Source organism: Bacillus sp. EB01 (genome assembly GCF_000613125.1).
Taxonomy (GTDB): Bacteria; Bacillota; Bacilli; order Bacillales; family Cytobacillaceae; genus Bacillus_D.
This window is the reverse complement of the sequence record NZ_HG964497.1, coordinates 523509-580690: the sequence shown is the minus strand read 5'-3', so window position 1 is coordinate 580690 and position 57182 is coordinate 523509. Positions and strand designations below refer to the sequence as shown.

The 57182-nt window shown below is 44.7% G+C and carries 61 protein-coding genes (2 of these 61 cut by a window edge); 42 read left to right on the top strand and 19 right to left on the bottom strand.

Annotated elements, in window-relative coordinates; translation table 11 throughout:
• On the bottom strand, positions 1-180 hold the 5' end (the start) of the coding sequence (locus TY16_RS02590; RefSeq protein ID WP_043930160.1) for an HD domain-containing protein. 357 nt of this gene lie to the left of the window's left edge; 180 of the gene's 537 nt are visible here — the first part of the coding sequence; the start codon lies at positions 178-180; its stop codon lies off the left edge, out of view.
• Positions 181-482: 302 nt separating this feature from the next.
• Between TY16_RS02590 and TY16_RS02585 the strand changes: the two genes are divergently transcribed.
• The 4 genes from TY16_RS02585 to TY16_RS02570 all read left to right on the top strand — a co-directional run bounded on the left by TY16_RS02585 (position 483) and on the right by TY16_RS02570 (position 2892).
• Positions 483-1586 carry a PRK06851 family protein gene (locus TY16_RS02585; protein WP_043930159.1) on the top strand — a complete coding sequence of 368 codons (1104 nt, stop codon included), beginning with the start codon at positions 483-485 and terminating at the stop codon, positions 1584-1586.
• Positions 1587-1609: 23 nt separating this feature from the next.
• Positions 1610-2035, top strand: a complete 426-nt coding sequence (locus TY16_RS02580; RefSeq protein ID WP_231505550.1) for a hypothetical protein — start codon at positions 1610-1612, stop codon at positions 2033-2035.
• Positions 2036-2284: 249 nt separating this feature from the next.
• A complete protein-coding gene (locus TY16_RS02575) occupies positions 2285-2491 on the top strand; it encodes a hypothetical protein (RefSeq protein ID WP_043930157.1) in 207 nt (68 codons plus the stop codon).
• Positions 2492-2688: 197 nt separating this feature from the next.
• Complete coding sequence (locus TY16_RS02570; protein ID WP_043930155.1) at positions 2689-2892, top strand: hypothetical protein; 204 nt, start codon at positions 2689-2691, stop codon at positions 2890-2892.
• Positions 2893-2944: 52 nt separating this feature from the next.
• Here the strand turns inward: TY16_RS02570 and TY16_RS26490 are convergent, their stop codons facing one another.
• Positions 2945-3088 carry a hypothetical protein gene (locus TY16_RS26490; RefSeq protein WP_197028348.1) on the bottom strand — a complete coding sequence of 48 codons (144 nt, stop codon included), beginning with the start codon at positions 3086-3088 and terminating at the stop codon, positions 2945-2947.
• A gap of 118 nt (positions 3089-3206) precedes the next feature.
• Between TY16_RS26490 and TY16_RS02565 the strand changes: the two genes are divergently transcribed.
• The 4 genes from TY16_RS02565 to TY16_RS02550 all read left to right on the top strand — a co-directional run bounded on the left by TY16_RS02565 (position 3207) and on the right by TY16_RS02550 (position 6556).
• Positions 3207-3698, top strand: coding sequence for a GNAT family N-acetyltransferase (locus TY16_RS02565; RefSeq protein WP_043930154.1), 492 nt, complete (start codon positions 3207-3209; stop codon positions 3696-3698).
• A 58-nt stretch (positions 3699-3756) separates the two neighbouring features.
• Complete coding sequence (locus TY16_RS02560; RefSeq protein ID WP_043930153.1) at positions 3757-4419, top strand: DNA alkylation repair protein; 663 nt, start codon at positions 3757-3759, stop codon at positions 4417-4419.
• A 112-nt stretch (positions 4420-4531) separates the two neighbouring features.
• The gene (locus tag TY16_RS02555; protein WP_043930152.1) at positions 4532-5392 is read left to right on the top strand and encodes a Cof-type HAD-IIB family hydrolase; all 861 of its coding nucleotides are present in this window, start codon (positions 4532-4534) and stop codon (positions 5390-5392) included.
• Between the two features lie 69 nt (positions 5393-5461).
• The gene (locus TY16_RS02550) at positions 5462-6556 is read left to right on the top strand and encodes a PQQ-dependent sugar dehydrogenase (RefSeq protein ID WP_043930150.1); all 1095 of its coding nucleotides are present in this window, start codon (positions 5462-5464) and stop codon (positions 6554-6556) included.
• Between the two features lie 75 nt (positions 6557-6631).
• Here TY16_RS02550 and TY16_RS02545 read toward each other — a convergent pair whose 3' ends face one another.
• The 4 genes from TY16_RS02545 to TY16_RS02530 all read right to left on the bottom strand — a co-directional run bounded on the left by TY16_RS02545 (position 6632) and on the right by TY16_RS02530 (position 9679).
• A complete protein-coding gene (locus TY16_RS02545) occupies positions 6632-7282 on the bottom strand; it encodes a TetR/AcrR family transcriptional regulator (RefSeq protein ID WP_043930148.1) in 651 nt (216 codons plus the stop codon).
• Between the two features lie 18 nt (positions 7283-7300).
• On the bottom strand, positions 7301-8329 hold the full coding sequence (locus TY16_RS02540; RefSeq protein WP_043930147.1) for an ABC transporter permease: 1029 nt from the start codon (positions 8327-8329) through the stop codon (positions 7301-7303).
• Complete coding sequence (locus TY16_RS02535; protein WP_043930146.1) at positions 8329-9054, bottom strand: ABC transporter ATP-binding protein; 726 nt, start codon at positions 9052-9054, stop codon at positions 8329-8331. Before TY16_RS02535 ends, TY16_RS02540 begins: the two co-directional genes overlap by 1 nt.
• Before the next feature lie 262 nt (positions 9055-9316).
• Positions 9317-9679, bottom strand: a complete 363-nt coding sequence (locus tag TY16_RS02530) for a FixH family protein (protein WP_052342568.1) — start codon at positions 9677-9679, stop codon at positions 9317-9319.
• Between the two features lie 170 nt (positions 9680-9849).
• On the opposite strand from TY16_RS02530, the gene TY16_RS02525 reads away from it, so the two are divergent.
• The gene (locus TY16_RS02525; RefSeq protein WP_043930145.1) at positions 9850-10299 is read left to right on the top strand and encodes an SRPBCC family protein; all 450 of its coding nucleotides are present in this window, start codon (positions 9850-9852) and stop codon (positions 10297-10299) included.
• 47 nt (positions 10300-10346) lie between these two features.
• Here the strand turns inward: TY16_RS02525 and bshB2 are convergent, their stop codons facing one another.
• The 3 genes from bshB2 to pdxK all read right to left on the bottom strand — a co-directional run bounded on the left by bshB2 (position 10347) and on the right by pdxK (position 12595).
• Positions 10347-11015: a bacillithiol biosynthesis deacetylase BshB2 gene (bshB2, locus tag TY16_RS02520; RefSeq protein WP_043930144.1), complete on the bottom strand. Its 669-nt coding sequence runs from the start codon at positions 11013-11015 to the stop codon at positions 10347-10349.
• Between the two features lie 258 nt (positions 11016-11273).
• A complete protein-coding gene (locus tag TY16_RS02515; protein ID WP_043930143.1) occupies positions 11274-11621 on the bottom strand; it encodes a YojF family protein in 348 nt (115 codons plus the stop codon).
• Between the two features lie 158 nt (positions 11622-11779).
• Positions 11780-12595, bottom strand: coding sequence for a pyridoxine/pyridoxal/pyridoxamine kinase (gene pdxK, locus TY16_RS02510; RefSeq protein WP_043930142.1), 816 nt, complete (start codon positions 12593-12595; stop codon positions 11780-11782).
• Between the two features lie 610 nt (positions 12596-13205).
• Here pdxK and fdhD point away from each other — a divergent pair.
• From fdhD to TY16_RS02450, 11 genes are all read left to right on the top strand, one after another.
• Complete coding sequence (gene fdhD, locus TY16_RS02505) at positions 13206-13970, top strand: formate dehydrogenase accessory sulfurtransferase FdhD (protein ID WP_043930141.1); 765 nt, start codon at positions 13206-13208, stop codon at positions 13968-13970.
• A 99-nt stretch (positions 13971-14069) separates the two neighbouring features.
• Positions 14070-17045, top strand: coding sequence for a formate dehydrogenase-N subunit alpha (fdnG, locus tag TY16_RS02495; RefSeq protein WP_155922322.1), 2976 nt, complete (start codon positions 14070-14072; stop codon positions 17043-17045).
• The gene (locus tag TY16_RS02490; protein ID WP_043930138.1) at positions 17045-17875 is read left to right on the top strand and encodes a 4Fe-4S dicluster domain-containing protein; all 831 of its coding nucleotides are present in this window, start codon (positions 17045-17047) and stop codon (positions 17873-17875) included. The genes fdnG and TY16_RS02490 overlap by 1 nt, the downstream gene beginning before the upstream one ends.
• Positions 17868-18578, top strand: coding sequence for a formate dehydrogenase subunit gamma (locus TY16_RS02485; RefSeq protein ID WP_043930137.1), 711 nt, complete (start codon positions 17868-17870; stop codon positions 18576-18578). The genes TY16_RS02490 and TY16_RS02485 overlap by 8 nt, the downstream gene beginning before the upstream one ends.
• 148 nt (positions 18579-18726) lie before the next feature.
• A complete protein-coding gene (locus TY16_RS02480) occupies positions 18727-19539 on the top strand; it encodes a formate dehydrogenase accessory protein FdhE (RefSeq protein ID WP_043930136.1) in 813 nt (270 codons plus the stop codon).
• Positions 19540-19576: 37 nt separating this feature from the next.
• Positions 19577-20182 (top strand): molybdenum cofactor guanylyltransferase, encoded by a 606-nt coding sequence (gene mobA / locus TY16_RS02475; protein ID WP_043930135.1) that lies wholly within the window; start codon positions 19577-19579, stop codon positions 20180-20182.
• Between the two features lie 35 nt (positions 20183-20217).
• Positions 20218-21450, top strand: coding sequence for a molybdopterin molybdotransferase MoeA (locus TY16_RS02470; protein ID WP_043930134.1), 1233 nt, complete (start codon positions 20218-20220; stop codon positions 21448-21450).
• 12 nt (positions 21451-21462) lie between these two features.
• Positions 21463-23382 (top strand): molybdopterin biosynthesis protein, encoded by a 1920-nt coding sequence (locus tag TY16_RS02465; protein WP_043930133.1) that lies wholly within the window; start codon positions 21463-21465, stop codon positions 23380-23382.
• 61 nt (positions 23383-23443) lie between these two features.
• Complete coding sequence (locus tag TY16_RS02460) at positions 23444-23908, top strand: molybdenum cofactor biosynthesis protein MoaE (protein WP_043930132.1); 465 nt, start codon at positions 23444-23446, stop codon at positions 23906-23908.
• Positions 23901-24134: a molybdopterin converting factor subunit 1 gene (gene moaD / locus TY16_RS02455; protein ID WP_043930131.1), complete on the top strand. Its 234-nt coding sequence runs from the start codon at positions 23901-23903 to the stop codon at positions 24132-24134. Before TY16_RS02460 ends, moaD begins: the two co-directional genes overlap by 8 nt.
• 143 nt (positions 24135-24277) lie before the next feature.
• On the top strand, positions 24278-25297 hold the full coding sequence (locus TY16_RS02450) for a thiazole biosynthesis adenylyltransferase ThiF (protein ID WP_043930129.1): 1020 nt from the start codon (positions 24278-24280) through the stop codon (positions 25295-25297).
• Positions 25298-25407: 110 nt separating this feature from the next.
• On the opposite strand, the gene TY16_RS02445 is transcribed toward TY16_RS02450, so the two are convergent.
• Positions 25408-25731: a general stress protein gene (locus tag TY16_RS02445; protein WP_043930128.1), complete on the bottom strand. Its 324-nt coding sequence runs from the start codon at positions 25729-25731 to the stop codon at positions 25408-25410.
• A 154-nt stretch (positions 25732-25885) separates the two neighbouring features.
• Between TY16_RS02445 and TY16_RS02440 the strand changes: the two genes are divergently transcribed.
• From TY16_RS02440 to TY16_RS02430, 3 genes are all read left to right on the top strand, one after another.
• On the top strand, positions 25886-26566 hold the full coding sequence (locus tag TY16_RS02440; protein WP_043930126.1) for a uracil-DNA glycosylase: 681 nt from the start codon (positions 25886-25888) through the stop codon (positions 26564-26566).
• Between the two features lie 258 nt (positions 26567-26824).
• Entirely contained in the window at positions 26825-27100 is a 276-nt protein-coding gene (locus TY16_RS26480; RefSeq protein WP_043934449.1) for a YwdI family protein, read from the top strand.
• Positions 27101-27112: 12 nt separating this feature from the next.
• Positions 27113-27484: a DUF423 domain-containing protein gene (locus TY16_RS02430; protein WP_043930125.1), complete on the top strand. Its 372-nt coding sequence runs from the start codon at positions 27113-27115 to the stop codon at positions 27482-27484.
• Positions 27485-27531: 47 nt separating this feature from the next.
• On the opposite strand, the gene gerQ is transcribed toward TY16_RS02430, so the two are convergent.
• A complete protein-coding gene (gerQ, locus tag TY16_RS02425) occupies positions 27532-28056 on the bottom strand; it encodes a spore coat protein GerQ (protein ID WP_081772857.1) in 525 nt (174 codons plus the stop codon).
• Between the two features lie 239 nt (positions 28057-28295).
• A complete protein-coding gene (gene hemQ / locus TY16_RS02420; RefSeq protein ID WP_043930123.1) occupies positions 28296-29039 on the bottom strand; it encodes a hydrogen peroxide-dependent heme synthase in 744 nt (247 codons plus the stop codon).
• Positions 29040-29509: 470 nt separating this feature from the next.
• On the opposite strand from hemQ, the gene pta reads away from it, so the two are divergent.
• Positions 29510-30487 carry a phosphate acetyltransferase gene (gene pta / locus TY16_RS02415; RefSeq protein ID WP_043930122.1) on the top strand — a complete coding sequence of 326 codons (978 nt, stop codon included), beginning with the start codon at positions 29510-29512 and terminating at the stop codon, positions 30485-30487.
• A 55-nt stretch (positions 30488-30542) separates the two neighbouring features.
• On the opposite strand, the gene zupT is transcribed toward pta, so the two are convergent.
• Positions 30543-31349: a zinc transporter ZupT gene (gene zupT, locus TY16_RS02410; RefSeq protein WP_043930121.1), complete on the bottom strand. Its 807-nt coding sequence runs from the start codon at positions 31347-31349 to the stop codon at positions 30543-30545.
• A gap of 256 nt (positions 31350-31605) precedes the next feature.
• On the opposite strand from zupT, the gene TY16_RS02405 reads away from it, so the two are divergent.
• Positions 31606-32448 carry a lipoate--protein ligase family protein gene (locus TY16_RS02405; protein WP_043930120.1) on the top strand — a complete coding sequence of 281 codons (843 nt, stop codon included), beginning with the start codon at positions 31606-31608 and terminating at the stop codon, positions 32446-32448.
• A 63-nt stretch (positions 32449-32511) separates the two neighbouring features.
• Here TY16_RS02405 and TY16_RS02400 read toward each other — a convergent pair whose 3' ends face one another.
• Positions 32512-33324: an RsfA family transcriptional regulator gene (locus TY16_RS02400; RefSeq protein WP_043934447.1), complete on the bottom strand. Its 813-nt coding sequence runs from the start codon at positions 33322-33324 to the stop codon at positions 32512-32514.
• A 370-nt stretch (positions 33325-33694) separates the two neighbouring features.
• Here TY16_RS02400 and TY16_RS02390 point away from each other — a divergent pair, with 370 nt between their 5' ends.
• The 3 genes from TY16_RS02390 (at position 33695) to TY16_RS02380 (ending at position 36173) form a co-directional block, all read left to right on the top strand.
• Positions 33695-33922, top strand: a complete 228-nt coding sequence (locus tag TY16_RS02390; protein WP_043930118.1) for a DUF1450 domain-containing protein — start codon at positions 33695-33697, stop codon at positions 33920-33922.
• Positions 33923-34096: 174 nt separating this feature from the next.
• Positions 34097-35392 carry an HD domain-containing protein gene (locus TY16_RS02385; protein ID WP_043930117.1) on the top strand — a complete coding sequence of 432 codons (1296 nt, stop codon included), beginning with the start codon at positions 34097-34099 and terminating at the stop codon, positions 35390-35392.
• A gap of 271 nt (positions 35393-35663) precedes the next feature.
• Complete coding sequence (locus tag TY16_RS02380; RefSeq protein WP_043930116.1) at positions 35664-36173, top strand: YwgA family protein; 510 nt, start codon at positions 35664-35666, stop codon at positions 36171-36173.
• Between the two features lie 80 nt (positions 36174-36253).
• On the opposite strand, the gene TY16_RS02375 is transcribed toward TY16_RS02380, so the two are convergent.
• Entirely contained in the window at positions 36254-36439 is a 186-nt protein-coding gene (locus TY16_RS02375; RefSeq protein WP_043930115.1) for a 2-hydroxymuconate tautomerase, read from the bottom strand.
• A gap of 203 nt (positions 36440-36642) precedes the next feature.
• Between TY16_RS02375 and TY16_RS02370 the strand changes: the two genes are divergently transcribed.
• A complete protein-coding gene (locus TY16_RS02370; protein WP_442853240.1) occupies positions 36643-37266 on the top strand; it encodes a site-2 protease family protein in 624 nt (207 codons plus the stop codon).
• Between the two features lie 45 nt (positions 37267-37311).
• The gene (locus TY16_RS02365; RefSeq protein ID WP_043930113.1) at positions 37312-37821 is read left to right on the top strand and encodes a YwhD family protein; all 510 of its coding nucleotides are present in this window, start codon (positions 37312-37314) and stop codon (positions 37819-37821) included.
• Between the two features lie 61 nt (positions 37822-37882).
• Here the strand turns inward: TY16_RS02365 and TY16_RS02360 are convergent, their stop codons facing one another.
• The gene (locus TY16_RS02360) at positions 37883-39955 is read right to left on the bottom strand and encodes a transglycosylase domain-containing protein (RefSeq protein WP_043930112.1); all 2073 of its coding nucleotides are present in this window, start codon (positions 39953-39955) and stop codon (positions 37883-37885) included.
• Between the two features lie 273 nt (positions 39956-40228).
• On the opposite strand from TY16_RS02360, the gene speE reads away from it, so the two are divergent.
• From speE to argS, 4 genes are all read left to right on the top strand, one after another.
• Complete coding sequence (speE, locus tag TY16_RS02355) at positions 40229-41059, top strand: spermidine synthase (RefSeq protein WP_155922319.1); 831 nt, start codon at positions 40229-40231, stop codon at positions 41057-41059.
• A gap of 117 nt (positions 41060-41176) precedes the next feature.
• Positions 41177-42049 carry an agmatinase gene (gene speB / locus TY16_RS02350; protein WP_043930110.1) on the top strand — a complete coding sequence of 291 codons (873 nt, stop codon included), beginning with the start codon at positions 41177-41179 and terminating at the stop codon, positions 42047-42049.
• A 261-nt stretch (positions 42050-42310) separates the two neighbouring features.
• Positions 42311-42739 (top strand): DUF1934 domain-containing protein, encoded by a 429-nt coding sequence (locus TY16_RS02345; protein ID WP_043930109.1) that lies wholly within the window; start codon positions 42311-42313, stop codon positions 42737-42739.
• Positions 42736-44406, top strand: coding sequence for an arginine--tRNA ligase (gene argS, locus TY16_RS02340; protein ID WP_043930108.1), 1671 nt, complete (start codon positions 42736-42738; stop codon positions 44404-44406). Before TY16_RS02345 ends, argS begins: the two co-directional genes overlap by 4 nt.
• 50 nt (positions 44407-44456) lie before the next feature.
• On the opposite strand, the gene TY16_RS02335 is transcribed toward argS, so the two are convergent.
• Positions 44457-44672 (bottom strand): hypothetical protein, encoded by a 216-nt coding sequence (locus TY16_RS02335; protein ID WP_043930106.1) that lies wholly within the window; start codon positions 44670-44672, stop codon positions 44457-44459.
• Between the two features lie 167 nt (positions 44673-44839).
• Between TY16_RS02335 and TY16_RS02330 the strand changes: the two genes are divergently transcribed.
• Complete coding sequence (locus tag TY16_RS02330; protein ID WP_043930104.1) at positions 44840-45025, top strand: H-type small acid-soluble spore protein; 186 nt, start codon at positions 44840-44842, stop codon at positions 45023-45025.
• A gap of 306 nt (positions 45026-45331) precedes the next feature.
• Here TY16_RS02330 and uvsE read toward each other — a convergent pair whose 3' ends face one another.
• Together uvsE and cls are read right to left on the bottom strand one after the other, a co-directional pair.
• Positions 45332-46288: a UV DNA damage repair endonuclease UvsE gene (uvsE, locus tag TY16_RS02325; protein WP_043930103.1), complete on the bottom strand. Its 957-nt coding sequence runs from the start codon at positions 46286-46288 to the stop codon at positions 45332-45334.
• A gap of 22 nt (positions 46289-46310) precedes the next feature.
• Positions 46311-47426 carry a cardiolipin synthase gene (gene cls / locus TY16_RS02320; RefSeq protein WP_081772856.1) on the bottom strand — a complete coding sequence of 372 codons (1116 nt, stop codon included), beginning with the start codon at positions 47424-47426 and terminating at the stop codon, positions 46311-46313.
• 259 nt (positions 47427-47685) lie between these two features.
• On the opposite strand from cls, the gene TY16_RS02315 reads away from it, so the two are divergent.
• The 7 genes from TY16_RS02315 to icmF form a co-directional block, all read left to right on the top strand.
• The gene (locus TY16_RS02315; RefSeq protein WP_043930100.1) at positions 47686-49797 is read left to right on the top strand and encodes a (Fe-S)-binding protein; all 2112 of its coding nucleotides are present in this window, start codon (positions 47686-47688) and stop codon (positions 49795-49797) included.
• 376 nt (positions 49798-50173) lie between these two features.
• Entirely contained in the window at positions 50174-51361 is a 1188-nt protein-coding gene (locus TY16_RS02310) for an acetyl-CoA C-acetyltransferase (RefSeq protein ID WP_043930099.1), read from the top strand.
• A gap of 30 nt (positions 51362-51391) precedes the next feature.
• Positions 51392-52240: a 3-hydroxybutyryl-CoA dehydrogenase gene (locus tag TY16_RS02305; protein ID WP_043930097.1), complete on the top strand. Its 849-nt coding sequence runs from the start codon at positions 51392-51394 to the stop codon at positions 52238-52240.
• Positions 52241-52284: 44 nt separating this feature from the next.
• A complete protein-coding gene (locus TY16_RS02300; RefSeq protein ID WP_043930096.1) occupies positions 52285-53403 on the top strand; it encodes an acyl-CoA dehydrogenase in 1119 nt (372 codons plus the stop codon).
• 32 nt (positions 53404-53435) lie between these two features.
• Complete coding sequence (locus tag TY16_RS02295; RefSeq protein ID WP_043930094.1) at positions 53436-54575, top strand: acyl-CoA dehydrogenase; 1140 nt, start codon at positions 53436-53438, stop codon at positions 54573-54575.
• Between the two features lie 288 nt (positions 54576-54863).
• The gene (locus TY16_RS02290; protein WP_043930093.1) at positions 54864-55520 is read left to right on the top strand and encodes a TetR/AcrR family transcriptional regulator; all 657 of its coding nucleotides are present in this window, start codon (positions 54864-54866) and stop codon (positions 55518-55520) included.
• A 14-nt stretch (positions 55521-55534) separates the two neighbouring features.
• Positions 55535-57182, top strand: partial view of a fused isobutyryl-CoA mutase/GTPase IcmF gene (gene icmF / locus TY16_RS02285; protein WP_043930092.1) — the 5' portion only. Its footprint extends 1613 nt past the window's final position; 1648 of the gene's 3261 nt are visible here — the first part of the coding sequence; the start codon lies at positions 55535-55537; its stop codon lies off the right edge, out of view.

Below are 57182 nucleotides of genomic sequence, written 5' to 3'. Positions count from 1 at the left end.
ATAGTGGCCCATGTCGTGTAAAAATCCAGCTTTTGAGGCAATGTCGACGTCCTGCCCGTGTTCCTTTGCCATATTGAATGCGTGATAGGCAACTGCAATGGCATGTGCCATACCCGAACGATTCAGGTATTTCTGGGCGATATGGTGCCTGAAAATCTGCTCTAGTGTTACGTCCCTCATCCTTTTCCTCCATTAATGTTATTTCCAACGAGTATATCATGTCCCCAGACCGCGGAGACATGCCTGTTATGCAGAAAAGACCCCGGATTCGGAGTCCTTTCCCTTCATATATATTAACCGCCCCGGGGCGGAGAATGCTTCGTTACAGCTACTATTCCCCGCATAAAGCGATTTAAACTCATGGCAGTTAATGTTAGTTTTTGCTGAAAACCAATCCATATGTGGGCATTCACCCATAGGCGAAGAGCTGCATACGATAATGGGTGAAACAATCTATTTGTTTAAATAAGGGGTGTGTGCACGTGGCGGGAAGGATTAGGAACTACTTTGCTGGCGGAAATACAGCCAGAGGCTTTCACAGTTTGTATGATTCCAATCTGCAGGGGCTCGAAAAGCTATTCATCCTGAAGGGAGGGCCAGGAACAGGGAAATCTTCATTAATGAGAGCAATTGGCAGAGAGTGGACCGATCGCGGCTTTGACATTGAGCTGCTTCATTGCTCTTCTGATAACCAATCCATAGATGGAGTCATCATACCAGCTTTGAAAATCGGTATCGTTGATGGGACACATCCACATGTGATTGAGCCATCGGCGCCTGGTGCAATTGAAGAGTATATTAACCTAGGAGAGGCATGGAATTCGTCAGCTCTCAAACAGCATAAAGAAAAAATTTTAAACTTAAATAAGAATATAGGAGAAGCCTTTAAGACAGCTTATTCCACTTTTAAGGATGCGCTTGAAATTCATGACGAATGGGAGCTTATTTACATCCAGAGCATGGACTTCCAAAAGGCAGATGAACTGACTGGAAAGCTGATCGACCAGTTCTTTGGGAAAATCAGGCTGAATAAATCAAGTGACGTCCGCCACAGATTCCTCGGTGCGGCCACTCCTGCCGGTGCGGTGGACTTTGTCCCTAACCTTACCGAGGATGTACAAAAGAGATACTTTATCAAGGGACGCCCGGGTAGCGGAAAGTCCACGATGCTAAAGAAACTTGCTAAGGGCGCAGAAGATCGGGGAATTGATGTGGAAATTTATCATTGTGGATTTGACCCGCATAGCCTTGATATGGTGGTGTTTCGCGAAATTGGGATTGCAATTTTTGACAGTACCGCGCCACATGAATACTTTCCAAGCCGTGATGGAGATGAAATCATCGATATGTATGAGCTTTTAATTGCGCCGGCAACCGATGAAATTTTTGCTGGCCGGATTGAATCAATTTCGGGAAGGTACAAAGCAAAGATGAAGGAAGCAACCTCCCATCTGGCGAGGGCCAAAGAACTTCATGACGAACTTGAAGCAATCTATATACCGGCTATGGATTTTAAAAAGGTAGACGCTATCAGGGATAAGGTCGCGGGCCAAATCCGATCACTAGCAGAGGTAAAAGTCCATTAAGGAATATTAAAGGAGGAATTATATTGGATAACAATAATTTTTACACAAACGGATATATCCCTGGACAGGAACAAGGCGATAATAGACAATTTCAACAGTTCCCGGGAGGAGGCCAATTTCCTGGGGGAGGATTTGGCGGAGGCCAGTTCCCAGGAGGAGGGGCGACAGGAGGAGTCTTTCCTGGAGGAGGCCAGGACGGCCCTCCATCCGGCCCTCCGCCTTTTGCAACACCGCAAGAATCCCAGGCGGCTGCTTTCGCGGTTGATCCGGGCGGAATTAGGCGCTGCCTTTACCGTTACACATACATTTGGCTAAATAATGGCACCAGCTTTTGGTTCTTTCCAACTTTTGTAGGGAGGACATCGATTGCTGGCTGGCGTTGGAGGAGAAGGGGCTGGTCCTATTATGGAACAGACTTGAGAAGAATCCGTTCCTTCAGATGCTTTTAGTAAACAAAAATGGCGTGCGGGCAATTCCCCGCACGCTTTGTTATTACATAAAGCAAGCTGAAAAATTCCAGGTCATCCTTATTCAGTTCCCCTGCCAAGGCTATCCTGGATTGCTTTATGAATGGCCGCACGTTCACCCTTGGGTGCTCAGCTGCATCTGTTATGTAGATTATTTTTGTTGTAATAGTATTAGTGTTTGAATCCAACGGGAAACGAGAAAACTAGGGATAAGAAGAAGGAGGGAACGATATGGCTAATAAAAATAAAAATGAGGCAGTTGAAACGAATCGGGAATTGGACAAAAGGCTGACAGGTGGAAATAGTGCCAATCAGGGAGATACCACGCCAAACAGCAAGACTGAGCAGGCTAACCTCACTATACAGGAAGAGTTTTACGAGGACAGGGAAGAGGGACCAGCCATGAGAACCAATATTTATCAACAACCAAAGGATTAACATGTTTTAAATTGCACGAGTTGAAACCTTAAAGTTATCCATTCGTATATAAGGTAAGCACACAGGGCCGGCATGCTTGGAGGTGCCGGCTTTCTTATCAAAGGGATTGTGCGTAATTTCACAAAAGAAAAAACAGAAGGAGTGAGGACGGAAAGGTGATGATCGGGAAGGAACAATTGGTATAAGGGGGTGATTGCATGGACGGAAGCAAAGGGTATACCCGGAAAAGGGTGTTTACATTTGTAGTTTTCGTTTCCATCATCATTGCACTGTTTACCGCACAAATTGAAGTTATATGGATTGAAAAGGTTTTCTGGATTCTTCTGGCATTGATTGACTTTAGCTTTTCGGAAACGGCATATGAAATTTATCAACAAGTTTGGGAGGATTATCATTTATGACAGTATCAGAATAAGCCCGGATTGCAGCAACAATTCTGCAGCCGGGCATTTTTTATTTTGTTTTGGTATTCTGACTTTTACCCCTTACATTCCCTTTGCTGTTATCTCCGCTGTTTTCAAGAGCGATTTCCATTTGATTATGCCCTGCTTTTGGGGAGCTTTGGTTGCGGCTGCCCTTATTGTATTTTTTCGTCATGTTCTTCACCCCTTCCCACTTCCTTAGTAGTTTGGCATCAGGTTGGTAAATCATACAGAGGAGAAGGCAACCTGATGATAGAATAGTTAAAAGTAGACAATTTTACGGGGTGAAAGAAATGAGTATTACGGTGAGAAAAACAACCAGGGAAGATGCGGAAATTCTGAGAAATATGTACGCTCATTATTTGCATGATTTATCAGCGTATACGGATAGCCTTAAGGAGAATTCAGCTGGCACATACGAATTTGATTCCTTTTCATATTTTTGGGAAAAAGAAGGTGTAAATCCCTATTTTATCGTCGCGGATGGAGAAAATGCCGGGTTTGTCCTCCTGCTTGAGCCTCCTTTTACTAAGCAAATTCAATATGTCATCAATGACTTTTTCCTATATAAACGATTTAGGGGAAAAGGAGCTGCAACCATAGCTGCACAGCAAATATTTGAGCAGAGGCCGGGAAGTTATTTTGTAGCACAACTAGAAAAAAACAAGCATGCTATTAAATTTTGGCATAGCACATATAGGTCCCTTTCCATACCATACGAGGAGTATGAAGACCAAGAAGGCACTGAAAAAATCATCTGCCAAGAGTTTAAAGTTCCGGTGTAGTCGACTGAAAAATAAGAGGGATGGAAATTATAGGGGAGAAGTAGGAGGTACCAAAAGAATGGATGAGCTTAAAGAACTTCGCACGATATTTATGATACACAGCAATCCTGAAAATGCAGCGGGAATGAAAAAATATATGAAGGACTTATTCCCGTTCATAGGGTTGAAGATGCCGGAGCGCAAAAAGCTCGAGAAAGAATTTTATGATAGGACAAGCATATTACAAAAGCCCTTTAACCCCACATTTGTCGAAGGATTATGGAAGCTGCCCGAACGTGAATACCAATATGCTGCGCTTGGATACTTAGAAAGATACAGCAAAAAGCTGGGCCCGGATTCACTTCCGTTATTGAAATGGCTAATTACGGAAAAATCTTGGTGGGATACAGTGGATACTCTTGCCTCCAAGCCGGTTGGAATGCTGGCAAAAAAGTTTCCCGAAAACCAGGAGGAAATGGATAAGTGGGCAGTTTCTGAAAATATGTGGCTTCGTCGCACGGCTATTTTGCACCAGCTTAAGTATAAAAACGAAACGGATCAAAAGCGATTATATACATACATACGGGAGAATGCAGGGAGCAAAGAATTTTTTATACAAAAGGCAATTGGCTGGGCGCTTAGGGAATACTCAAAAACGAATCCAGTATCGGTGAAAGAGTTTATCTTAAGTACAGAGCTTGCCCCACTAAGCAGGCGGGAAGGGTCGAAGTATTTGGACTAATACACAGAAACCATCAATCAAAGCCTTGAAACAGGATATACAGGAACAAATAAGGTAGAATGGCAGGGATGAAAAAGGCGGAACGCCGCTGGACGATTGGAGAGAAAACATCATGATTAAATGTATAGCATCTGATATGGACGGGACCCTCCTAACATCGGGGCAGGAAATTACCAAGGAAAATCGGGAGGCTATTAAAAAGGCTAGAGATATGGGAGTGGAGTTTGTTGTTGTGACCGGCCGCTCCTATCTCGAGGCGAAGTTTGTCCTCGAGGAGGCTGGCATCCGATGCCCTGTCATTTGCGTTAATGGGGGAGAAGTACGCTCGGAAGAGGGAGTTGCAATTGCATCAAATCCGTTGAGCATTGAAAAAGCCCGGGAAATAGCCGAACGCCTGGAGAAAAGCGATGTTTATTTTGAAGTATATACAAATAAAGGCACGTTTACCGATAGCTATGATCAGGCAGTTACCATCATGTCTGATATACTCCTGACAGCCAATCCGGAGGCGGATGTTGAAAAAGTGCTTGCTGCCGCGGAAGAAAGATTCCATAAAGGATTGGTAAAGAAGGTTGATACATATCGCCCTCTATTTGATGGAGATGGAGCTGAGATACTAAAGTTCCTCGCATTCTCACTTGATCAGAGCATGTTGGCCGAAGCGAAAGAAGAGCTATCAGCGATCCCGGGAATTGCTATTAGCTCCTCAGGCGCGGAAAATATTGAAATTACGTCGATTGATGCACAGAAAGGGATCGCGCTTGAGGCCTTTGTTAAGAATCGAGGCATATCTTTAGAAGAGACGATGGCCCTTGGCGATAACTATAACGATATTTCAATGTTTAAAAAGGTCGGGATATCAGTTGCCATGGGAAATGCACCTGACGATATAAAATCCGTATGTTCGCATGTTACGTTAACCAATGAGGAAAATGGTGTTGCGAAGGCAATTGAAAAAATAATCACAATATAGTAGGGTCGGCCGCACCGCGTTAAGGCGTGGAGATGTATTACACATTTAAAGCAGAGGGAGCTGTAACCAATGAGAAGATGGATTGGCGCGTTGGCGCTTATAGCCGTTATTTTGGCTGCATGCACACCTGATAGTGAACCTGGCACTAGGAACGGGGCTGCCCCTGGCAAATCAGGAACCGATTCGGAGCCGGCTGTTACTCAGGGGGTAGAAGTCATTGCAGAGAAATTGAAGGTTCCCTGGTCTATAGCGAAGGCAGAGGATACCTTTTTTATTACAGAGCGGCCAGGTTCAATTGTGAAAATTGAGAATGGAAAGGTAGTGAGGCAAAAGGTTGAGTTGAAAGAAACTCTATCAGATGCTTCCGAAGCTGGATTGCTTGGCTTTGTCCTGAACCCTGACTTTCCATCGGAATCTTCTGCGTTTGCTTACTATACGTATACGGATGCTGGTGGCCAAAAGAATCGAGTCGTTGTCCTATCCTATGACGGCAGTGCGTGGAGGGAAGAGGAGACACTTTTGGACGGTTTACCTAGCGGTCCTGTGCATCATGGCGGCAGGCTTGAAATAGGGCCTGATGGGAAGTTGTATGTCACTGCAGGTGATGCCTCAAATCCAGAAACTGCACAGGACCCAGCAACGCTTGGCGGCAAACTCCTTCGCATGAATCTAGATGGAAGTATACCATCTGACAATCCTTTCCCTAATTCCTATGTATACACCTATGGCCATCGAAACCCGCAGGGGATTGCCTGGCTATCGGACGGGAGTATGTATGCTAGTGAGCATGGACAGTCTGCCCATGACGAAATTAACAGGATAGCGGCGGGTAAGAATTATGGATGGCCAGTTATTAACGGTGATGAGCAGAAGGAAGGAATGGAAACGCCACTCTTCCATTCCGGTAACGAGACGTGGGCGCCCTCTGGTATGGATACAGATGGAGAGAGGCTATATGTCGCGACATTGAGGGGCAATGCAGTCCGCGAGTTCGATACCACTGCAGGAACAACAAGGGTGTTAATCAACAACCTTGGCCGGATTCGTGATGTCCTTGTCGACAGTAATTACTTATACTTTGTTAGTAATAATACGGATGGGCGCGTGCATCCTGGCGAAAAGGATGATAAGCTCTACCGCATACCGTTAAAAGAATTGCAGTAAGGCCGCACTTAATTAGCTTGTGTTCCAATATCTGCAAAAGCGAAGCCTGCCTCATAAAATTGGCAGGCTTCTTGGTTATTCTTTTGAGGTACCAAGCCCATGCATAATAAAATGAATGGTTCGCTCCATTTCTGCTTCATCGTCCCAATAGGCCTCGGGGATAATCAGGTATTTTGCTATGAAAAAACCAATGATGGACGATGCGGTCAGCCGCAGTGCGCTGGGTGCTGGTATATCAATGATTTCCCCATTTTCCTTATAATAGTCAGCAAGTCTGGCAAACCGTTCATACAGTTTGGATGCCACATGCTCCTTGAATTGTTCGCGCAGTTCCGGCTGGAATGGAATTTCCTGGACAAGAATCCTGATAATCTGGCTGTTTTTTTCAAAGAATTCCCTTCGGTTAATGAACATGGCTCGAAGGAACTCTTCATATGTTTCAAACCGTTTGTTTAGGACCTTATCGAAGTCCCTAATGACAAAGGGAGCGACGAGACGGGCCATGACTGGTGAAACAATATTGATTAACAGCTCTTTTTTTGTTTTATAGTGGCGGAAAATGGTTCCTTCTGCAACGCCAGCCTTTTTTGCGATTTCATTAGTTGATGTTGCCGCAAAGCCTTTTTCGGAGAAAGACTCGATGGCAGCAATCAGGATTTTTTTTTGCTTTTCGGTTAGTTCACCATCTTCAAAAAGATCTTCAATGGACATGTCTATCTCATTCATGCTGCTCCCGCCCCTTTCCTATATTTTTCTGTGCTTCTTAATGGCCACACTATTTAAAACCATGAACAGGGCAGACAACCCAAACAGTAACAGCAAGTCAGGATAAATCTCCCCTATTCCATACCCTCTTACCATCACATCCCGCATTGCGTCCGCGGCATAATAGAGAGGAGTGAATGGCCCAATCCAGCTTAGCCATTCAGACATTGTCTCAATATTAAATAACCCCGAAAAGAATACCTGTGGGACTATTACAAGAGGAATAAACTGGATAATCTGCATCTCGTTGTTTGCGAAAGCCGATAGCAAGGTACCCAACGTCAGTGCAGTAAATGAAAGCAACAATGTTGTCAGCAAGACAAGCAGGAACGATCCTTCCATAAGCATATCAAGTATATATATCCCGTACCAAGAGATAATCGCAGCCTGGATGGTTGTAAAGATTCCGAAGCCTACAACATAGCCAATGACAATTTCCCAGCGTCTTAATGGACTTGCAAGCAGCCTTTCCAATGTTCCACTTGTACGCTCGCGCAGAAAAGATACCCCAGCTATTAAAAATACAAAGAAGAACACGAAGTATGCAAGCAGGACAGGTCCAAAATAATCGAATTGACTCATAGAATCGGAACCGTGCAAATACTCAACAGTAGGTGCCTGTGTTTCAGTTTCAGGGACGATAGGCTCAAATGCATGCTGAATCCAAAGCATAAATGCCCTGTTTGCAGTGGGATCACTCCCTTCGAGTACAATCGAAGGTTTATTATCTTTCAGTTCAAGATATCCGTCCAGTTCCCCATCTTTTAGAGCTTGTTCAGCATGTGAGATAGAATCAAAGTCTTTTACTTCAGCATCCGAAAGGTCTAATTGATCCTTCAACTGTTCAGGAATTCCAATCAATCCAGCTTTCGGAACATAATCCTTCCCATTAAAAACAAGGTTGAGCATCGTCAGGATTAAAATTGGAGCGAGAATCATTAAAGCCATTGTCCGTTTGTCCCGGAAAAATTGCTTTAGAATCCGAATGATTAGAGCACGTATTCTCATTAGAATGCACCCCCGTAAACAAGAAATGCATGCTCAATCGTGTCTGACCCGGTATTTGCTTTTAGTTCAGCAGGAGTACCAATTGCAATCAGTTCGCCATTTCTAATCATCCCTAAGCGGTCACATTTCTCTGCCTCGTCCATAACGTGGGTTGTGACAATGATGGCAGTGCCTGAATCCTTCAAATGGTAAAACTGATCCCAAATAGTTTTCCGAAGAACCGGGTCAATTCCTACGGTTGGTTCATCAAGGATTAATAGCTTCGGTTCGTGCAGCATCGCAGCAGCCAGGGAAAGCCGGCGTTTCATTCCCCCTGAAAAGGCGGCTACCGGTTTGTTTAAATCATCAGTAAGCTGGACCATGTTCATGACGTCTTTAATCCGTTCTTGCCGTTCTTTCCCCTTAAGCCCATATAGTGCAGCAAAAAATTCAAGGTTGTCCTTTGCAGATAATTCATTGTAAAGGGCATCGGACTGAGACATATATCCAGCCATTTCAACAAGATTGAGCGAGGGCATTTTTTCACCGAACAACCAATTCTCCCCTTCAGTTGGAGTTTCAAGGCCGATCAGCTGGCGAACTATTGTTGTTTTCCCAGCCCCCGAAGGACCGAGCAGGCCAAAGATTTCACCTGGCATGATTTCCAGATTAATATTTTTTAAGACATTCTGGCGGCCAAAGGTTTTCGAAACATTTCTGATAGAAACAATTGATTCATTCCTCATTGTTCTCCTCCTCTTTCCATAAATAGAAGAGTGAGTAATCACTCATTTATGATTCTATTATATGTAAGGGTAAATGAAAAGTGAAGTGAGTAATCACTCATCTTTTGATTATACTTTTCGACAAACAGCCTCCAACTAAAATTAGCTAGAGGCCATTATAAATTTCTATCTCTTTTTTCTGCAGGACATTGATGGGCTTTCATTAATAATCCCGTGGACGAAGAAATTAGCACATTCCCGAAGTTGTTGCATGTTCTTCTCCTTATTCTGCCGTTTTTACCTCATATTCCATTTCTTTCGTAGTTTCTTCCTCGCCATTCTTAATTGTCATTATTATTTTATATTTACCAGCCATTGGAATTTTTACTGTACCGGAGTAGATACCGTCCTTTTCTTCTTTAAAATTTGTTTGAGAAGTGCCATGTGCCATTTTGACCATATCCGTTTTAGCTGTTATTTTAAGGCCGTTTACAGGTTCATCTCCTTCCAGGACTCTTATTGTAAAAGGAACTTCTTCATTTGAAACATATAGCGGCTGCATGAGTGTTATCGTGTAGTTTGGCCCGGAACTGCACCCAGCCAGAAAGGCAATGAGGAGCAAAGGGATATAGATTTTTTTTAGCATCGAAAATCCTCCTTTAATGGCTTAAGTTTACCTTTTTGTACGGATTTTGCCTACCATAGGTTTACTACTTTAGTGGGTTTAGAAAGCGGCAGTTCAGGAGAAACCTTTAAGGAAAAAAGATATAATGATAGAAAGGTAAAAGCAAAAGTAGATAAAGAGGTGAAGCGATCTTGGCGGACTTTGAAGCAAGTGTAATCATCAGAAAGCCAATCGAAGAAGTATACGAGTATGTTAGTAATATGGAAAATATGTCGGAATTCATGCCCAATGTTGTCAAGATAGACAAGCCAAGTGATGGGTTTTTGACGCCGGGCGACAAAGTACTCGAAACGCGGATGATTCGAGGCCGCGAAATGACGAATGAGTTAGAAATTGTTGAAAATGAAAAGAATAAGCATTTTTCCTACCGGAGCGATATAAATGGACTTCAGTCTACTTACAGATACAGATTTAGTAAAGCGGATGGAGGAACAAATGCTCACTTTGAGGCAATCATTAAAACGACTGGCCTGAGAATGAGGATTACCAAAAGGTTCATTGTTGATATGCTAAAAAGAGAAGACGGGAACCAAATGAGCTATTTAAAAGATGCACTGGAGGGAACTGGACCCTCGCTATAAAGTCACAAAAGAAGTAAAACCGGATAGCTAAGCTGTCCGGTTTTCGTTTAATCCATTTTATAGGTCCAGAATCGCTCATTATTGACCCAGACCATCATTGCAGGGTCCTGATTCTTTAATTTTTCTTCCATATCCTGAATAGTCCATGAGGTTTGAGATTTATGTGCCTTTATCGCTGCTAATTTAATATCGGCGACTGGAGTGATATCGTATACGATATCCGCTTCACCCAGCTCATCAATGCAATTATTCGAGAATGCGACACAATGCAGCTTTGGCCTCTTTTCCTTTGGAATTGCCTGGACAGCACGGACTACAGCCCTTCCGGTTGCATCATGGTCAGGGTGGACGGAGTATCCAGGATAAAATGAGATAATTAGTGAGGGATTGGTTTCATCGATGATAGAACCAATGTTAGCTGCAAGCTTTGCCTCATCCTCAAATTCAACCGTTTTATCCCTATATCCGAGCATGCGAAGATCCTGTATACCAAGAACTCTGGCTGCCTCCTGAAGCTCTTGCCGGCGTATTCCGGGCAAGGATTCCCTTGTTGCAAAAGGGGGATTACCCATGTTCCGTCCCATTTCGCCGAGAGTGAGGCAGGCATATGTTACCGGGGTTCCCATTTTTACATGGGAAGCGATCGTCCCTGATACTCCGAATGCCTCATCGTCCGGGTGAGGAAAGACTACAAGCACATGTCTTTCTTTATCCATACTATACTCTCCTCCATAAGCAGGCTGGACTGCGTCTACCAGCTTGCTCCGTTTTTTATTGCCACTGATTGAAAAGTTTTATTGGCGATGTTTCAGTGTTTTTCCGACAGTCAAAATATGCCCAATAAGCCGTATTGGCGATGTTTTAGTGTTTTACAACAGTTGAAATGTGCCCAATAACCCCCATTGGCAGCGTTTCAGTGTCTTTTAGCAGTTAAAATGTGCCCAATAACATGTCAGGAGCTTGTGTCACTGTTCTTACTCAAACGGTGTGGGGCTAATCTCTAGGGTGACAGCAAGCTTTCCGCTAAAGTCGTGGCCTGCCAATAGCAGTCTCCCCTTTTCATCCACTTCGTAATGTGTGATTCCTTCTGCATATATCCAGCCAAGCGGGATTTTTAAGCCTACCCTATAAGGGCCATTTCCAGTAATCTTCCCATATTCATATTGGACTTTGGCATTGCGGATGTAGGCGCCTGAGGAAAAGAACGACTGATCATTATGTGTTGCATAGGCACCATTAGTCGTTTCAAGATGGATATACACTTCCTTGCCGCAATAATTGTTGATTGCAGCCTGAACTTTATCTAATAAGACCGGTCCCAAAAGGATTCCCCCTTCCGGCAGCTATCTGCCCTCTTTGATTCTACAGTTTTAATATTGTTTATCATACTAAAGTTGGCCTTGAAAAGCGAAACGCATGCACTTCTTTTTCAGGTAAACGATTAAAAAAAGCCTGGAAATTTTTCCAGGCCTTTTGTGTACTAGTTGTTTTGCAATGAGTTTCTATAGGCGCCGTGCCAGACAGGTCCAACATACTGGTTAAGCTGGAATCCTTCATGGATAGCTTCGGTAATAAATAACTTTGCTGTATCAATGGCTGATTGAACGTCCATCCCTTTAGCAAGTCCGGCTGTAATAGCTGAAGAAAATGTACATCCTGCACCATGGGTATAGGTTGTACCAATTTTCGATGTTTTATATAAATGATAGTTCTTTCCATCGTATAGGAGGTCAATCGCTTCGCCTTTGTAATCGAATTTGCTCCCGCCTTTGATGACTACATATTTTGCACCCTGTTCATGGATAATCGCTGCCGCTTCCTTTAATTGATCCATTGAACGGATTGGTCCGGTCTTGGCAAGCTGCCCGGCCTCGAACAGGTTAGGAGTGACAACAGTCGCAATCGGGAGAAGCAGTTCGCGCATAGCATCTGTTGTTTCAGGATTAAGGACTTCATCTTCGCCCTTACAGACCATAACCGGATCAATTACAACTTTATCGAGCTTGTTTTCTTTAATTACTTTTTCAGCTAGTTCAATAATTTCAACAGTGCCAAGCATTCCTGTTTTCATGGCATCAATCCCAACCGAAAGGATCGTATCCAATTGTTTTTTCAAGGTATCGATTGGAAGAGGGTGCACCTCATGATTCCATCCATCAGGCTTCATGGTGACAACTGTTGTCAAAGCAGTCATGCCATAAACGCCAAGCTCCTGAAAAGTTTTTAAGTCGGCTTGAATTCCAGCGCCTCCGCTTGTATCAGAACCGGCAAGTGTCATTACTTTTTTAATCGACATAAATACTGCCTCCTTTAACAGGTCGTCCAGGGTGATTACTACTAGTAATCCCTGGTTCTTTACATACGTATCCTTCTCATTTTACTCAGTTAAAACCCCCTTTGTAAAGAGAATGAGACTTGATGTCAATACTCAGTTTAGACAAGTGTTCAATGAACATATAAAAATGAAAGTTTCGTTGGCAAGCATTTCTGATTTGTTACGATATTGTGTCTAATACATGTAGACGTGATAAAAATTACTGCGGAAAATGTTCATCCCGATTACTCTATGTATACGAAGGAAAGGTTTGCAGATTAGCAATGGTTGTAAGCGCTCGCTATTGAAGGATGGATATTTAATTCTATCTTCACGTTATTAATCTTAAGCAGTCACAAAATGTACAAAACTTAGACACAAAAGGGCAACCAATCTGTCAAATTAAAACCACTTTTTCTGCTCTTTTTATTATAAATTTTAGTAGTCGAACTTGTACCAGCCTTGATTTGCAAAGGTTTTCAAAAAAGACTCCCAATTTCCGGGAGGGTGATAAATATCACTGCTGTATTCGGCCGAGGTTTCTACAATGAAGATAGGTGAAATGGTGCCGGACGGAAAAGGAGGAAGGACAATGAACAGAAAAAGCTGTCCTGAGGAATATCCGATCAATCTTACAGTCAACGGTTATGAAATTGCCGTTTTTCAGCTTACGAAATCTGATTTAGAAGACTGGGTGTATGGCTATCTCTTCTCGGAAGGGATGATTGACATAGCGGATGATGTTGAGAAAGTGGAGTTTCACGAAGGTATGGCAACGCTCGGGGTCACATTGAATAATTCTTTTGATGGAGACAAGATGTTTTCAAAAAAGAAGCATTACACTGCTGGGTGCGGCCGTGGAGTAACCTTCTTCTCAATGACAGATGTAAAGGAATTTGGAAGAAATAATTCAACTAAGAACTACCCTTTAAGTTATTTATTGAAGAAACGCGCTGAATTTGCGCAGGCTTCGGAGCTCTACCTCGAAACAGGAGGCATGCATGGAGCGTGCATCGTTGATGAAGCTGGCAATATGGAGATCCGGGAAGATATCGGAAGACACAATGCTGTCGACAAAATCATTGGCCATGCAATTCGCAATCGGCTTAATCCGGAAGATTTGATTCTCCTTACTACAGGACGCGTGTCATATGAAATGCTATCCAAGGCAGCAAAATTTGGCTTCGCCGTCATCGGCTCAAGGACAGCTGCAACAAAGCAGGCCATCCAGTTAGCCAAATATTTAAATATAGAAGTAGTAGGCTATTTAAGGGGGAAAATGGCTGTAATTTATACTACTGCAGGCAGGGTCCACAGTGACCTTCGAGAATCGGTTGTTGCTGCAGAATCGAATTGAAAGGGGGAATCGCGCAGAGGAAATCTTTATCGGTGATACTGATTTTTCGGGGAATTAAGGGATGCTTAATTAAGGGAAGGAGACAGAGAGATGGTTGAAATCAACCTGAATCGCAGGCAGTTCTTGAAATTGTCAGGCGCTACAGCAGCTACATTGGCCATCGTTGAGCTTGGGTTTGACGAAAAGAAAGCCCATGCACAATCGAAAGAGCTGAAGACAGCCAATGCAAAAGTAACACCAACCATTTGCTGCTATTGCGGCGTAGGGTGCGGAATCCTTGTCCACACAAAGGACAACACTGTTGTATACACAGAAGGGGATCCAGACAACCCAATCAACGAAGGAAAACTTTGCTCAAAGGGAACAACCCTGAGACAGCTTTATACCTCAGAAAAGCGTGTATTAAAGCCGCGCTACCGCGCACCGGGCAGCGATACATGGGAAGAAAAAGACTGGGAATGGATGTATGAAACAATCACAAAGCGTGTGAAAGAAACCCGCGATGCTTCTTTTGTTGTAAAAGAAGATGGTATGACAGTTAATAAAACAGAGAGAATTGCTAGCGTAGGCGGTGCCGCGCTCGACAACGAAGAAGTTTATCTTCTTGCCAAATTGATGAGAGGGCTTGGCGTCGTATATCTCGAACACCAGGCACGAATATGACATAGTTCTACGGTTGCCGGTCTGGCACCTACATTTGGTCGTGGAGCAATGACTAACCATTGGAATGATCTGCAATATACTGATTGTGCGTTAATTATGGGAGCAAACCCTGCGGAGAACCATCCGATTTCGTTCAGGTGGCTGACAAAGGCAAGGGAAAATGGAGGAAAAATTGTCTCTGTCGACCCACGCTTTACAAGGTCTTCAGCATTGGCTGACGTCTATGCGCCGCTTCGGTCCGGAACAGATATCGCATTCCTGGCTGGGATGGTCAATTATGCAATGGAAAAAAACCTAATCCACAAAGAGTATGTTGCTAACTATACAAACGCTTCTTTCATTGTGAAAGATAGCTATGATTTTAACGATGGCCTATTCTCTGGCTATGATGAAACTAAAAGGTCCTATGATAAAACCCTTTGGGCTTTTGAAAAAGACAAAGATGACAACTTCGTCAAGGATTTGACACTTGAACATCCGCGTTCTGTCTATCAGTTGATGAAGAAACATTATTCCCGCTATACAGTCGACAAAATCGTTGAAGCCACAGGAACTCCTAAAGAAGATTTCCTAAAAGTCTGCGAAGCATTTTGTTCAACAGGGAAAGTTGGAAAATCTGGCGTCATCATGTACGCAATGGGCATCACGCAGCATACAGTTGGTTCGCAAAACGTGCGTGCAATGGCAATCTTGCAGCTTCTATTGGGTAACGTTGGTATTCCGGGAAGCGGCTTGGCTGCAATGCGCGGAGAATCAAACGTTCAGGGATCAACTGACTTTGGTCTCCTTTACGGGGATCTCCCAGGCTATGTTGGGGCACCAAAATCTTCTGTGCCTGAACACGGCACACTGGCGGGATACAACGAAAAAGAAACACCTAAAGCTGGCTACTGGAGCAATAAGCCTAAGTTTCTTGTAAGTATGCTGAAAGCCTGGTATGGCCCGAATGCAACGAAAAAGAACGAATTTGGCTATCAGTATCTGCCAAAAGGCAATAAGAACTATTCGCATATCAACCTGTTTAAAGCAATGTACGACAAACAACTTGATGGAGCATTCCTCTTTGGAACCAACCCGGTTGTCGGCGGACCGAATGCCGGCGAAGAGAAGAAAGCACTGGGCAACCTGAAATGGCTTGTCGCAGTCGACCTGTGGGAAACTGAATCCTCCGCGTTCTGGCAAAAGGAAACAGGAGCAAATCCTTACGAGATTGCAACGGAAGTCTTCCTGCTGCCTGCCTGTGCTTCATTTGAAAAAGAAGGATCTGTCTCGAACAGCTCCCGCTGGATGCAGTACCGCTGGAAAGCAATCGAACCAAAAGGTGAATCAAAAGCCGACCTTGAAATCATTCATGAGTTCGCAACAAGGATCAAGGCTCTTTATAAAAATGAAAACACCCCAGCTGCAAAGCCAATCAATGCGCTTTACTGGAATTTTGGCGAAGGCCATCACCCTGATATTGACTTGGTATGCCGGGAAATCAATGGCTATGATGTAAAAACCGGAAAACAGATTGCCGGATTTGGCGACCTGCTTGATGATGGTTCGACCTGCAGCGGAAACTGGATTTACAGTGGATTTTATCCGGAAGAAGGCAACCGTGCCAAAAACCGTGATAACAAAACTGGAGGCAAACACTTCCTGAACTGGTCATACGCTTGGCCAATGAACCGCCGTATCCTGTACAACCGCGCATCTGCCGATTTGAACGGCAAGCCATGGAGTGAAGAAAAGGCAGTTATCCATTGGGATGCAGCCCAGAAGAAGTGGGTCGGGGACGATGTGCCAGACTTCAAGGCAGTTGTATCCCCATCAGAACCAGGCGGAAAAAATCCGTTCATTATGGTGGCAAATGGCCAGGTTGCGTCAATTTTTGCCTCAGCCATGAATGAAGGGCCGTTCCCAGAGCATTATGAGCCATTTGAAAGCCCAATCAAGAACCCATTCTCAAGCCAGGATTTGAACCCAGCAGTCCAGATTTTTGACGGAGAATTTAACAAAAAAGGTGACAAAGAGAAGTTTCCAATTGTCGCTACAACATACCGTGTCAGCGAACACTGGCAATCCGGTTCAATGACTAGGAACCAGGAATGGCTCTCTGAAATTGCTGCCCATATGTTTGTTGAAATCAGTGAGGAACTGGCAAAGGAAAAAGGCATCAAGGGCAAGGATAGAGTCATTGTAACGTCAGCGCGCGGTGAAATTGAAGCGTATGCGATGATTACGAAACGCTTTAAACCATACACAATCCAAGGCAAAAAGGTCCACCAGATCGGCATGCCATGGAACTTTGGTTACAAGGGATACGCAACCGGGGATTCAGCTAACCGTTTAACGCCGCATATCGGTGATGCAAACACAACGATTCCTGAGTATAAAGCATTCCTTTGCGACGTAAGGAGGAAGGGCTAATGCCGGAATATGTAAAATATGTTGACGTCACCAAATGCGATGGCTGTAGGGCTTGCATGGTCGCCTGCAAAAACTGGAATGACCTTCCTGCGGAGGATGTAACGTACCAGGGAAGCGTGCAATCCCATGCCAAAGTGACTGCTGACACATGGAATGTACTAGAGTATATCGAGCATGAAAATTCAAAGGGAAATCTTGATTACTTGTTCCGTCATTCTGCATGCTTCCACTGTGCAGATGCCGCATGTGAAAAGGTTTGTCCTGAAGATGCCATCTCCTACACAGAATTTGGAACAGTTGTTATCGATCATGAAAAGTGTGTAGGCTGCGGATATTGCGTCCAAAACTGCCCATTCGACGTGATTTCCCTAAAGAATTATATTGATAAAAACGGTGATGAGTACCGTAAGGCCAACAAATGTACAATGTGTACTGACCGTATCGAAGAAGGCATGCAGCCAGCATGTGTCACTGTCTGCCATACGGGTTCGATGGAGTTTGGCGACAAAAATGAAATGATCAAAAAGGCAGAAAAGCGCGTGACTGAAATCAAGGAACGCTATCCGAATGCAATGGTTTACAACCCACAGGGAGTTGGCGGTACTCATACAGTGTATGTACTTGCCGAGAAGCCGTCTGTATACGGATTGCCTGAAAATCCGAAGGTACCAACATCCGCAGTCCTTTGGAAAGACTATGCCCAGCCACTCGGCAAAATGGCGCTTGGTGCAACTACCATGGCCCTTGTTGGTGCATTTGTAACAAATAAGATTTTCAGTAAAAAAACTGAAGAAGCTGAGCATAAGAATGGTGGTGAAGGCCATGAGTAAACCGCAATTGAGGGATGTTAAAGTTCGCCGTTTCCCATTGGCATTTGTCTGGGCCCATGCGATCAATGGTATAGCATTCTTTGCTCTATACATTACGGCTCTGCCTATGTATACCGAATTCTTTGACTGGCTCTATCCAGTTTTCGGGGGCCCTGAGGGCGCACGTTTGCTGCACAGAATTTTCGCTGTTGCTTTCATAGCGCCGACCTTTATCCTATTAATCTTCAGCCCGAAGTGGTTTATGCTCTGGATGAAGGAATTAATAACTTGGAAAAAGCGGGACATAGCGTTTTTTGGAAACTTCGTCAAAGAATTGTTTGGCTTAAAGTTTGATCATGTCAAACAAACATTCTTTAACGCAGGTGAAAAAATAAACTCGATTCTCCAGATCTTCTGTGCAATCCTGGTCATCGGTTCCGGCTTCACAATGTGGTTTCCAGAGTATTTCCCTAAAGCACTTATTCAATGGGGATACTTCCTTCATAATGTCGGCTTTGCGATTGGAATAGCAGTTATTGTCGGACACATATATCTCAGTGTTATCCACAAGCACTCACGCCCAGGCTGGTCTGGCGTAGTAACTGGTAAGGTTCCTGCGTGGTGGGCTAAAGGCCACTACAGTGACTGGTATGATGAAGAAGTGGAAAAGGGCAATTTCCCTGACCTTGATAAGCTGGACAAGAAAAAACACAAAGGTGCATAATAAGAGTAAATACATGTATGCGCTTTTAATAGAAACAAAAAAGGGAATGGCTGTCTGTAAAGGCAGCCATTCCTACTAAACTAAAGATATAACCCTAAAGAAGGCCTTGGCCCGATGCAGGACAATACATGAAAAGAGGTGCACAGGGTTGAAGACATCCGTCGTATCCAAAGAGTATTTAAATTTGCAAAAAGAGATTATCAGCCTTCAGGAAAAATGGAAAGAAAGCCTTGGGGAACAATCAGTCAATATAAAAGTAGATAAAGCGTCGTTGGCGGCAGGGGTTCCAGTGGCATCTCAAGCAATTTTTGATTTTGATATACCACTATTTTTACAGTGGATAGAGGAATTAAGGACTCTGTTGGTGAAACATAATAATAGTATGGAAGAAAAGCTCGCTTTTCTAAGCAAGTTAATTGATGAAAACACTGCACAACGCTGGATTGATGAGGCGTTAGCATTTAATGATATGTATTTCTCCGATTTCGCAGAAGATCACGAAGTAGAAGAGTGGATTCCCCATTTCATAGCAGAGACCGCGCTTCGCCCATATTTACAGCTTGCAGCTGAGAAGGCACAGCCTAGTATCTCCTTTGGCGTCCATGGTGCCGGCTGTCCCGTATGCGGGGAGCCTGCCAGACTTGCGCAACTAGAAGGAGAAGGAAAGAAAGAGCTATATTGTCCGCGTTGTTTGGTCCACTGGCATGACAAAAGGATCACTTGCACCCACTGTGGGAATGACGAACATGACACAATTAAATTTATTTCTGTTGAAGGAGATTCAACATCCCAAATCCAGGCATGTGACAAATGCATAGGCTATATCAAGATTGTTGATACACGTCAATTCATTAAAAAACCGTCCTTAGCCATTTTGGATTTGAATACCCTCCACCTTGATTTTATTGCCCAAGAAAACGGTTATCATACCGGAGGCGGTTCAGGACAGAATCAACAATAGTCATAGGTGAAAGATTAGAAAAGAGGAGGGTGTTGGCATGAAGGCGACAGCCATCCTACTATCCGGCGGGAAATCAAGCAGGATGGGAACGAATAAAGCGTTATTGGAAATTGGCGGGAAACCTACTATTGAAAGAATAAAAGATGAACTCATTGGCATTTTTGAAGAAATCATTCTTGTTACGAATGATTCAAAACAATATGGTTTCCTGAATGTGGTGACAGTTGGAGACGAATATCCTGGAATGGGGCCGCTGGCAGGTATTCATGCCGGTCTTAAAGCCTCGAGTTTTGACTCTAATTTAATAGTTGCGTGCGACATGCCATTTGTATCAGGGAAGCTAGCTGAAACCCTTATTATGCAAGTGGGAAATCATGATGCTATTATTCCGGTCTTTGGGGGAACACACCACCCCCTTTTCGCCGTGTACCAAAAGAGTATAATAAAAGAGATTGAGTCCTGTATTATTGGAGGAAATCTCCGGATTAAGGATCTTTTAAGAAAAATAGATACTTTTTATATTGATGAAGTAGAGTTGCAGAAGTATTCTGCAGTTGCTTTGGATAAGATTTTTTTCAATATGAATCACCCTGAAGAGTATGAATTTGCGAAACAAGCACTAAAAGAAAAAAGCAGAATGTAAACTTTACCTGCCGAGAGAGAAAGGAAGCGGGGTATATGCAATTTTTCAAGGTCAAAACAGTAGAGGATACTTTTAGTTTGATTGACGAAAAAGTGGGGAGAACTGCTGTGGTTGAAAACCGTGGGCTTGAGGAAGCACTTGGCTATGTACTGGCAGAACCAGTGCAGGCGCGTGAAGATGTTCCAGGCTTTGATAGGTCTACTGTTGATGGTTATGCAGTCAGAGCGGCAGATACATTTGGGTCCTCCGAGTCTATGCCCGGTTTCCTGACTCTCGTGGGTGAAGTGAAAATGGGCGAAACTGCTTCTGTACCGGTCGGTTTCGGTGAAGCTGTGTACGTGCCGACTGGGGGTATGATTCCCGCTGGAAGTGATAGCGTAATCATGATTGAGCATTGCGAAGAAATCAGCGGCCTTCTAAATATCTATAAACAGGTGGCACCAGGAGAAAATATCATCCGCAGGGGTGAAGATATAAGGGTTGGTGAACTGCTTCTTAAAGAGGGGGTTCGACTGAGGCCGCAGGAAATTGGCGCCCTTGCATCACTCGGAATAACGGATGTGCCAGTGTATCGCCGTATTCGGGCTGGCTATTTGTCTTCTGGGGATGAAATCGTTCCATTTGAAACACCTGAACTGCAAATAGGCCAAATCCGCGATATCAATTATTTGACGATTGCAGGTCTTGCTCGTGACTGGGGAATTGACCTGGTCTATGGCGGGATTGTTCCTGATACGTTTGAAGAATTTCAACAAAGGGCGATGCAGTTATTTGAACAGGTTGATTGCCTCATTTTATCAGGAGGCAGCTCGGTAGGGGCAAAAGACTATACAACCGATGTAATTCAATCCCTTGGAAGCCCAGGCGTGTTTGTTCATGGGATATCCATCAAGCCGGGCAAACCGACAATCCTTGCAATCGCTGGCGGGAAACCCGTGATTGGCCTTCCTGGCCATCCAGCATCGGCCATGATTATTTTTAACCTGTTCGGTGAAAGAATTTTGAAAAGGCTGCAGGGAGAAACAATCGTAAAAAGGCCTGACAGGATTTTTGCCAGAATCACAAAAAATATTCCTTCAAGTCCCGGCCGATCCGATTATATTCGGGTCAGTCTGTTTGAACAGAAAGGCGAATGGTGGGCTGAACCAATCATTGGCAAATCTGGTTTAATTACGACATTGGTGAAGAGCGATGGGATTGTAGAAATCACTTCAGAAAAAGAGGGCATCGCCCAGGGCGAATATGTCCCAGTGATGGCAACAAGGTAGGGGGAGCAGCACATGGAACAGAAGCGGTATAAACGGAAAATTTATCTCGAGGACAAGCCCAGGGCTGTAGCAAGGGAAGAATTACTTGCTGCCTTCGACCTGCTCCCGGAAACGGAATGGTTAAACGTTGAAGAGGCACTTGGAAGGATTACCGCTGAACCGATTTTTGCCGGCACATCGATGCCGCATTACCACGCTTCGGCTATGGATGGTATTGCAGTCCTTGCTGCTGATACATTTAGTGCGCATGAGCAGAACCCGCTAAGGCTCACCCTAGGGGATCAATTTGTTTATGTTGATACAGGAAATGCGATTCCTTCTCAGTATAACGCCGTTATTATGATAGAAAATGTGAATGTTATAGACGACCATACAGTAGAAATTATTGAACCAGCTACTCCTTGGCAGCATATCCGCCCAATCGGTGAGGATATAGTTCAGGAGGAAATGATTTTTCCACAGGGACATAAAATGCGTCCCGCGGACCTGGGATCCCTGCTTGCAGCGAGGATAACAGCGTTTCAGGTAATAAAAAAGCCGGCTGTTGCCATTATTCCAACTGGCAATGAGCTCATTGACGTGAAAGACGAGCCTGCACCAGGCAAGATCATTGAATTCAACGGGATTGTTTTTTCGAACTTTGTGAAGGAATGGGGCGGCGAGCCACATTTATTTCCAATCGTAAGGGATAATCCGGAAAATATAAAAGAAGCACTAGTAAAAGCAAGTGAAACAGCAGATATTGTCGTTATAAATGCAGGTTCTTCCGCAGGATCGAAGGATTACACAGCCCATGTAATTGGGGAAATTGGCAAGGTCTTCACTCATGGAGTTGCCGCTCGGCCAGGCAAACCGGTTATCCTTGGGCAGATTAATGGCAAACCAGTGGTAGGTGTGCCGGGCTATCCGGTATCTGCTTACCTTGCGATGGAGTGGTTTGTTCAGCCGCTCATCTGCAAATACTTGCAGATTCCTGTGCCAAAACGACAGAAAATTGATGTAACATTAGGACGGCGTATTGTTTCAACGATGGGCCAGGAAGACTTTATCCGAATGAATATTGGGTATGTAAACGGACGATATGTTGCAAATCCATTGACCAGGGCGGCAGGTGTTACAATGTCCTATGTACGGGCAGATGCACTGCTCGTTGTTCCTACTGACATACTTGGGTATGAACAGGGAGATACCGCAGAGGTGGAACTTCTCAAACCACTTGAAGAAGTGACGAATAGCATTGTTTTCACTGGGAGCCACGACCTGACAATCGACCTTTTGTCGTCACAGATTAAACGGAAACGGACTGATATGAAGGTTATATCTGCCCATGTTGGCAGCATGGCGGGACTGATGGCAATCCGCAAGGGAGAGGCGCATGTTGCTGGAGTCCATTTGCTAGATCCTGAGACAAAGGAATACAACTTGCCTTACGTGAAGAAGTTTTTAGCAGACATGGACATTGTCCTCTATCCATTCCTAAAGAGAAAGCAGGGATGGTTCGTTGCGGAAGGGAATCCTCTCGGGATTGAAACAGTTGAAGACATTGCCAGAACAGGTGCACATTTTGTTAACAGGCAGCGTGGCGCCGGGACAAGGATTCTGTTTGACCTCCTCCTGAAGGATAAAGGCCTTTCCCCTGAAAAAATTATTGGATACAGCAGGGAAATGTTTTCCCATTTGAGCGTAGCGGCTGAGGTGAAAAGTGATAAGGATTCAGTTGGCCTTGGAATCTATCCGGCTGCGAAATCAATGGGCTTATCATTCATTCCGCTCGCCGATGAAGAGTATGATTTGGTCATGACTCGCGCCTTTTTTGAAAGCGAAAAAGGGAGAATGCTTATTTCTGTAATTCAATCTGAAGATTTCAGAAGAGAAGTCGAAAAAATTGGCGGCTATGAAGTCATTGCCGGCGCAGTTCCCAAAATAAGCTGAGTAGGGACGACAGACTAGTGAATACGAAAGGCAAATATGCCTGGTAGTACATGGAGGGTAAATGATGTTTGAAATCTCAAAGGAACCCATCAATATACAAACTGTCATTGATAAGGTTGTCCAGCGGGAGGCTGGAGCGATTACAACCTTTATTGGAACAGTCCGTGAGCTCACTCATGGCAAAAAGACTCTTTTTTTAATATATGAAGCATATGAAGCGATGGCCGTGAAGAAACTTGAGCAAATTGGCCGTGAAATTGAGGAGCGCTGGCAAGGATCTAAAGTTGCGATAACGCACCGGGTTGGCCGCCTTGATATAACAGATGTCGCTGTCGTCATTGCTGTATCGACACCACACCGTGCTGATGCTTACGAAGCAAATCGTTATGCAATCGAGCGGATTAAAGAGATTGTTCCAATTTGGAAGAAAGAGCATTGGAAAGATGGAGAAGAATGGGTCGGAAATCAGCTTGAAACGATTGCATATCCAAAAGGAAAACCCGAGGAGGGTGATTTGAATGAATAAAGTGATGTTTTTCGCCCATTTACGTGATGCGGCAGGAGTGGAGTCTATTTCCGTAGACGCTGCTGGAAAAACAGTGGGGGAACTGAAGACGGATCTTGCTGGTAAATACAGCCTTCCGAAAATGGATACAGTTATGGCTGCAATCAACGAGGAATTTTCCACGAATGAAGAAATCATACAAGAAGGCGATATTATCGCTTTTATCCCGCCGGTAAGCGGCGGTTGATTTAAAAACTTTTTTAAAAGGGCTTCCTTCATTGGAAGCTTTGTTTATCCCGCATTTAGGGGCAGTAAGCCTAAGTTTCACATTGCAGCCTTACTGATAGTACCAGAAACAGCTCCGATGATTACGGAAAGGAGGCTAAAGTGATGGCAGAACGGTATTCAAGACAAATCTTATTTCCAGGTATCGGCAATGAAGGGCAGAAGAAAATCAGCTCAAAGCATGTATTGCTGATTGGTACAGGCGCGCTTGGCTCCGGAAACGCCGAAGTGCTGACCAGGGCGGGCGTCGGTAAATTAACCATTATCGACCGGGACTATGTCGAGGCGAGCAACCTGCAACGACAGCAGCTTTATACAGAAGAAGATGTTGCCGAAAAATTACCGAAGGCAGCTGCGGCTGAAAAAAGACTAAAAGCAATCAATTCTGATGTGGAAGTAGAGGCTATCATTGGTGATGCTACTCCGGAATTCCTAGAGGAGCTTGCAGAAGGTGTAGATTTAATCATTGATGCAACAGACAATTTCGAAACCCGAATGGCGATAAATGATGTTTCGCAGAAATATCAAATTCCCTGGATTTATGGCGCGTGTGTTGGAAGTTATGGAATGAGTTTTACGATTATACCTGGGGTCACTCCCTGCTTGAATTGCCTTTTGAGAACAATTCCTTTGCAAGGTCTTACCTGTGATACTGGGGGGATTATTGGACCGGCTGTTCAAATGGTTGTTTCGCATCAGACCGCTGAGGCTCTAAAAATTCTAGTAGAAGACTGGGATGCAATTAGGACGGAATTTGTAAGCTTTGATATGTGGCGCAATGAGTATACATCGATGAAAATGGGCAAAGCGAAATTTGCTGGTTGCCTGTCATGTGGGGAACATCCGACATATCCATATCTTGATAAAGATAATATGACCAAAACCACAGTTCTTTGCGGGCGGGATACAGTGCAAATTCGCCCGTCTGCACAAGGGGAAGTTTCGCTTGAGCAGCTCTCAGGGCAGCTCGGATCTCTTGGATATACTGTCAAAGGAAATCCCTATCTTATTTCGATAGAGCTTGGTGCTGAGCGGATGGTTATCTTCAATGATGGCCGTGCTCTTGTTCACGGTACGAAAGATCTTACTCATGCAAAATCAATTTATCAAAAGATTATGGGATGATACATTTTAAAGGCAGATTATATAGGTATACCTTTTTATGGATGTCCTTTGCAGCCCGATAAACTATAGTAAAGCCCCCGGAGAATTCTTCCCCGGGGGTTCGTTGTTCTCTACTTTTTACAAGCTACAAGGACCAGCCTGCCTTCGTCCAGCTCTTTTTCAAGACGGTCAGCCTCAGATTCAGAAAGCCCAAGAGATTGAAATTGGGTGCGCAGTTCATCGCCCCGCTTTTTAAATACACCAGTTACTGAATTGATTAAGCCCTGGTCCGTCAATCCGACCTCTTCTGCTCCAGTTGCGTCAGCAAGATGGGACTCGCGCTTCTTATCATGCGCAAATAAATAGATATCGTCCTTCTTATAGCCTTCGGTAGCCAATAAGGAAAGCTTATCCTGGGCCTGGACTCCATTTTCAACGATTTCAACCTTATACATAATTGGTTCCTCCTTCTTATCTATGAAATTTATCTCACATTTAGTATTTATCCTTTCCGCAAAGCCGTAAACATGATAGGGGTGGAAGAACCCAATCAGAAAAAATGATAGAATTGCAGTAAAATGGGGAATAGAGATTGGAAGGAGGGGTTATATGCTTGAAAACAATTTGCCAAGAAGCTGGTCTAAGGTATTGGGAGAGGAATTTCAAAAAGAGTATTTCCATACATTGCGGGAATTTTTAATAGAAGAATATCGTACGAAAACTATTTATCCGGAATACAGTGATATTTTCAATGCATTAATGTTTATAGACTATGATGATGTAAAAGTTGTCATCCTTGGCCAGGATCCCTATCACGGGCCGGGCCAGGCACATGGACTAAGTTTTTCTGTTAAGCCGGGAATCAACCCGCCGCCATCTCTTAAAAACATATTTAAAGAGCTGTGCAGCGATCTTGATAGTGAAACTCCTGAGCATGGATATCTTGTCAGCTGGGCGGAACAGGGTGTGCTTCTGCTTAACACAGTCCTTACCGTAAGACAGGGAGAGGCAAATTCCCATAAAGGGAAGGGATGGGAACGGTTCACTGATCAGGTAATTACGCGGTTAAGTGAACGTGACAAGCCTCTGGTATTTATCCTATGGGGGAAACCAGCCCAAAGCAAGCTATCTTTGATTGACACAAAAAAGCATAAAATTATTACCTCGGCACATCCAAGCCCGCTTTCAGCGAGAAAAGGTTTTTTTGGAAGCAAGCCTTTTTCGAAAACAAATGAACTTTTAAAACAGCTTGGATATGATGAAATTGACTGGGCGCTGCCACCACTTTAAGAACTTAATGCTAATTAAAATGCTGATCCAAACGGGTCAGCCTTCTTTATGAGTATGATGCGTTTATTGATAAAGCTTGGCACTCCTAAAGTGGAGAGAGGCTATTCATAAAGGTCGTGAATGATAACTCGGGGTTGTGAAGGTATTAAGTTGTCATTCATGACCTGGAGAGAAATTTGCCGTATTGGCCTATGTGCGAAAAAAGCAGGAATACTGTACAATGGTGATATTGTAAAATGGGACAGGGAGTTGATTTCTTTGAACATACATATACATACTCTACTAAGAAAAATGGGTGAGGAACTGGACCGGGCAAAATCGAGTTCAAATGAGGCCCAAGTACGTGAAAAAATATATACAATCAAGGCTTTATGCGAGGTCATCCTTGCCGAAGAGGAAACGAGAACTCCTGCTGTACAGCCAATTCAGGCAACACCATCCATAGGGGTGGAAAACCTTGGTACTGCTATAATACCTGGAAAGAAGCTGGAAGTGGAGGACGGGGCAAACGGAGATTCAATCTTTGACTTTTAGGGGGAAAATAAAGTGAAAACATTCATCATCATTGGGGCTGTTAACGCATTTTTGGCAGTTGCCCTGGGAGCATTCGGAGCACATGGCCTGGAGGGGCGGGTTGAACCGAAATATCTTGAGACTTGGAAGACTGGGGTAACCTATCAGATGTTCCATGCAGCTGGACTTTTAGTAATAGGGCTCATCCTCGGAAAGGTACCAGCAGCCTCCTTGTTTACTACCTCAGGTTGGCTGATGCTAATCGGAATTATTTTGTTCAGCGGTAGTCTATATGTTTTAACCCTGACAAAAATTAGTATTCTCGGCGCCATTACTCCTCTTGGGGGAGTCGCATTCCTGGCTGCATGGGTATTAATTGTCATTGGTGCAACAAAGTATCTATAAAAAAAGGAGGACAAGCCGTATTGGCTTGCCCTCCTATTTCATTTAACCTAACGCGGCGGCTGTGTGCTCTGGCCATGTCCGGGTCCACCGCTGCCGCTAAAACCACCGCCACCTGCTCCAAATGGATATTCATATTCAATTTCCTCATCAAACGTTACATAATCGAGGTAAACCATCAACAGTAGATAGCGCATCCCTGTCTGTGGGTCGCTAAGGATAATATGGTCACGCCCCGCGGCTTCAATTATACCTTTAAAAACCTGCTGCCGTCTTTGGCCATCCCGTGTCCCTTCAAACGTCATATAAACCGTTGCCAGCTTTCCTCGGTTTAACCGGAGGATATTCTCTATATAGGATTCTTCAATTGGCAGCATCCCCTGCGCTTGTTGGCCAGTCGTTGGTGTCTGTGGAAAAGGTGCTTGGAAACCGGCGCCGCCTCCAAAACCGCCCATCTGTCCGCCTCCAAAAGACTGTTGTTGCATACCTGGGCCAGGGCCTACAGGTGTCCCTCCTGTTCCTGAATAGGGCTGATACCCCTGTTGGCCAGCACTATAATTTCCGTACGGATACATTTGCATTCCCTCCTCATAAATTGCGCATTGGAGGTCGGCCGACGGGTCAGCCTCCGCTGCCATTATTGCCGATTTTCCAATTCCAAGGTTAGGGATTCTACCTTTTCGGAATTGAAGACTCGCTGTTTCAATCATATGAGGCAAAATGCCGATTTAGTACTTTAAGAAGAGTGCTGTTACTCAAGGAGGATACAATAAAAAATGCTCCCGCCACGATAAATCGGGGTGGGAGCACATTTTTATATACTGAAGAAGCTTTCAACCTTTTCTTCGGCAAGGATATTGCCGACAAAGAACGAGCCGAATTCGCCGTAGCGGGCGCTAACTTCATCAAAGCGCATTTCGTATACAAGCTTTTTGAACTGAAGCACATCGTCGGAGAACAATGTTACTCCCCATTCGTAATCATCAAAGCCTACGGAGCCTGTAATAATTTGTTTGACCTTTCCTGCGTATTGGCGGCCAATCATGCCATGGCTGTACATAAGCTTACGGCGATCCTCCATCGGAAGCATATACCAGTTGTCATTGCCTTGGCGGCGCTTATCCATTGGGTAGAAGCAAACATATTTTGCTTTAGGCAGAATAGGATACAGTCTGGCACGTACATGAGGGTTTTCGTATGGATTTTCGCCATCTTTTAAATAATTGCTCAATTCTACAACCGATACATAGGAATGTGCGGGAATTGTATATTCAGCAAGTTTCGATTTATTGAACTCTGTTTCAATTTCATTCAATTCCTCCATTGTAGGGCGGAGAATCATCATCATGAAATCAGCTTTTTGGCCGACAACAGTATAGAGTGCGTGGCTGCCTTCTTTACTTTCCTGAGTCGCATTCCACTTTTCCACTAGGCCCATAAATTCTTCTATGGCGGCTTGGCGTTCATTCTCTGGCGTCATTTTCCAGGTCGTCCAATCGACGCTTCTAAAATCATGCAAACAATACCATCCATCAAGCGTTTGTGCAGCTTCGCTCATCCAAATCACTCCCGATTCGTTCTACTCTTTATACTTGTTTACTATATCATAGTTTCGCCAAAAATCCCCATTAGATGCCCTTTAATAGCCTGTCCGTTTAATTCCTGGCAAAAAAGGATATTTTGTCAAAAGAAAGCTGAAAATATAGTGAAACTTCCATCCCTGTGTTCTTCGATTGAGGTTAGTCGCGCAAAGCCCGGTAAGGCGAAGACCTAATAAATCGTATCTCATCAATCGGGCTTTTACAGGCAGCTGATCCCCGCCATATTTCTTTTTTGTGAAATTAATTTTGGCGTAGGTCTTACTGCCCGAGAATACGGGGTAAGAGCGTTGTATGGAAGAGCCTAATTCCACAGCCAATCTCCCGAACTTTTTAAAAAGACTGACATTTTCGGTGGGACGGTATTTTTCTTGAATTTTAGTGTCAGTGGGTTATCCTGAATATGTGTAAAAAAGGAGGAAGAAGTAACGTGAGTGATTTATTTGAAGGAATTAAGCAAAAGATTTCCGGTAATAACCTGAGGATCGTTTTCCCTGAGGGCCTGGATGAAAGAATCCTGAAGGCTGCGGGACGCCTGGCTGCAGAAGGAATCCTTACTCCTGTAATTATCGGCAATATTGAAGAGGTACAGTCAAAAGCCAAGCAATTGGATGTATCCCTTGAAGCCGCTGAAATTTATGACCCTGCCAATTACTTGATGATGGATGAACTCGTAGCATCATTTGTTGAGAGAAGGAAGGGTAAAGCTAGCGAAGAAGATGCTCGCAGGATTTTGCTTGATGAAAACTACTTTGGGACTATGCTCGTATATGCAAACAAAGCGGACGGGCTCGTTAGCGGTGCAGCTCATTCCACTGCTGATACCGTGCGGCCTGCTTTGCAAATTATTAAAACAAAAGAAGGTGTCTCTAAAACATCCGGTGTATTCCTGATGGTTCGTGGAGATGAACAATATGTGTTTGCTGATTGTGCAATTAATATTGCACCTGACAGCAATGACCTAGCTGAAATTGCAATCGAGAGTGCGCGGACTGCAAGAATGTTTGATATGGAGCCGCGTGTTGCGATGCTGAGCTTTTCGACAAAAGGATCTGCCAAATCTCCGGAAACAGAAAAGGTTATGGCAGCGGTGGAAGAAGCTAAGCGCCGCGATCCTCTGTTAATCATCGATGGAGAATTCCAATTTGATGCCGCGTTTGTTCCTTCTGTTGCCGCAGCTAAGGCTCCAAATTCCGTCCTTCAGGGCAATGCGAACGTCTTTGTATTCCCTAGCCTTGAAGCTGGTAATATTGGCTACAAAATTGCCCAGCGTTTGGGTAACTATGAAGCGGTCGGCCCGCTTCTCCAAGGGTTGAACCGCCCGGTCAATGACCTGTCACGCGGATGCAACACGGATGATGTGTATAACCTGGCGTTGCTTACAGCGGCACAAGCGTTAATGCAGTGACCTATAAAGCATAAAATTAGCCCGGCCTTAGTGGCCGGGCTTTTGTGTGCTGTTACTAGATAATAAGGAGCAAGCTGAGTGCCATGACGGCCATTCCCGCAATGAGGCCATAAATTGGAAGGTGGGTTTCATCGTATTTTCGTGCGGCGGGCAGCAATTCGTCCAGTGAAATGAAGACCATGATGCCGGCAACGGCCGCAAAGATTACCCCAAACATGATGTCATTAAGGAAAGGCATAAGAAATAGATAGGCAACGAGAGCGCCAATCGGTTCGGATAAGCCAGAGAGGAAGGATAGCTTGAATGCTTTCTTCTTATCTCCTGTAGCAAAATATACCGGTACAGAAACGGCAATTCCCTCAGGAATGTTATGAATGGCAATTGCAATCGCAATGGCAACACCAAGAGCCGGGTTCTGGATTGCGGAAGTGAATGTCGCGATCCCTTCCGGAAAGTTGTGGATGCCAATGGCCAACGCAGTGAATGTACCCATTTTTAACAAAGCAGGATCTTTTATGATAGCACCGGGCTGCATCTCTTCAACCTTTTTCAATTCATGTGGGTTGCCTTGTTTAGGGATTAATTTGTCTATTAAGGCAATCAAGAGAATTCCGCCAAAGAAGCTGGAAACTGTTGCCCAGTTTCCTCCTTTTGCTCCCAATTCTGCGACAAGGGCGATTTTGGCCTTTTGGAAAATCTCAATCATTGATACATAAATCATGACTCCAGCTGAGAAACCGAGGGTCACTGATAAGAACTTTGTATTTGTTGTCGAAGTAAAAAATGCCATTAAACTTCCTATTCCAGTTGCAAGACCTGCAAACAGTGTCAGTCCAAAGGCGAAAAGGATTTCCATATTCATTCCCCTTTCTTGTGTAAAAACCACTTCTATAAAGTATTGAAGAACCCGGGGAGAGGATACTCTTTTTCGGGCTGCTTCGTTTGTAAAATTAATATATGCCCTCGGTTTAAAATGTTTCCTTTGCTCAACATTTTATCTTATGGGAAAAACCTAGTCCAACATTAAAAACCGAAAATGCTTTTTCTTTTGACTGCATAATGGGCTTTGTCGTTATTATGCTATAATAACACCACATAATTGAACTGGAGGCACCACTATGAAAGACAGTGCAACTTCGCTGCTGTGGCAGGAACAGTGGCGGCTCATCGACCAATCTACCACAGGGCTGCTTATGCCAGCCATCCAATCCTTTGCCATTGACGACACATTATGTGCATCTGTTGGCTCACATCTTGCACCAGCTACAGCACGAACCTGGGTGCATCATGATACAGTAGTCCTGGGTATTCAGGATACAAAGCTGCCATATCTTAAAGAGGGCCTTGCCTATCTTTATTCCAAGGGATTTACACCTATTGTAAGGAACTCGGGAGGCCTTGCCGTCGTACTTGATAAAGGAGTCTTGAATATTTCACTTATTTTACCCGAAAAAGAAAAAGGAATAGACATTAATAGGGGATATGACGCGATGTTGGAGCTTATTCGCTGCATGTTCGCTGATTGGGGAAAAGAAATTGAAGCACGGGAAATTATTGGATCATACTGCCCTGGCAGCTATGATTTGAGCATTGGCGGCAAGAAGTTTGCAGGAATTTCTCAAAGAAGGCTCAGAAAAGGGGTAGCTGTTCAAATCTATTTAAGTGTGGAAGAGAGCGGCGGAAGTAGGGCGGAATTAATAAGAGAGTTTTATTCACTCGCCTTAAAAGGGGAACAAACAAAATTTAGCTATCCTGAAGTAAAGCCGGAGGTGATGGCAAGCCTGTCTGAACTGCTTGGCACGCCCCTAACAGTGCAGGATGTCATGTTAAAACTTCTTATCGAGCTAAAAAAAATGAGCAGTCTTCTTTATTCCGGCCAGCTGACCCCGCATGAGCTTGAGCTTTTGCCAGGATACTCTGCCCGGATTGCTGAACGGAATGCCACATTACAAAAGCCGTAACCCAAGATGGATTTACGGCTTTTGATTGTTGTTATCATCTTCGGCTTGCTTGATTTCAGTTAGTCATTCAGCAACCATTTCAAGATTTCCGTTCCGGTCCATCTTGAATTTAGTTGCCGGACGCTCCTCTTCTTCGAATAAGACAAGCTTACGGGCTTTGTTCATGATTTTTAATAGGGTTTCGTAATCTTCTTGAATGACTCCTGTATTTTGTTCAAGATCATTTATTTTTGTTTCCATTTCCTCATTTTGCTTGCGAAGGTTGGCAATTTCCCGCTTCAATCTTTCATTCTCACTTTTTAACGCCTCAACATGTGCATTGTTACTTTCATAATTCTGCAAGAAAGAAATGACATTTTGCATTGTTAAACCTTGCCCAGCATGCTGGAACCCTGTCCCGGTTTGGGAAGTTACTAAAGCCGGTTGTGAAACTGTGAATCTGTTAGCAGGAACTTTTGCTTCTGCATGCTTGCTATTAAGCTCCTCAACCATCTTCTCCAGGTCAAAGCTCTCTGGCTGCTTTAAAGGTTGTGTATCGAATTCAACTGCTGTTTCCATAGAGACTCCAATAGTACTGAATTCTTCGTGGACTTCAACAGGAGGGGTGTAAAGGAGCTTCTTTTTGCCGCCTTGATCCTTACCTAGCATACGCTGGCGCTGTTTTCGCTGTTTTTTGGCAAGCTGAAGTGCCTTTTCATACGTATGACGCACGACTGCATTCCATCTGAACCCGCATGCTGCCGAAGTTCGATCAAGCTTGTCCCCAACCTCTTCAAAGGCATTAAGCTGGGTGCTTCCTTCCCTTACATGGCGAAGCACTGTTTCAGCTAACAATAAATCATCCTCTTCTGTCCAGGCATCCTGGCGCACCTTCATTTCAATACACTCCTTTTCTTCATTTACTTCTGTATTCATTCGAACCCAGCCTTCCATTCTGGCAGAAATACCTGCCAATCAAAATTAAATGTTTTGTTCCTAGCAATATCATGGACACTTTTTTCAAGTTTTATACAAAACGTTTGAAAGGATAGTAGAATCGGAATGTAGGTCGGCTTGCATTGGCTGTCCAGAAGCTGTAAAATACCATAGGACATATACTGTATCCGCCGTATTAAACGTTTCAGGCTGTAATGATAATTAAAATCTAAACCAATAATTCATATGTTTTTGAACTTGAAAATAGCAAAATATAACCAGTAAGCCATATGATTTTGCTGTAAAACTCCGTACCGAGAGGATGAACGGAATGACTAATGAATTTCGCGTATGTGATGACTGTCAGGCAGTCAACCTCAAAACGCTTATCCCGCGCTTAAAGAAGCTTGATCCTGATGCGAAAATAGAAATTGGCTGCCAATCCTATTGTGGTCCAGGCCGGAAAAAGACTTTTGCCTTTGTCAATAACAGGCCGCTTGCGGCATTGACCGAGGAAGAATTGATTGAAAAAGTAAGCAAAAAGCTGAAAAGTCGATAAATCATCCGGACCAGGGTGGTTTTTCTTTTTTGTCTGGAATTTTTTAGATTTTCCTTTAGTGGGGCACAAAAAGGTAATTGTCGAAAAATGCTGCTGGAAATTGCTGAAAGAGGGATGAATCTTAATCAAAATGGGGATATAATAGAAACAAGTTAAGAGGGGCAGGGAAATGAGATGGGATTTTCAGAAAAACTGAATGAAGAGAAAGTTTTTAAGGATCCTGTCCATCGCTACGTCCATGTCCGCGACAAAGTTATATGGGATCTGATTGGAACAAGAGAGTTCCAGCGCCTCAGACGGATTAAGCAGCTTGGTACAACATTCCTGACCTTCCATGGGGCAGAGCATAGCAGATTCAGCCATTCCCTGGGTGTCTATGAAATAATCAGGAGAATTGCAGATGATGTATTTAAAGGGCGCCCTGAATGGAATGAGGAAGACAGGCTTTTGACCCTTTGTGCTGCACTTCTCCATGACCTCGGGCACGGGCCGTTTTCTCATGCGTTCGAAAAAGTATTTGATTTGGACCACGAAGAATTCACTGGGGCAATCATTCTTGGCAAAACAGAAGTGAACAAAGTCCTTTCAAGGGTTGGCAAGGATTTTCCTAAACAGGTTGCAGAAATCATTGCGAAAACTTCGGATAAAAAACAGGTTATATCGCTCATATCTAGCCAAATTGATGCCGACCGCATGGATTACTTGCAGAGGGATGCTTATTTTACAGGTGTAAGTTATGGCTTTTTTGATATGGAACGCATCTTGAGGGTTATGCGGCCGCGCGAAGATCAGGTAGTTTTCAAACATAGCGGTATGCATGCCATTGAAGATTACATAATGAGCCGGTATCAGATGTACTGGCAGGTGTATTTTCATCCGGTTTCGCGAGGTGCGGAGGTAATTCTGACGAAAATTCTTCACCGTGCCAAGCATCTTCATGACGGCGGCTATGCATTTCGAAATGAACCCCTCCACTTTTATTCTATCTTTGAAGGCACCCTTGTCTTGGAAGATTATTTGAAATTGGATGAATCAATTATCCTTTATTATTTTCAAATTTGGCAGGAGGAAGACGATGCAATCCTCAGTGATTTGTGCAGGCGATTCGTAAACCGTAACCTGTTCAAATTCTCGGAATTCGATCCGGCCAAGGAGTACAAGAAGCTGGCTGAATTGACTGGGCTGTTCAGAAAGGCGGGCATTGACCCGGATTACTATCTTGTCGTCGATTCATCCTCTGATTTGCCTTATGATTTTTACCGCCCGGGGGAAGAAGAGGAGCGCCTTCCTATCCAATTGTTGATGAAAAATGGTGACATCAGGGAGCTGTCCAGAGAGTCCGCCATTGTTGATGCGATTTCCGGTAAAAGGCGTACCGATCATAAACTTTATTTTCCTGAAGACTTTCTGCTAGATGAATCCTCGAAAAAAAATACAAAAAAACAGATTCGCAGCATTCTTGAGATATAGAAAAGCGAAAGCGACCGGTTAGCGCCGTATGGCCTGGAGGGCCTCGATACGAGGTAAAGGAAACACGATGAACGAAGTGAATCGATGTTGACTTACCGTAGGGAGGGGACCGAAGGACACGAGGCGCTGGGAGTTCCTTGGAAAAGCAAAAGCTTTTCCTTCGTACGATGTGAATGCTTCGAAGCATTCCTTGTGTAGCTAGACAAATAGAAAAGCGAAAGCGACAGGAGAACTATTTTCTTCCCGTAAAGGGAGCAGGAGTTGAAGTAGCTTGTTGAATGACCATGCAAAATTGATGCATGCAGTACTTGTTTCCGGAGAAATTGTCGGAAGGAAGAAGCTGCAGAAGATGATTTATATTGCCAAAAAGATGTCCTTCCCTTTCCAGGAGCGCTTCCAGTTCCACTTTTATGGCCCCTATTCGGAAGAATTGACGCTTCGGGTCGAGGAGCTCTGCAACATGGGCTTTTTGGAAGAATGCAAGGAGAACAAAGGCGGCTATAGCCAGTACCGCTATTGCCTGACAGAGGCCGGAAGAGAGTTCCTGTCGATGAGTGGAGTGGAGATGCCGAACCTTGAAGATTGCTTTATGGATATGAATGGGCAGAACGCCCGATTCCTTGAGCTTGTCTCAACGGTGCTTTATTTTGATAACCTGGAACGTCCGGAGGTTGCCGAAAAGGTCTTTACCCTTAAGAGCAAGCAGCGTTACACGGAAGAGGAAATTGAACAAGCTTACAGCTATATATCAGGCTTAAAAGAAAAAGCTAAGCTCCATTAATGGGAGGCTTAGCTTTTTGCTTAAGTTTTAGTAAGTCTATAAAGAGAGTAGGATTTAGCTCTATGGCGCTTGCGCCTTTTTTATTGATCGCTGGCCCTAACGCCTGCTTTTCCATAATTAGTCTTGGCCATTTCTTCAATAATTACGGTTACGTTTTCAGCGGGTGCACCGGATGTTTCAACAACAGCTGAGGTCACCTTTTCAACAAGTGCTCTTTTTTGATCGTCGCTCCGGCCTTCTAGCATTTTCACAGTTACAATTGGCATCTTCCATTCCTCCTTGACTGATGGTGATTTTAGTTTTTCATAAAAGGAAAAAAAGCGCAAGCGAGGTGCAGGCTGTTTTCACTTTCTGGATGTATTCGTGTATACTTTTTATATCCGCTGCTGTTTCGGGCCGGGAGTAAATAAACAGAGATGATTGTATAGGGGGAAACCGTTTGCTATTTCCGTATAGGACAGTTGAAGAGATTATTTATGCCGTTTTGTCACTCGCAATAGCTTTTGCGGTCCATGAGTTCGCACATGCATTTATGGCCTGGAAGTTTGGCGACGATACAGCTAAGAATCAGGGAAGGCTTACACTGAATCCAATTCGCCATCTTGACCCTATTGGAACGATTCTTATTTTAGTTATTGGTTTTGGGTGGGCACGGCCTGTTCCGGTTAACCGGTTCTTTTTTAAAAACCCGAGGCTTGGGGGAATCCTCGTGTCCGCAGCCGGACCAATCAGTAACTTTGTTCTTGCATTTCTCGGATACCTGGCGTTATTTACGCTAATTATTTCTACAGGAGAGTCGGCATTTACGATTACACTGGAAGAATTCCTGCAAGTTTTCATCGGGCTTAATCTTGTCTTATTCCTTTTCAATCTTCTGCCGTTCCCGCCGCTGGACGGGTACCGGATTCTTGAAGACCTTGCACCAGGTGGTTTGAGGGCTAAAATGACCCAATACGAGCAGTATGGCTCCCTGATATTCCTGATACTTGTCCTGACCCCGCTTGATAACTATACGATTACACCGTTATTTATGGTCGCTCTGCCTGCACTGGATCAAAGCATCCAGGAATTTTTATTACCTTTTTTCACATAAGATAATTCAAAATATAGAACGTGCTTAGCAAGGAGGCAGTGCGATATGGAAGAAAAAAAGAAAAAGGTTGGTTTTAATATCATCAAGACCGATCCTCTTGATAATCATAAAGGCTTTGGCAAGGGATCGTTGACGCTTGACAATATTTCACCAGTTATCATCGATGTTGAAGATGCCGAAGCTATTATTGATGTTGGCGCAATGCATGCAAGAAGTGCAGTTGAAAAAGGAATCAAGTTCCTGGCCAATAAGGATGAAGTCCCGGATGCCAAGCTGTATTGGCTCGTTTGGGTTACAATTGACCGTAATGAAAATGGGCCATATTATGCCGGCGTTACTGCTTGTGAAATGACTGTTAACCGGGAAATCCGGCGCGGCTATAAGTCGCTTCCGGAGCATGTCAATCGGATGGATAAATCACTCAAACGCCATATTATTGTCGAGCATATGGATGATAAATCGAAAAAAATTCTTGCCGACTTCCTAAAAGGGCACAATGAGGCATTTTGGGACAATTCGTCGACTGAGCTGAAAACCGGTCTTGGTGAAGAATAACAAAAGCAGGCATAGGAAGAGCCGGGGCATAGCTGCTCCGGCTCTTTTTTGCAGAAATTTTTTAGTCTCCCCAATTCCAAAGCTTCTTGTACCATGATTTTTTATCGGCACCGCCCGGCTTCGCGCCAGGTATCAATTCATTATGATCAAGATGGTCAGTGCAATATTCATCAGGCTCCGTTCCGGAAACAAAGTACGTAAACCTTCTAACCGGGCATCCCTTCGTTGCAAGCTTCCCATTGACTGGATCGATATGAACCCCGGTTACGCCGTCCTTTGGCGGTTTGAATGATTTGACCGGTTTACCCTGCAATGCGTCTTCCATAAACTTAGCCCAAATTTGCTTGGCATAGGATTTTTCAGCGACCTTCTCAATCTTGCGAGCATCATCATACCCAGTCCAGACAGCTGAAACGAGCTGGGGCGAATAGCCAATCATCCAGCTGTCAGTAGGAGTGGAGCCTGATTTGCCAGCATACGGCCGAGTCAAGCCTTTTACAATTGTGCTTCCAGTTACACTTGCATAGCCGTTAAGCTTCGTATCGAATACACCGGTCATCATATGCGTCATGACATAGGCTTTTGCTGGGTCTAAATATGTTTCCTCCTCAGCATCCTTTTCATAAATGATTTTCCCTTCCGATGTTTCAACCCGGGTAATCAACGTCGGTTCAATATACTTGCCCCCATTGGCAAACATGCCATAAGCATTGGCCATTTCAATTGCCCGGACTCCAGAGGTTCCAAGAGCAAGAGAAGGAACACTTGCCATTTTTGTTGATATCCCAAACATTTTGGCTGTTTCAGCAAGTGTCTCCTGGCCCAGGAAAAGATGGGTTTTGACAGCATAGACATTGTCAGATAAAGCCAATGCCTGTGCAAGAGTAATATCGCCATTTGCATATTTGTTATTGTAGTTATGAGGTGTGTAATCAGGATCTCCGTTTTCAAACCGGAATGTTGTCAGTTCGCTCCTCATGGTAGTAGAGGGTGTATAGCCATTGCCTAACGCCGCGTAATAAAGGAATGGCTTAATCGTTGAACCAGGTTCCCGGAGAGCCTGTACAGCCCGGTTAAATGGGCTTTTTTCATAATCGCGGCCGCCAACCATGGCCTTGATATGGCCATTCTTTGGATCGACAGCAACAAGAGCAGCCTGAATTTCAGAATCAGCTGCAACAATTGAGTTAATTTGCTTTTCTGCAGCTTCCTGCTGTTTTTGGTCCAATGTTGTAAAAACTCTAAGGCCTCCAAGCTCGATTGTACGCTCATCGATACCAAGCTGGTAGCGCAGAGCATTTGCCACGGCATCCTGGAAGTAGGGTGCCGCTTTTAGCTCACGATGCGGGTCCGTTCCGGTCAGGGCAAGTTCTTCTTTTGCAGCCGCTTTTGCTTCAACTGTTTTTATATAACCGTTCTCTGCCATTGCATTTAGGATAATTCCCTGGCGCTGTTTTGCTTTTTCCATTGATGCGAAGGGAGAGTAGGCTCCTGGTCCTTTTGGGATTCCCGCAAGCATTGATGCTTCCGCAAGAGATAAGTCCGAAGCATTTTTCCCAAAATAATACTGGCTTGCCGCCTGGATTCCATAGGCTCTATTTCCGTAATAAATAGTATTAATATATCCTTCGAGTATTTGTTCCTTGGAATAATTCATCTCAAGCCGGATTGCATATAAGGCTTCCCGCAGTTTTCTGCTCCATGTTTTATCATGCTCAAGAAACAGATTCCTGGCATATTGCTGGGTAACGGTGCTCGCGCCCTGTACCTTTTCAAATGCCTTGATGTCGGCAAGAGCGGCTCCGGCAATTCGTTTCAGGTCAAACCCTTTATGCTCAAAAAACTTCTTATCTTCTATGGATATGGTAGCCTCGATAAGATAAGGGGAAACATCATCAAGCTTCACCCAATATCTTTTCTGTCCAGTATTGGTTTCACCAATGACCTTTCCATCATCGGAAAAGTAAAGGGTGGACTGTGGTACTGCGAGTGGGGGTGAACCTAACACCCTAGCATAAATGAGAACCCCGAAAACTAGAACTGTGGCTATTCCCATCATGATCAGGCTAAGGAAAACGCCTGCCCGCACATATTTTACTGCATGCTTTAAACCTTTGCCTGTGATTGCTTCCATCTCTTCACCCCGTTTTCTGTAAAGGGAAATTGGACCCAATTAGGGCCATATCAACAGTATGAAAAGAATGGAAGTGTTTTAAACATTTTATTGAAGGATAATGAATATTTTTCTTGCCTTTTTGGCAGGGTATTTTATACTTTTTAGATGTTGATTTCCCTTTTGGCAAGTGTTTGCATTCACCCATTTGGGGAAGTATAGCTAATGAGACCTTACACAGGCCAGTACGACGAGAGCTTTTATTGCAAATTTCATTTTGAAAGGAAGATGGATATGGGAGGACTATGGTTCACCGAAAAACAGACTGAAAACTTCGGTATCACGATGAAGATTAAGCAAACTTTACATACAGAACAGACACAATTCCAGAAGCTTGAAATGGTTGAAACAGAAGAATGGGGAAATATGCTTCTTCTCGATGGTATGGTCATGACATCGATAAAGGATGAATTCGTTTATCATGAAATGGTTGCGCATGTACCGTTGTTCACTCATCCGAATCCTGAAAATGTCCTTGTGGTCGGCGGCGGGGATGGCGGGGTTATCCGCGAAGTGCTAAAACACCCACAAGTAAAAAAGGCGACACTTGTCGATATAGATGGGAAAGTCATCGAATACTCAAAGAAATATTTGCCGGAAATCGCCGGGAAGCTCGAAGACCCTCGGGTTGAAGTGAAGGTAGGCGATGGTTTTATGCATATTGCTGAAAGTGAAAATGACTACGATGTGATCATGGTCGACTCTACAGAACCCGTTGGCCCAGCAGTGAATCTTTTTACAAAGGGTTTTTATGCTGGTATTTCCAAAGCTTTAAAGGAAGATGGGATTTTTGTTGCTCAATCGGACAACCCTTGGTTCAAAGCGGATTTAATCCGTGACGTTCAGCGCGATGTAAAAGAAATTTTTCCGATTACCCGCTTGTATATCGCAAACATCCCAACTTATCCAAGCGGCATGTGGGCATTCACAATCGGTTCGAAGAAATACGATCCACTACAAGTTTCTGATGACCGTTTCCATGATATTGAAACGAAGTACTATACAAAGGAACTTCACAAAGCAGCCTTTGTTCTGCCGAAATTTGTTGGTGATCTTGTAGAGTAAAAACGAAATTTTTATATACAGTGACTTAGCTTTTGTCGTATTTTATATACAGTGAATAAATTACAGCGGGGGGAGGCAGAGTCTCCCTCTCGCTTTGCATGGAAAGGATAATTAAGTATGCGTTTTGATGAGAGCTATTCAGGCAATGTCTTTATTAAAAGCCATCCCAATTTTGAAGAAAGCAAGGTTGTTCTCTATGGGATGCCAATGGACTGGACAGTCAGCTTCCGTCCAGGGTCACGTTTCGGCCCTACAAGAATTCGCGAGGTATCAGTTGGGCTAGAAGAGTACAGCCCATACCTTGACAGAGACCTTGTGGATTTAAACTATTTTGATGCTGGAGATATTCCACTTCCGTTCGGCAACGCTCAGAAGAGCCTCGATACGATTGAAGAGTTTGTTGATCAGGTGTTGGCTGCTGGCAAGTTCCCGCTTGGCATGGGTGGTGAGCATCTTGTTTCCTGGCCAGTCATGAAGGCGGTTTACAAGAAATATCCTGATTTGGCAATCATTCATTTTGATGCCCATACCGACCTGCGTGAACACTATGAAGGTGAGCCGCTATCGCACTCGACGCCAATTCGAAAAATAGCTGAACATATTGGACCTCACAATGTTTATTCATTTGGAATCCGCTCCGGTATGAAGGAAGAGTTCGAATGGGCGAAAAGTGTCGGAATGCATATTTCAAAATTCGACGTCCATCAGCCACTGAAGGAGATTCTGCCTAGTCTTGCTGGACGCCCGGTATATGTAACAATCGACATTGATGTACTTGATCCGGCACATGCCCCAGGAACGGGTACGGTTGATGCAGGCGGCATTACATCCCGTGAGTTGCTTGCTTCTATCCATGAAATTGCCCGCTCGGAAGTTAAGGTTGTAGGCGCAGATCTTGTTGAAGTCGCACCTATATATGATCCATCCGAGCAAACGGCCAACACAGCAAGCAAAATGATCCGTGAAATGCTGCTTGGCTTTGTGAAATAAGCAAGTGTGAATAGAGAGGAAAGTGCCTGTTTCAATCCGAAGCAGGCACTTTTTGAATTGTAGGGACAGGAAGGATATAATAAGTTAGTGGTTTTATCCCGATAAACGTAGAGCTGGTTTGAAAATCATGATATAATGCCATATTTATAAGGTAACTGTTTTAATGTTTAATGCTGATTTTCTAGTAGAGTTGATTGGAGCGGAAATCAGCAGACTTATTAAAAACAGCAAAAAAAGATAGATAGTAAAGGAAGTGGCCGGATGGATCCGAAGCCAGTTATTGTTACGGTCAGTACGGCGATTACCCAGGACGGCGCTAAGGATGAAATCGTAACTGGAGGAAACGGCTTTTTTTATGAAAAAGATAATGAAGCCTATCTTCAGTATGAGGAACTGACAGCAGAAGGAAATGTGCGCTCGATACTTAAAATGGAAAGCGGCAAAGCGCTGCTGTTAAGAAGCGGTGCTGCCAAGATGCGGCTCCCATTCCGCCTTGGTGAGGAGACACGGGGCAGCTATGAGACTCAATACGGGACTCTTCCTGTTTCAGCCGTTACCGACCGGCTTGCTCAGGCAATCCGTGAAAACGGGCGGGGTGGAATATTCAGGCTGAAATATGACTTGATGATAGCGGGAGCACCCGCTGGTACATATAGCTTGGCAATCATGTTTGAGGAGGAAGAGCAATGAACTTAGTTGAACAGGTGCAACAAAACTTGAAAAATGAAATTAAAGCTGCCGTACTAAAAGCAGGGGTGGCTGTGGAAGAGCAGATTCCGGATGTACTATTGGAAACGCCAAAGGACAAAGCCCATGGGGACTATTCCACCAATATGGCGATGCAGCTTGCACGCGTGGCAAAAAAAGCACCACGTGCGATTGCCGAAGCAATTGTAGCTAATTTTGATCAGTCGAAAGCATCGATTGAAAAAATTGAGCTTGCAGGACCGGGCTTTATTAATTTTTACTTGGATAATAGCTATTTGACTGGGTTAATCCCAGCCATCCTTGAAGCAGGAGACGTGTATGGAGAAACGGATACCGGCAGGGGCCAGAGAATTCAGGTTGAGTTTGTATCCGCAAACCCGACTGGTGATCTTCACCTTGGCCATGCGCGTGGTGCGGCTGTTGGCGACTCGCTGTCAAATATACTTGCAAAAGCAGGCTATGAGGTTTCGCGGGAATATTACATCAATGATGCAGGCAACCAGATCAATAACCTTGCGCTTTCCGTTGAGGCACGCTATTTCGAGGCACTCGGAATGGAAAAGGAAATGCCTGAAGATGGGTATCATGGTGAGGATATTAAGGAAATCGGCAAGCAGCTTGCAGCTGAACATGGGGACAAGTTCGTCTCAATGCCTGAGGAGGAGCGCTTCAACTTTTTCCGTGAGCATGGCCTGAAAGTGGAGATGGCAAAGCTGAAAAAGGACCTGGAGGATTTCCGCGTACCGTTTGATGTCTGGTACTCGGAAACGTCTCTCTACCATAATGGAAAAATTGATTCGGCATTAAAGACGCTTCGAGAAAATGGACACATTTTTGAGGAGGAGGGTGCGACCTGGCTGCGCTCAACTCCGTTTGGTGATGATAAGGACCGCGTCTTGATCAAGCAGGATGGTTCCTATACGTACCTGACTCCGGATATTGCCTATCATAAGGACAAGCTTGACCGTGGCTTTGAAAAGCTGATTAACGTGTGGGGAGCAGACCACCACGGCTACATCCCGCGTATGAAGGCGGCCATTCAGGCACTGGGCTATGACAAGGATGTCCTGGAAGTTGAAATTATTCAGCTCGTACATCTTTACAAGAATGGCGAGAAAATGAAAATGAGCAAGCGTACCGGAAAGGCTGTTACGATGCGGGAACTTGTTGAAGAGGTTGGCCTTGATGCGACTCGCTACTTCTTTGCGATGCGCTCAGCCGATACTCATATGGATTTTGACCTGGACCTTGCTGTTTCCCAGTCGAATGATAATCCTGTCTATTATGCTCAATACGCTCATGCTCGTATTTCAAGCATATTGCGACAAGCTTCGGAACAAGGCTTCACAGTTGAAAAGGATGTCGATTTATCACAAGTTGCTTCCGAGAAGGAAATTGATTTGCTTAAAAAACTTGGCGAATTCCCTCAGGCTGTTGGTGAAGCGGCTGAAAAGCGTACACCGCACCGGATTGCCAATTATGTGTTTGATTTAGCATCCGCATTCCACAGCTTCTATAATGCGGAAAAAGTTGTTGACCCTGAAAAGGCTGAAAGGACTAAAGCCCGCCTGGCGCTGGTGAGGTCGGTTCAAATTACAATGAAAAATGCTTTATTACTTATCGGTGTATCTGCACCTGAAAGAATGTAATCAATAGAAAAAGTGCCGGGGCTTGCTCCGGCACTTACTTATATCAAAAACTAATTTCCATCTTTCTCAGAAGGTTCTTCATCCATATCAGGCTCTTCTTCATCATTGTTTTCTTCAGAAGGCTCTTCAGTTACATCTGGCTCTTGATTGTCTTCTTCCATTTCAAGGTTATCATCCGCTGGAGGAGGATCCTGTTCTCCTGCGCAACCGGTCAACAGTATTCCTGTACTCAAGGGGATCGATAAAAGAAGGTTTCTATACTTCATTTGATGTCATCTCCCTTTAGTATTTAGCCTTTCATTTTACCTTTTCCCGATTTATTAGGTTACTAAACACTTAGGATATGTAACGGCTGTGCAGGGTAAGTACTGCGGATAAAATCCTGCTTATTTTCACATAGTAAATGATGACAAACTATTGAGGAGTGGAGCTCATGAATGTAGGGCGGGCAAAGGAAATTATGGAGTCTGCTGATAATATAAATGTAACCTATGAAGGAAAACGGGTTTTAATCCAGAATGTAGATGAAACCGCAAAAATGGCTAGGATTTATTGGAAAGAAAATCCCGAGCAAGAGCGTGATGTTCCTGTCCTCAATTTAATCGAAGATGTGGATTAAAGAATGCCAAAAGCGGCTCTCTGTTAATAGGAGGGCCGCTTTTGTATGTCGATTTACTAGACGGAACCGGTGTCGCTGGTGTGAGATCCGTCTAGAAAAAGGGGTTTACTAGACGGAACTGGACCCCTGGAGTGAAATTCGTCTAGAAAAAGGATTTACTAGACGGAACCAGGACCCGCGGTGCGAGTTTTGTCCAGAAAAACGGATTTACCCTAGACGAATAATTGGTGTTGTCAGACAATCCCCGTATAAGAATAATTCGTACTCCTATTTCCAGGAAGATAACTATTAATTCAACAATTCAACCTATCTCCACTTAATTGCAGCACCGCCAACCCGCTTTACACCACGAATAGCGGCTACTTCAGGGACAAGCTTAAGGAGAGCCTGATCCTTTGCTTTTGCTTCAATCATCAAGTCAACATCCTGATTTATCTCCCTGAGCAGCTTTAAGAGCGGCATGAGGAAATCGATATCGACAAAATCGGCATGAGCACGATAAAGCTTGTCAGATTTCGGAGAAGAGATATGGATTTTGGGAACCTGCGGCTTGTTAGCCCATGTCGAAAAAACCAGTGGCAGTACCTCTTCTAAGGGGCGCTCTGAAGGGTTTGCCATGTGATGATGATAATCAAAGGCAAGCGGGATATCTTCTTTTAAACAAACCGAAAGAGTTTCTTCGGTTGTATATGTTTTGTCATCGTTCTCAAGCGTCATCATCTCCTTTATATGAACAGGAAGACGCTTTATATTTTTATGGAATCTTTCAAGTGCCGCCTCCTTATCTCCATAAGCACCGCCAACGTGAATATTATGGGTTCCAAGGCGTTCTAGTCCCATGCAATCAAACATCCGGTAATGGTACTCCATATCCCTTACCGCATTCACCGTTATCTCCTCTTTAGGGGAGGTGAAAAGAGTATACTGGTTGGGATGAAAACTGACCCTTAGTTGATACTTTTTTACAAACGAACCGATTTCGAGCCATTCAGCCTTAAAAGGCGAGGCAAAGTCCCAGCTTGCTTCATGGTGTGTTGCGAGTGGGACAATTGAACTTGAAAGCCGATATACCTCAATCCCATGAGCCACGTTGTAATAAAGCATCCGCAGCGTATTTTTTAAGTTTTCTGCTGTAATGGCAAGCAGCTTTTCCTGACGTTCCTCTTTGCCGAGGAGTTTATAGCGGGTAAACGTCATCGTCCGCGAGGGTGACGCTTCCCAGAGGGAAAGAGCCGTGGACACATACCCAAATCTTATTTTCAAACGATCTCCCCCTGGTAAAAAACTAAAGAAATGGTGAAATTACTCTTGCGGCAAGCTCTTTCACTGAGCGGCCAAAATCACGCTTTTCCAGCCAGGCAAGCTCCAACTCCCTCGAACTGGCGATATCTGCTTGGATAATCGACTCAGCTTCGAGAATTTGCTCCTGGCTATACATATAGCAGTTAATCTCACTATTTATGAATAGGCTTCTTTTATCAAAATTGGCTGACCCTATATCACAGACCGTTCGATCAATTAGCAGTGTCTTGGCATGATAAAAGCCATTCATGAATTGATATACCCTCGCACCCTTTTTGATAAGCACCCGGAAGTACGGGTAGGCTGCCTCCTTGACGAGTGGGTGATCAGAATTACCGGGGACAATAATGGACAGTGCTACACCCCGTTCCAGGCAATTTTGCAGGGAATGAAACAATTTCTTGCTCGGGATAAAGTAAGGTGTTCCAATAATAATCCGTTCTTTGGCTCTTTCAAATGTTTCTAGGTACATATCTTCAAGAGTGGTTCCAGCGATAGTCGGAACTAACTGATGCAGGGCTGGGCCTTTCCCGTTTTTTCGCTGATATATAGGAACATTCCGTAAATCTTCTCCTGTATCATTCTTCCAATCATCTAGGAATACTTGCTGGAGATCCTGTATTGATTCACCATAAAGCTTAAGATGGTAGTCACGCCATGGAGCGAGTTTTGGTTTTCCGCCAATGTATTCGTTCCCAACGTTATAGCCGCCAAGATAGCCAAGTTTGCCATCAATGATGGTAATCTTCCGATGATTCCGGGATTGAAGTGTGAAAAATAAGTAGGGCAGCTTAGGCTTGTGGGTGAAAGCAAACTGAATTCCTTCCTCCTTAAGAGTGGTAATCGTTTTCTTTTTCAAGGCTCGCCCTCCCGCCCAATCCACCAGTAAGCGAACCTCAACCCCTGACCTCGCTTTATCAACTAATATTTCGAGAAATTCCTTGCTTAAGGCATCTTCCTTAAGGATGTAGAATATGACATGAATGTAGTCCTTAGCCCGTTTTAACTCTTCGAAATAGTCATTGAATAGCTCGCCCCCTTTCGTAAAAATACGTATTGCCCCATACCGGCATGGAAAAGAAGGTGGAGCAGACTTCATTTTTTTTCGCCCAAAATGATAGTCTCCGGTGAGCCAGACAGTAATAAATAGGAGAAGTCCAGAAACAAGGATAACAAGAATAGAGGCTCGCCTCCTTTTCTAAGTTTTTTTACCCATAGCTTTTACTTATAGGAGTAAATGTATGAGTGGTAAAAGGTTGACTGAATGCTCATTCATTTTTATAATACAGATAGATAGTTCTGAATTTTTCGTAAAGAATTAAAAGGGGCAGAAGGAGAATACGGAGGGGGAGTTTCAAGTGAATGGATTGTTATGGGTAAACTTGATTGCATTCTTATTTGTAACCGCTTACGCACTCAGTTTGTTTGTTTATGTTGTTAAAACGCGGGTTGCCTATATCAAGCTTGGCAGAAAAGCTGAATTCGATGCAGCAGCCAAAGAGCGGTGGCAAAAAATCTGGACAAATGTTTTTGGCCAAAAGAAGTTGTTGAAAGATAAAAAGAGCGGAATTATCCATGTAATGTTTTTTTATGGATTTATTCTAGTTCAGTTTGGAGCAATTGATTTCATCTGGAAAGGGATAAAACCCGGCTCTCACTTGCCGCTTGGACCTCTTTACACTGGTTTCACCTTCTTTCAGGAAATCGTCACTTTAATGATTTTAGTAGCTGTTATCTGGGCATTTTATCGCCGCTATGTTGAAAAACTTGTCCGTCTTAAGCGGAATTTCAAGTCGGGACTTGTATTAATTTTTATTGGCGGGCTGATGGTGTCGGTCCTTTTTGGCAATGCAATGGCCATAATTTGGCATGGTGGCGAGGCTTCTGTTGCTGAGCCAGTAGCATCTGTTATTGCTGCAGGCTTTGGATGGCTTGGAAAGACAGCCGCAATCACTCTATTTTACATTGCCTGGTGGATTCATTTGCTGCTCCTGTTATCCTTCCTCGTATATGTACCACAATCGAAGCATGCCCACCTTATCGCAGGTCCGGTAAACACTTATTTTAGCCGGACAGGACCTGTTGGGAAGCTGAAAAAAATTGATTTTGAAGATGAAACACAGGAGAGTTTTGGTGTCGGCAAAATAGAAGATTTTAATCAGCTGCAAATGATTGACTTTTATGCGTGTGTAGAGTGCGGACGATGTACAAATATGTGTCCTGCAACTGGTACAGGGAAAATGCTGTCTCCGATGGATATAATCGTCAAGCTGCGGGATCATCTCACCAATTATGGGGCGGCAGTCACACAGAAGCAGCCATGGGTGCCAACCTATGCATTTGCCAGTACAACCGGCAACAAGCTTGCGCTGGCTTCGGCAGGAAGTGGGGCAGGTGAGGCTGCGGCTGCGGCTGCCTACAGCCCGAGCCTGGTCGGGGACATCATTACGGAGGAAGAGCTATGGGCCTGTACAACATGCCGCAATTGTGAAGACCAATGCCCGGTTATGAATGAGCATGTAGATAAAATTATCGACCTGCGACGTTATCTAGTTTTAACAGAAGGAAAGGTTAAACCAGATGCACAGCGGGCCATGACCAACATTGAACGCCAGGGAAATCCTTGGGGCTTAAACCGTAAAGAACGGGAAGATTGGCGTGAGGCACGTGAAGACGTCCTTGTTCCAACTGTGAAGGAAGCAAAGAAGTCAGGTGAGGAATTCGAGTACTTGTTCTGGGTCGGTTCAATGGGCTCCTATGACAACAGAAGCCAGAAAATCGCCCTATCCTTTGCAAGGCTGCTGAATGAGGCTGGTGTCAAATTTGCCATCCTTGGCAATAAGGAAAAGAACTCCGGAGATACACCGCGCCGCCTCGGCAACGAGTTCCTGTTTCAGGAGCTGGCTACAAAGAATATCGAAGAGTTTGAAAAGAATGACGTGAAAAAAATCGTTACAATCGACCCGCATGCCTACAATATCTTTAAAAATGAGTATCCGGATTTCGGGTTTGAGGCAGAAGTTTATCATCATACTGAATTATTATTTGAACTGGTCAGGGAAGGCAGGCTCGTCCCTAGGCATGAGATGAATGAAACAATAACGTTCCATGACTCGTGTTACCTTGGCCGTTATAACGGCGTGTATGATGCACCACGAGAAATCTTAAAATCCATTCCCGGTGTCAAACTCGCAGAAATGGAACGCAACCGTGAAAATGGCATGTGCTGCGGTGCTGGAGGCGGCTTGATGTGGATGGAAGAGGAAACCGGACACAGAATTAATGTTGCCAGGACTGAGCAGGCGCTGGCGGTGAATCCATCTGTTATATCGTCCGGCTGTCCGTACTGCTTGACGATGCTTTCTGACGGCACAAAGGCAAAGGAAGTTGAAGAAAGTGTAGGAACTTACGATGTTGCCGAGCTCCTGGAAAAGTCGGTGATCGGAACATCAGCCGCGCTGGTTTCATAATCACTTGTTAAAAAGCAGGGACATGAGAAGACACAAAATTAAGAATGTTGTGTTTAAAATTTCAGTTCCTGCTTTTCTTGTTGTAAAATTATAGCTGTAAATAAAAGCGCTTTCATTTTAAGTTAAGTCGAGCGAGCGTTCAGTCGAAATGGAAGAAGTAAAAAAGATTTTTACAGTTATTTAGATTTTTTTAGTAAGGACTGCTGAAATGCCAGTCTAAACGACCGTAAGAGTAAAAAAACCAGGCTAGAGTAGATTAGGGGCTAGTCTAAACCACCGTAAACAGCAAAAAACCAAGCCAGAGTCGATTAGAAGGCAGTCTACTAACTTTGTTTTCGTAAGTTTCTAGTATCAAAAAACAAAGGGGATGGTTCTGATGGCAAAGACAGTCATTTTGAGTGGGGTTCGTACACCGTTTGGCAAGTTTGGCGGCGGATTAAGCAGCTTTACTGCTTCCGAACTAGGAGGCATTGCGGTTAAGGAGGCTCTCAACCGGGCAGGAGTGGCTCCGGATGAGGTGGATGAGGTGATTCTTGGCACAGTCCTCCAAGGAGGGCAGGGACAGCTTCCATCAAGGCAGGCAGCAAGGCACGCGGGGATTCCCTGGGAGGTTAAAACCGAGACGGTCAATAAGGTTTGTGCATCGGGAATGCGCAGCGTGACGCTCGGTGACCAGATCATTCGCGCGGGTGATGCTGAGGTGATCGTTGCCGGGGGCATGGAGTCGATGAGCAACGCCCCATATATTTTGCCAAAAGCTCGTTTTGGATTCAGGATGGGTGATGCCCAAATGAAGGACTTGATGATTGTCGATGGTTTGAGCTGCAGTTTCACTGGCGTCCATATGGGGTCGTATGGAAATTCAACAGCTCAGGAAATGGGGATTACCCGTGATGAGCAGGATTTATGGGCACTCAGGAGCCATCATCTTGCAGCCAAGGCAATGGATAGTGGTGTGTTCGCAGAGGAAATTGTTCCTGTTGCGGTGCCGCAGCGCAAAGGTAATCCAATAATTGTGAAAGAAGATGAATCTGTAAGGAAAGATACAACACTTGAAAAACTGTCAGCACTTAAATCGGCGTTTGACAAAGATGGAACGATTACAGCCGGCAATGCACCTGGTATCAATGATGGAGCTAGCGCGCTTGTGTTAATGAGTGAAGACAGGGCCATGCGCGAAGGACGAGAAATAGGTGCTGTGATTGTAGGCCATACGGCAATTGCTCTCGAAGCCAAGGACTTTCCCCAGACGCCGGGGCTGGTTATCAACGACCTTTTACAAAAAACGGGAAGGTCGCTTGAGGAAATTGACTTGTTCGAAATCAATGAGGCGTTCTCGGCTGTTGCGCTTGCTTCAAACAAGATTGCCGGGCTTGACCCTGAGAAGGTTAATGTCAATGGCGGAGCGGTGGCGCTTGGGCATCCGATTGGAGCGAGCGGGGCACGGGTGATTGTGACGCTGATGCACGAGCTGAAGCGCCGGGGCGCTAGTCTAGGGATTGCGGCGATTTGCAGCGGCGGCGGCCAGGGTGACGCGATTATGATTGAGGTTCCAAAACGATAGATTGCTAGGTTCAGAAATGGAGGGGATAGGATGGGAATCAAGAATGTTATGGTCATTGGGGCGGGCCAGATGGGTTCGGGAATCGCCCAGGTATGCGCGCAGGCAGGGTATTCGGTTTTACTCAATGATTTGAAGCCGGAATTTGTGGAGCGTGGTTTATTAGGAATTAAGAAGAATCTCACCAGAGCAGTGGAAAAAGGAAAACTTGAGGCGGCTGGAATGGAAGAGGCGCTTGGCAAAATTTCAGCTTCAACCTCGCTTGAAGATGCGGCTTCCGTTGACCTTGTGATTGAGGCTGCCGTAGAAAATATGGATGTGAAAACGGATATTTTCAGCAGGCTGGATGGGTTTGCCCCTCCGCATGCGATTCTTGCGAGTAATACGTCATCGCTGCCAATTACGGAGATTGCGGCGGCAACGAAACGGCCTGAAAAGGTAATTGGCATGCACTTTATGAATCCGGTGCCAGTCATGAAGCTGGTGGAGATTATCCGCGGACTCGCGACGGCTGATGAGGTGTACAGTCAGATTGAAGAGATGACGCGTGTCCTTGGAAAAGTTCCGGTTGAAGTGAATGACTTTCCAGGTTTTGTTTCGAATCGGATTTTGATGCCGATGATCAATGAGGCCATTTATACGCTGTATGAAGGTGTGGCTACAAAGGAAGCGATAGATGAGGTCATGAAGCTTGGGATGAATCATCCCATGGGACCACTAACTTTAGCGGACTTCATCGGGCTTGATACTTGCCTGTATATTATGGAAACGCTCTATGAAGGCTTTGGAGACAGCAAGTACCGTCCATGCCCGCTATTAAGGAAATATGTAAAAGCCGGCTGGCTTGGGAAAAAGTCAGGCCGCGGCTTCTACGAATATTAAATACCAGTTAACTGCCAGGCGATCTGCCGGACAGGGGGATAAGGATGGATATTCGCTTTACTGAAGAGCATGACATGATGAGGAAGATGGTGCGTGATTTTGCAGAGAAAGAGATCGCACCATGGGTGGATAGGATGGAACAGGGCGAGTTCCCGAGGGAGCTGATCGCAAAGATGGGTGACCTTGGGCTAATGGGCATTCCAGTTCCGGAGGAGTACGGCGGCGCGGGGATGGATTTTATGTCCTACATCATTGCCATCAATGAAATTTCAAGGGTAAGTGCGGCTGTCGGCGTTATCCTGAGTGTGCATACGTCAGTTGGAACAAACCCGATTCTTTATTTTGGAACAGAGGAACAAAAGAAAAAGTATGTTCCGGGAATGGCTTCAGGGCAATTGCTTGGGGCGTTCTGCCTGACTGAGCCAAGTGCGGGATCCGATGCAGGAGCATTAAAATCGAAGGCAGTCCTTAAAGGTGATCATTACGTTCTCAATGGGTCAAAGGTGTTCATCACAAATGGCGGGGAAGCTGACATTTACATAGTGTTTGCGAGAACCGCTGAGGAGGAAATTTCAGCGTTCATTGTTGAAAAGGGGTTACCTGGTCTGGTCATTGGAAAAGACGAAAAGAAAATGGGGCTGCATGGGTCGCGGACTGTCCAGCTTACATTTGAGGATATGAAGGTTCCGCGTGAAAATCTTCTTGGGGAAAAAGGCCAGGGCTTCAAAATTGCAATGTCCAATCTGGATGGCGGCCGAATCGGGATAGGGGCGCAGGCGCTTGGAATTGCCGAGGCGGCGCTTTTGGAAGCGGTACGCTATGCCCAGGAAAGGCATCAGTTTGGAAAACCGATTGCAGCCAATCAAGGAATTGGCTTTAAACTGGCTGACATGGCAACTGCTGTTGAAGCTTCAAGGCTGCTAGTGTACCGGGCAGCTTCACTTAGGTCAGAAGGGAAAAAATGCAGCTTGGAAGCCTCGATGGCAAAGCTTTTTGCCTCAAAGACCGCGGTGCGAACGACAACGGAAGCAATCCAAGTGTTTGGCGGATATGGCTATACAGAGGAATATCCGGTTGAGCGGCTGTTCCGTGATGCGAAGGTAACAGAGATTTATGAAGGAACCAGTGAAATCCAGCGGCACGTTATTGCCCGGCAGCTTTAAGTCACTTTTTACTAGATTGAGGGGGATGGAACATGAATTTCAAATTAAGCGAAGAACATGAAATGATTCGGAAAATGGTCCGAGATTTTGCGAGGAATGAGGTTGCGCCGACCGCAGCGGAACGCGACGAAGAAGAGCGATTCGACAGGGAGCTGTTTGACAAAATGGCTGAGCTAGGACTTACCGGGATTCCCTGGCCTGAGGAGTATGGCGGCATCGGAAGCGACTATCTCGCTTACTGCATTGCAGTAGAAGAGCTTTCCCGCGTCTGTGCGTCAACAGGTGTGACTCTGTCCGCTCATACTTCGCTTGCTGGCTGGCCGATTTATAAATTCGGCAATGAAGAACAAAAGCAAAAGTATCTTCGCCCGATGGCTGAGGGTTCAAAGATTGGCGCTTATGGCTTGACTGAACCTGGAAGCGGCTCAGATGCGGGAGGGATGAGGACAACCGCCCGTCTTGACGGAGACAATTATGTACTAAATGGCTCAAAGATTTTCATTACAAACGGCGGTATTGCCGATATTTATGTGGTCTTTGCCCTGACTGATGCATCCAGCCGCCAAAAGGGAACGACGGCCTTCATTATTGAAAAAGACTTTGCGGGCTTTTCGGTTGGTAAAAAGGAAAAGAAACTGGGTATCAGGTCATCACCAACAACGGAAATTATTTTTGAAGACTGCCGTGTTCCGATTGAGAACCGACTAGGTGAAGAGGGCGAGGGCTTCAAGATCGCGATGATGACGCTAGATGGCGGCCGGAACGGGATTGCTGCCCAGGCTGTTGGGATTGCCCAGGGCGCTCTTGATGCAGCGGTTGACTATGCAAAGGAACGACAGCAGTTCGGAAAGCCGATTGCAGCCAATCAGGGAATATCCTTTAAGCTTGCAGATATGGCAACTGCCATTGAGGCTTCCAGGCTATTAACCTATCAGGCGGCTTGGCTGGAATCAGAAGGGCTTCCATACGCCAAGGCTTCTGCTATGGCAAAGTTGTTTGCCGGAGATACGGCAATGCAGGTTACAACTGAAGCTGTTCAGGTGTTTGGCGGCTATGGCTATACAAAGGACTATCCGGTTGAACGGTTCATGCGTGATGCAAAGATTACTCAAATCTACGAGGGCACCCAGGAAATTCAGCGCCTCGTCATCTCAAGGATGCTGACGAAGTAATTTGCTACGTGGGCTAGTAGGGGCATACTTTGAGATGCCGAAATGTTTCAAGGACATTTCGGGGGCGGCAGCAAGTCAAAATGTCCTGGAAGAACAATTTCAAGAACTTTTCGAGCCAGACGGCAAGTTGGTTAGTCATTGACGAACGGTTTCAGGGAGATTAGTGCTCAGCAGCATTTCCTGAGTGCTTTGTATCTGTAGGCTAGAACTCATTTTTCCAATTAACATGAAACCCTAGCGGATTAGAAAGCAATAGATCGCTAAAAACGAACAAAGGCGGTGGGATTTTTGAAAAAAAGGGAAGTCCAAGCTTCCGTAAAAGATGAACTTCTTGTCAAAAGGAGACGCAGCCAGATGATCAGGGGTGCGGTTGCACTTTTTAAACAAAAGGGGTTCCACCGTACAACAACAAGAGAAATTGCGAGGGCCTCTGGCTTCTCTATCGGGACCCTCTATGAATATATCCGCACGAAGGAAGATGTGCTTTATCTCGTGTGCGACAGCATATACGACCAAGTAGCAACCCAGCTGATGAAGGACCTGAATAATAAGGGCAATACACTCGAAAGCCTGAAGCAGGGAATAGCCGACTATTTCAGGATTATGGATGACATGCAGGATGAAGTCCTGGTCATGTACCAGGAAGCGAAATCGCTCACAAAAGATGCTTTGCCATATGTTTTTAAAAAAGAAAACGAAATGGCTGGCATGTTCCGGGAATTGATTAACCGGTGTATTGCCAATGGAGAGTTGGAGCTTTCGGAGAAAGAAGCCGAACTTATTTCGCATGACATTATTGTGCTCGGCCAAATGTGGGGTTTCAGGCGCTGGGCGTTAAGAAAAAGGTTCACGCTTGAGGAATACATTGAACATCAGACTACTTTGCTTCTTTCGGGGATCAGCAAAGGGAAACAGGGCGGACACTATTCACAGTCTGCGTATTGAAAGGAGGAACATGAATGAGCGTAAAAGAAATTTACAAACCTGTGCATCACGTCCGTTTTGTGACAGCGTCAAGCCTGTTTGACGGGCATGATGCTTCAATCAATATTATGAGGAGAATACTGCAATCGACTGGCGTTGAGGTCATTCATCTTGGACATAATCGTTCGGTTGAAGAGGTAGTCAATGCTGCGATTCAGGAAGATGCCCAAGGTATTGCAATATCCTCCTACCAGGGCGGGCATGTTGAGTATTTTAAATATATGTATGACCTGCTGAAGGAAAGAGGCGCAAGCCATATCCGCATTTATGGCGGCGGAGGCGGTGTTATCATACCTCGAGAGATAAAGGAACTTCATGAGTACGGTATATCCGGAATTTTTTCTCCGGAAGATGGCCGCAAGCATGGCCTGCAGGGGATGATTAACAGGATGGTTAGGGAGTGTGATTTCTCAACAATCCCCAACGACCTCACCTCGGAGATTGAGGGGTTAAAATCTGGGGATATCAGGTCCCTTGCCAAGCTAATTACCCTTGCGGAGTACCATGTAGCTTCAGGTGAAGAGGCTGCCGCAGCTGCGGAGGTCATTGAAAAGGTCAGATCTGCTGCACAGAAAGTGCCGGTTGTTGGAATCACCGGAACAGGCGGCGCTGGAAAAAGTTCTTTGACCGACGAGCTGATTCGCCGCTTTCTCAATGAACTTCCCGATAAAAAGGTTGCCATCCTTTCTGTCGACCCAACCAAGCAAAAAACAGGCGGTGCGCTTCTGGGTGATCGAATTCGGATGAACTCAATATTTAATCCTCGCGTCTATATGAGGAGTCTTGCAACAAGGGCCTCTCGCAGCGAGCTGTCACTTGCAATTAAGGATGCGGTTTCAGTTGCCAAGGCGGCTGGCTTTGATCTCGTCGTCGTGGAGACGAGCGGAATTGGCCAGGGAGATGCAGCTATTACCGAGATTTGCGACATCTCCATGTATGTCATGACAAGTGAATTCGGCGCTCCTTCTCAGCTTGAGAAAATTGACATGATTGATTTTGCGGACCTGATTGTCATCAACAAGTTTGAGAGGAAAGGATCGGAGGATGCCAAGCGCCAAGTACAGAAGCAATATCAGCGCAGCCGTATGCTGTTTGAAAAAGACCCGGATGATATGCCGGTATATGGGACCATTGCAAGCCAGTTCAATGATCAGGGTACCAACGCAGTATTTGCTGCTTTGATTGAAAAAATAAATGAAAAGTCTGGTAATGATTGGCAGACCTCTTTTAACAAAAAAGCTTTAGTTGAAAAACAAAATGTTATCATTCCGACCGACCGCAGATACTATCTAAGGGAAATTGGCGAAACTGTGCGCAATTATCATAAAAAGGCAGAACAGCAGGCGGAATTGGCGAGAAAGCTATTTCAAATAGAGGGAGTCCTTAATTCACTGGGCCAAACGAGCAGCAAAGATTTGCTTGATGAATTGAATAAGCTGAAAGAAAATACTGTCGCTGCGCTGTCTCCTGAATCCAAGGCAGTTTTAGACGGTTGGGAAAAACAGAAAGCGGATTATGCGGCGGATGAGTATGTGGTCAGAATCCGTGATAAGGAAATTCGTACAGCGCTGAAATCAAAGAGCCTGTCAGGACTGGATATTCCCAAGGTTGCCCTCCCGAAAT

Excerpts from the sequence above, each read along its gene's own strand:
- TY16_RS02305 (WP_043930097.1), top strand. The coding sequence starts at position 51,392 with ATGGGAATCAAGAATGTTATGGTCATTGGGGCGGGCCAGATGGGTTCG.
- TY16_RS02335 (WP_043930106.1), bottom strand. The coding sequence starts at position 44,672 with ATGAAGTATAGAAACCTTCTTTTATCGATCCCCTTGAGTACAGGAATA.
- pdxK (WP_043930142.1), bottom strand. The coding sequence starts at position 12,595 with ATGTCGATTAAAAAAGTAATGACACTTGCCGGTTCTGATACAAGCGGA.
- zupT (WP_043930121.1), bottom strand. The coding sequence starts at position 31,349 with ATGAATATGGAAATCCTTTTCGCCTTTGGACTGACACTGTTTGCAGGT.
- TY16_RS02545 (WP_043930148.1), bottom strand. The coding sequence starts at position 7,282 with ATGAATGAGATAGACATGTCCATTGAAGATCTTTTTGAAGATGGTGAA.
- TY16_RS02530 (WP_052342568.1), bottom strand. The coding sequence starts at position 9,679 with ATGCTAAAAAAAATCTATATCCCTTTGCTCCTCATTGCCTTTCTGGCT.
- TY16_RS02295 (WP_043930094.1), top strand. The coding sequence starts at position 53,436 with ATGAATTTCAAATTAAGCGAAGAACATGAAATGATTCGGAAAATGGTC.
- bshB2 (WP_043930144.1), bottom strand. The coding sequence starts at position 11,015 with ATGGATAAAGAAAGACATGTGCTTGTAGTCTTTCCTCACCCGGACGAT.
- TY16_RS02330 (WP_043930104.1), top strand. The coding sequence starts at position 44,840 with ATGAATGTAGGGCGGGCAAAGGAAATTATGGAGTCTGCTGATAATATA.
- speB (WP_043930110.1), top strand. The coding sequence starts at position 41,177 with ATGCGTTTTGATGAGAGCTATTCAGGCAATGTCTTTATTAAAAGCCAT.
- hemQ (WP_043930123.1), bottom strand. The coding sequence starts at position 29,039 with ATGAGCGAAGCTGCACAAACGCTTGATGGATGGTATTGTTTGCATGAT.
- TY16_RS02360 (WP_043930112.1), bottom strand. The coding sequence starts at position 39,955 with ATGGAAGCAATCACAGGCAAAGGTTTAAAGCATGCAGTAAAATATGTG.
- TY16_RS02465 (WP_043930133.1), top strand. The coding sequence starts at position 21,463 with ATGGAACAGAAGCGGTATAAACGGAAAATTTATCTCGAGGACAAGCCC.
- cls (WP_081772856.1), bottom strand. The coding sequence starts at position 47,426 with ATGAAGTCTGCTCCACCTTCTTTTCCATGCCGGTATGGGGCAATACGT.
- speE (WP_155922319.1), top strand. The coding sequence starts at position 40,229 with ATGGGAGGACTATGGTTCACCGAAAAACAGACTGAAAACTTCGGTATC.
- TY16_RS02485 (WP_043930137.1), top strand. The coding sequence starts at position 17,868 with ATGAGTAAACCGCAATTGAGGGATGTTAAAGTTCGCCGTTTCCCATTG.
- TY16_RS02385 (WP_043930117.1), top strand. The coding sequence starts at position 34,097 with ATGGGATTTTCAGAAAAACTGAATGAAGAGAAAGTTTTTAAGGATCCT.
- TY16_RS02365 (WP_043930113.1), top strand. The coding sequence starts at position 37,312 with ATGGAAGAAAAAAAGAAAAAGGTTGGTTTTAATATCATCAAGACCGAT.
- TY16_RS02490 (WP_043930138.1), top strand. The coding sequence starts at position 17,045 with ATGCCGGAATATGTAAAATATGTTGACGTCACCAAATGCGATGGCTGT.
- TY16_RS02405 (WP_043930120.1), top strand. The coding sequence starts at position 31,606 with ATGAAAGACAGTGCAACTTCGCTGCTGTGGCAGGAACAGTGGCGGCTC.
- argS (WP_043930108.1), top strand. The coding sequence starts at position 42,736 with ATGAACTTAGTTGAACAGGTGCAACAAAACTTGAAAAATGAAATTAAA.
- TY16_RS26490 (WP_197028348.1), bottom strand. The coding sequence starts at position 3,088 with ATGACGAAAAAATACAATAAGGGCAGCCGCAACCAAAGCTCCCCAAAA.
- TY16_RS02565 (WP_043930154.1), top strand. The coding sequence starts at position 3,207 with ATGAGTATTACGGTGAGAAAAACAACCAGGGAAGATGCGGAAATTCTG.
- TY16_RS02390 (WP_043930118.1), top strand. The coding sequence starts at position 33,695 with ATGACTAATGAATTTCGCGTATGTGATGACTGTCAGGCAGTCAACCTC.
- TY16_RS02470 (WP_043930134.1), top strand. The coding sequence starts at position 20,218 with ATGCAATTTTTCAAGGTCAAAACAGTAGAGGATACTTTTAGTTTGATT.
- TY16_RS02310 (WP_043930099.1), top strand. The coding sequence starts at position 50,174 with ATGGCAAAGACAGTCATTTTGAGTGGGGTTCGTACACCGTTTGGCAAG.
- TY16_RS02570 (WP_043930155.1), top strand. The coding sequence starts at position 2,689 with ATGGACGGAAGCAAAGGGTATACCCGGAAAAGGGTGTTTACATTTGTA.
- TY16_RS02450 (WP_043930129.1), top strand. The coding sequence starts at position 24,278 with ATGGCAGAACGGTATTCAAGACAAATCTTATTTCCAGGTATCGGCAAT.
- fdhD (WP_043930141.1), top strand. The coding sequence starts at position 13,206 with ATGAACAGAAAAAGCTGTCCTGAGGAATATCCGATCAATCTTACAGTC.
- TY16_RS02445 (WP_043930128.1), bottom strand. The coding sequence starts at position 25,731 with ATGTATAAGGTTGAAATCGTTGAAAATGGAGTCCAGGCCCAGGATAAG.
- TY16_RS02300 (WP_043930096.1), top strand. The coding sequence starts at position 52,285 with ATGGATATTCGCTTTACTGAAGAGCATGACATGATGAGGAAGATGGTG.
- TY16_RS02550 (WP_043930150.1), top strand. The coding sequence starts at position 5,462 with ATGAGAAGATGGATTGGCGCGTTGGCGCTTATAGCCGTTATTTTGGCT.
- TY16_RS02345 (WP_043930109.1), top strand. The coding sequence starts at position 42,311 with ATGGATCCGAAGCCAGTTATTGTTACGGTCAGTACGGCGATTACCCAG.
- TY16_RS02375 (WP_043930115.1), bottom strand. The coding sequence starts at position 36,439 with ATGCCAATTGTAACTGTGAAAATGCTAGAAGGCCGGAGCGACGATCAA.
- TY16_RS02400 (WP_043934447.1), bottom strand. The coding sequence starts at position 33,324 with ATGAAGGTGCGCCAGGATGCCTGGACAGAAGAGGATGATTTATTGTTA.
- TY16_RS02560 (WP_043930153.1), top strand. The coding sequence starts at position 3,757 with ATGGATGAGCTTAAAGAACTTCGCACGATATTTATGATACACAGCAAT.
- TY16_RS02555 (WP_043930152.1), top strand. The coding sequence starts at position 4,532 with ATGATTAAATGTATAGCATCTGATATGGACGGGACCCTCCTAACATCG.
- TY16_RS02575 (WP_043930157.1), top strand. The coding sequence starts at position 2,285 with ATGGCTAATAAAAATAAAAATGAGGCAGTTGAAACGAATCGGGAATTG.
- TY16_RS02460 (WP_043930132.1), top strand. The coding sequence starts at position 23,444 with ATGATGTTTGAAATCTCAAAGGAACCCATCAATATACAAACTGTCATT.
- TY16_RS02440 (WP_043930126.1), top strand. The coding sequence starts at position 25,886 with ATGCTTGAAAACAATTTGCCAAGAAGCTGGTCTAAGGTATTGGGAGAG.
- TY16_RS02535 (WP_043930146.1), bottom strand. The coding sequence starts at position 9,054 with ATGAGGAATGAATCAATTGTTTCTATCAGAAATGTTTCGAAAACCTTT.
- TY16_RS02540 (WP_043930147.1), bottom strand. The coding sequence starts at position 8,329 with ATGAGAATACGTGCTCTAATCATTCGGATTCTAAAGCAATTTTTCCGG.
- gerQ (WP_081772857.1), bottom strand. The coding sequence starts at position 28,056 with ATGTATCCGTACGGAAATTATAGTGCTGGCCAACAGGGGTATCAGCCC.
- mobA (WP_043930135.1), top strand. The coding sequence starts at position 19,577 with ATGAAGGCGACAGCCATCCTACTATCCGGCGGGAAATCAAGCAGGATG.
- moaD (WP_043930131.1), top strand. The coding sequence starts at position 23,901 with ATGAATAAAGTGATGTTTTTCGCCCATTTACGTGATGCGGCAGGAGTG.